Below are 57055 nucleotides of genomic sequence, written 5' to 3'. Positions count from 1 at the left end.
GTCTTGGTCTGCAGCATGCGGGCACGGTATCCCGCAGATGCGGACATTCCGTGCATATCTTCATGTCGCTGGCTCCAGTTGGGCGTCTCTGCGGACCAGGGCGGCGTAACGGCCGTCCCGCTCCAGGAGCTCCTCGTGGCTGCCGCGCTCGGCGGTCCTGCCCGCGTCGAGGACGACGATCTGGTCGGCGCCGCGGACCGTCGAGAGCCGGTGGGCGATGGTGAGCGTCGTCCGATCGGCGGACAGCGCGTCGATGGCTTCCTGCACGGCGTGCTCGGTGTGGGTGTCCAGGGCGCTGGTGGCCTCGTCCAGGATGAGCACGGGCGGGTCGCGCAGGATCGTACGGGCGATGGCGAGGCGCTGCTTTTCGCCTCCGGAGAAGCGGTGGCCGCGCTCGCCGACGACGGTGTCGTACGCATCGGGCAGGGACGCGATGTGGTCGTGGATCTGGGCGGCGCGGGCGGCCGCGATCAGCTCCTCGTCGGTGGCGTCCGGCTTGGCGAAGCGCAGGTTCTCGGCGACCGAGGCGTGGAAGAGGTACGTCTCCTGGGAGACGACGCCGACCGCGCGGGCCAGCGTGTCGAAGTCCAGGTCGCGCACGTCGACGCCGTCGATGGTGACGCGGCCGCCCGTCACGTCGTACAGCCGTGGCACGAGATAGCTGAGCGTCGACTTCCCGGAGCCGGTGGGGCCGACGACGGCCAGGCTGCCGCCCGCGGGGACGGTGATGTCGATGCCGTCGAGGATCGGGCGGCTGCGGCCCTCTTCGGTGTCGCCGTCCGCGTCGTAGCGGAACTCGACGCCCTCGAAGCGGACCTCGCCCTTGATCTTGTCGAGGCGCACGGGGCGCTCCGGCTCGGTGATGTCGATGGGCAGGTCCAGATACTCGAAGATGCGCTGGAAGAGCGCGAGCGAGGTCTGGATCTGTACGCCGGTGGAGAGCAGGCTCACGGTCGGCCGGAACAGGCCCTGCTGGAGCGAGACGAAGGCGACGAGCGTGCCGATCGAGACCGTCGGGCCGCCGAGCTGGAAGGCGAGGCCCGCCGTCCAGTAGATGACGGCGGGCATGGCGGCCATGACGATCGTGATGACGGCCATGCGCCAGCGCCCCGCCATGTTCGACCGGACCTCGAGGTCGACCAGTTGCTCGGACTCGTCGGCGAAGGACTTGGTGAGCGAGTCGGCGCGGCCCATGGTGCGGCCGAGCAGGATGCCGCTGACGGAGAGCGACTCGGTGACCGTGGCGGCCATCGCGGCCATCTGCTTCTGGCGCTGCGTGGCGATCTTCTTGCGCTCGCGGCCGACCCGGCGGCTTATCCACACGAACACGGGCAGCAGGAGCAGCGAGACGACGGTGAGGCGCCAGTCGAGGGCGAGCATCGCGACGATGGTGGCGACGACGCTGGTGAGGTTGGAGACCAGGGACGTGGCGGTGGAGGTGACCGTCGCCTGCATGCCGCCGATGTCGCTGGCGATGCGGGACTGGACCTCACCGGTGCGGGTCCTGGTGAAGAAGGCGAGCGACATGCTCTGCAGCCGGCCGTAGACGGCCGTGCGCAGGTCGTGCATGACGCGCTGGCCGACCGTCGTGCTGATCAGTGTCTGCAGGACGCCGAAGACGCTGGTGACGACCGCGCTGAGGATCATGCCGAGGGCGAGCAGGCTCAGCAGGCCCGTCCGTCCCTGCGGGATGGCGGTGTCGAGGATTTCCCTCAGCAGGAAGGGGGTGGCGACCGAGACCAGGGAGGCGGCGCCGACCAGGAGGCCGACGATCGCGAGGCGGCCGCGATAGGGGCGGAAGAGGCGCAGGATGCGGCGGATCTGCCGAGGCTGCTCCTCTTGGCCCGGGACCAAGGGCGGCTGCGGTGTCCACCGGGGTTCGTCGTGACGCATGGGCTCCTACGGGAGGTGAGGCGGCCGTCGGCCCGCGGGCCGCCCATGACGGACGGTCCACGAGCCGACGATGACTGATGGAGCATAGCTCACTGTTACCTATGCTCACAATGCACAAGGTCCTGATAATGTTCCCGCATGAACACCCCGGACGCCGACGGCCTGCTCGCCGAACAGCTGCTGCGGCTGACCCGCAGGCTGCACCGCATCCAGAAGCGCCATCTGGTGCCGATCGGCATCACCCCGGCCCAGTCCCGTCTGCTGCGCACCCTCGCGCACTGCGAGACGCCGCCTCGCATGGCCGACCTCGCCCAGCGCCTCGAAGTGGTCCCGCGCGCGGTGACGAGCCTGGTGGACGGCCTGGAGGCGAGTGAGCTCGTCCGCCGCGTGCCCGATCCCACCAACCGCCGGGTGATCCGCATCGAGCTCACCGACGCCGGACGCGGTGCGCTCAGGGAGCTGCGCAGCGCGCGCCGGGCCGCCGCAGAGGACATCCTTGCTCCATTGGACGCCGAGCAGCGTGCGCAGCTCGGCGGCCTGCTGAACGCGCTGTTCGATGTGCCGGACGTCCGCCGCCGCTGAAATCGTCTCTCACACCGCCGAGGAGAGCCCATGCCGCTGCTGGAGCCGAAGCCGCAGGCCCTGCGCCCCACGTCGCGCGCGGAGGGCCCGGCCCCCGACCGGGTGCCGGACCGGCGGTCCACGGGCACTCCGGAGCCGCTGCGCTCGGAGCTGTCCGCGCTGCTCGGCGCCGACAAGGTCCTGACGGGCATCTCCGACCTGGTGCGGTACGCGTCCGATGCGAGCCCCTACCGCTTCGTGCCGCAAGTGGTGGTCGTCGCGGAGGACATCGACGACGTCTCCGCCGTCCTGTCGTACGCGCACGGCAGGAGCCGCGAGGTCGTCTTCCGCGCGGCGGGCACCTCGCTCAACGGCCAGGCGCAGGGCGAGGACATCCTGGTCGACGTGCGCGAGCACTGGGCTGGCGTCGAGGTCATCGGCGACGGGGAGCGGGCGCGGCTCGGCCCGGGGACGACGGTCGTGCGGGCCAACGCCACGCTCGCCCGGCACGGACGCGTGCTCGGCCCCGACCCGGCGAGCGCGATCGCCTGCACGATCGGCGGGGTCGTCGCGAACAACGCCTCCGGGATGACCGCGGGCACCACCCGCAACTCGTACCGCACAGTCGCATCCCTCACCTTCGTCCTGCCGACGGGCACGGTCGTCGACACGGCGGAGCCGGACGCGGACGATCAGTTGGCGCACGCCGAACCCGCCCTCTGCGAGGGCCTGTTGGCGATCAAGCGCGAGATCGAGGCGGACCCGGAGCTCACCGCCCGCATCCGCGCCAAGTACGAGATCAAGAACACGAACGGCTACCGCCTGGACGCCTTCCTGGACGGCGCCACGCCCGTGGAGATCCTGCGGGGTCTGATGGTGGGCTCCGAGGGCACCTTCGGATTCATCTCCGAGGTCGTCTTCGACACGCTCCCGCTGGACCGCCGGGTGACCACGGGCCTGCTCTTCTTCCCGTCCCTGCCGGCCGCAGCCGCGGCGGTCCCGCTGTTCAACGAGGCGGGGGCGCTGGCCGTCGAGTTGATGGACGGCAACACGCTGCGCGCGTCGACCCGTGTGGCGGGGGTGCCCGCCGACTGGGGGCAGCTCCCCAAGTCGACGGCGGCGCTCCTGGTGGAGTTCCGTGCACCGGACGAGGCGCGCCAGGAGGCGTACGAAGCTGCGGCCGCCCAGGTCGTCGAGGGGCTCGAACTGGTCGCGCCGGTCGCCTCGGTGACGAACGCGTTCACCCGCGACGCGAAGACGATCGGGGGCTACTGGAAGGCGCGCAAGGCTTTCGTGACGGCGGTCGGCGGATCACGCCCCTCCGGGACGACGCTGATCACCGAGGACTTCGCGGTGCCGCCGTCCCGACTCGCCGACGCCTGCGAGGCCCTCCTCGATCTCCAGACGCGGCACGGCTTCGACGCGGCCGTCGCGGGGCACGCCGCGCACGGCAATCTGCACTTCCTGCTCGCCTTCGACGCGGGAAAGCCGTCGGACGTGGAGCGCTATGCCGCGTTCATGGACGACTTCTGCCGGCTGACCGTCGAGCGCTTCGACGGCTCGCTGAAGGCCGAGCACGCGACGGGGCGCAACATCGCGCCCTTCCTGGAGCTCGAATGGGGCGCCAAGGCCACGGAGTTGATGTGGCGCACGAAGCAGGTCATCGACCCGGACGGGGTGCTCGCGCCGCGCATCGTCCTGGACCGCGACCCGAAGGCCCATCTCCGGGGACTGAAGACGATCCCCAAGGTGGAGCTGATCGCGGACCCGTGCATCGAGTGCGGCTTCTGCGAACCGACCTGCCCCAGCGAGGACTTGACCACGACACCGCGCCAACGGATCGTGCTGCGCCGCGAGATGATGCGCCAGGCGGCAGGATCACCGGTCGAGAACAGCCTGGTCGACGCGTACGGCTATGACGCCGTGGACACCTGCGCCGGGGACTCGACCTGCAAGCTCGCCTGCCCGGTCGGCATCGACACTGGCGCCCTGATGAAGGAGTTCCGGCACGCGCGGCACTCCCCGCGCGAGGAGCGGGCGGCCGCGCTCGCCGCCAAGAACTTCAAGGCGGTCGAGGCCTCCGCACGGCTTGCCGTGGCCGCCGCCGACCGGATCAGCGACCGGCTGCTGACCACGGTGACCCGCGCCGCGCGCAAGGCCGTACGCCCCGATCTGATCCCCGAGTGGCTGCCGGTCATCCCCGGAGCGGCCGCCCGCCGGCTCCCGTACACCGCACGCGTGGGCGCGAGCGCCGTCTACTACCCGGCGTGCGTCAACCGCATCTTCGGCAGCCCCGGTGACCGCTCGCTGCCCGAGGCGCTGGTCGCCCTCTCCACGCGCGCGGGCAGGCCGGTCTGGATTCCGGACGATGTCGCCGGGACGTGCTGCGCGACGATCTGGCACTCGAAGGGGTACGACGCGGGCAACACCGTCATGGCCAACCGCATCGTCGAGGCCGCCTGGGGCTGGACGGCGGGCGGCCGGCTGCCGCTGGTCGTGGACGCCTCGTCCTGCACGCTCGGCATCGCGCACGAAGTCGTGCCCCATCTCACCGCCGACAACCGTCAGTTGCACCAGGAGCTGACCGTCGTCGACTCCCTCGTCTGGGCCGCCGACGAGCTGCTCCCCCACCTGACCGTGTACCGCACCGTCGGCTCCGCCGTCCTGCACCCCACCTGTTCCATGAGCCACCTCGGCGACGAGGCGCAGCTGCGGACCTTGGCCGAGGCCTGCGCGGACGAGGTGGTCGTCCCGGACGACGCCGGGTGCTGCGCCTTCGCGGGCGACCGCGGCATGCTGCACAAGGAGCTGACGGAGTCGGCAACCCGCAAGGAGGCGGCGGAGGTCACCGCCCGCGACTTCGACGCCCACCTCTCGGCGAACCGCATGTGCGAGGTCGGCATGGACCATGCGACGGGCCGTCACTACTACTCCGTACTCCTGGAGTTGGAGCGCGCGACCCGTCCGTGATGTCACCCGGAGCCGGTCAGTCACGACCGTCACCCGGGACCGGTCAGTGCACGGCTTCCCGATCGTGGTGCGGCCGGGAAGCCATGGGCTCGGCGTGCCGGCGGCCATGGGCGCGCCCCGGGCGGACCGGCCACCAGGTGCTGCGCCCGAGGATCGCGGCGAGCGCGGGCACCAGGACGATGGAGAGGACGAAGGCGGAGAGCATGATGCCCAGCGCCGTCGCGAAGCCGATCTGCTGGGTGCCGGGGTTGGAGTTGACGCCGAGGCTGCCGAAGGACGCGGCGAGGACGACGCCCGCCGTGGCGATGGCGGGCGCGGTGTGGCGCACCGCGCGGGCGACGGCGGCGCGGGCCGGTCCCGGGTGTTCCATCTCCTCCCGGATGCGGTCGCTGATGAGGATGTTGTAGTCGGTGCCGAGGGCGACGACGAAGAGGAAAAGGACCAGCGGCAGAACGAAGTTGACGCCCGGCTTGTCGAGAAGGTGCTGGAAGACGAGGGCGGAGGCGCCGAGGGTCGCGGCGAAACCGAGACCGACGGCGATCATGAGGATGGCCGGGGCGAGCAGACTGCGGAGCAGGACGAGCAGGATGAGGGCGATCAGCGCGGCGGCGACCGGGAACACGATCTTCAGGTCGTGGTCGACGGCGGTCGAGATGTCGGCGAAGATCGCGGCCGTGCCGCCGACATGGGCTTCGGTCCCGGCGGGGGTGTGGTGGGCGACGGTGTCGCGGACCGGCCCGGAGACGAGATCGCGGGCCTGCTGGCTCTGGGTGTCGGCGGTCAGATAGAGGTCGATACGGGCGGCCGAGCGGTCGCCGTTGAGGGCGGTCTTGCCGACCTGGCCGACGCCCTTGACCTCGGCGAGGGCCTTGGGCAGGGCGCCGATTCCTTCGGCGGTGAGGGTGCGGCCCTCCTTGGCGGTGACGTAGACGGTGGTCGGGTCGGACACTCCGGCGGGCAGCGTTCGGGAGATCTCGGCGGCGGTGGTCGCGGCCGGGGTGTCCTGCTCACCGGTCGTCTGCCCGAAGTCCATCCGGATGCCGACCAGTCCGGCCGCGAGCGCTCCGAGCAGGGCGACGGAGGCAAGGACCAGGGTGAACGGGCGGCGGGCGACGAGATCGCCGACGCGGGCGGCCGCGCCGGGCCGGGGCTCGCGCTTGAGGGAGCGTGAGGGCCAGAACATCTTGCGCCCGGTGACCGCGAGCAGCGCGGGCATCAGCGTGAGGCTGGCAAGGAGCATGACGAGCACCGCGACGGCGATCGCCGGACCGAGCACACGGAACTGCCCGAAGGTCGCGATCCCCAGCGTCGCGAAGGCGGCCACGATGGTGAGGGCGGCCGAGGTGATCGCGGTGCCGACGCGGGCGCTTACCTCGCCCGAAATGGTCCGCGCGGGCGCGTCGGGGTGGGCCCGCAACTGTTCGCGGAACCGGAAGAGGAGAAAGAGGAAGTAGTCGACGCCGATACCGATCAGGACGACGCTGATCATGCTCGGCGTGGAGGGGTCGAGTTTGATGCCGGTGAGCATCGCGGCGCCGACGACCGCGCCCGCCGCCGCGCCGCCGATGATGACGACGGCGAGCAGCGGAACGAACGCGGCGAGCACGCTGCGGAACACCAGGATGTTGATCAGCACGATCAGGCCGACCATCAGGATGCCGACGACCTTCTCGGTGTTCTCCTCGGCGTCGCCGGTGTCGACGAGGTCCGCAAGACCGCCGGTGAATCCGGTGCGCATCCCGGCCTCGGCGAACTCGTCCTTCGCCTCCTCGCGGAAGGCGCGGTAGAGGTCGTGCAGGCCGGGGTCCGTGGAGTTGCCCGTCAGCTGTACGGAGAGCAGCTCGAAGTCGCGGTCGGGCGCGACCATGGCGGGGCTGACCTCGGGCGTCTGGGAGTGGTCCTCGGTCAGGAAGGCGGGGGCGTCCTCCTTCGGCTCGGGCATCTCGACCCGCTGGCGGCCCAGCTTCTCGGCGACGGCGCCGACACGGCGGTGGTCGGGTCCGGTGAGGGGCTTGCCGTCCTCGCGGGCGACGAGGACGGTCACCGCGTTGGCGTCGGGCTGCACCCCGAACCGCTCCTCGGCGATCTTCAGTGCGGCGGCCGAGTCGTACTTCGCGGGCAGGAAGTCGCCGCTCTGGGTCTCGGTGACGCGGTAGACGAGGGCCTGGCTGAGCAGGGTCAGGAACATGCCGATCACCGCCCAGAGGGCGATGACCTTCCATGGATTGCGGGTGGAGAACCCGGTCAGGGCGCGGATCACTTTTTCCTCCGGCAGTGGGTGGAGCGCCGGGTTCTCCCGGCCTGTGACCAGCTCATCAGCGCGGATCCGGCGAATCGTCCGAGCGCGGAACGAGAAGCGGACTGGGAGCAAGGGCCGTACGAGGCCACCGACCAGGACCGTGGTCCCAGACCGAGGATCGGACCGGAGGAGGGGGTGGATCTGAAAGCCGATGCCAGAATGGATCAAGACATGACAGTCGTGACGTACCGGCAGCGGCCGGCGCGGGCGGCTGGGGGGAGGACCAGAATGTCGACGACGCGCCCTGCCGGCGGGGGTTCCGGGGCTCCGGGGGCTCCGCCGAGCGGCGAGACGCTGCCATGGACGCGCAACGACGGCCTTGTCGCGGTCGGGGCCGCGGCCCTTGACCTGATCGGCTTCACGCTCAGCAGCCACGCCGACCTCGGGTATGTCCCGGCGGCCGGGTTCGCGCTCCTCGTGGTGTCCGCGCTGCCGCTCCTCGCCCGCCGCCGCGCCCCGCTGTCGGCACTCGCGGCCGTCCTGCTGGTGAACCTGGTGCTGAACCTGACCGTTCCGGTCTCGCAGCACTTCAACATCACCGTCGTGGTCGCCCTCTACACGGTCGTGCGGTTCCGGGGCCCGGTCGTGACGGCGGCGGCGACGCCGGTGGCCGTGGCGATGCCGCTGGTGGGGCAGGCGCCGCCGCCGACCGTCGTGGACGTGCTGGCCAACGCGGCCACCGGGGTGCTCGTGCTCATCGGTGCGGCCGTGATGAACCACTGGCAGCGGGACATCGAGGCCAAGCGCCTGCTGCTCGCCGACCGTGCCGTGACCGACGAACGGCGGCGCATCGCCAGGGAGTTGCACGACATCGTGGCGCACCACATCACCACCATGCAGCTGATGGCCGGGGGCGCCCGTGCGAACCTCGCCGGTGATCCGGAGGTGGTCAGGGAGGCGCTGGTCACCCTGGAGGGTTCCGGGCGGATGGCTCTGCGCGAGATGCGGCAGCTCCTTGACGTGCTGCGCGCCGGAGACGAGTCGGAGGACGCGCCGACCGCACCGCAGCCCGGGGTCGGGGACCTGGAGCGGATCGTGGCGGAGTCGTGCCGGGCCGGACTGCCGACCGAACTCGAGGTACGGGGCGATGAGCGGCCGCTGCCGCCGAGCGTGGGCCTGACCGTGTTCCGGATCGTGCAGGAGGCGCTGACCAACGCGCGCAAGTACGCGGGCGAGGCGCGGGCGACCGTACAACTGACGTACGAGCCGGACGGGTTGGCCGTCGAGGTGTCGGACGACGGCGCGGGCAGCGGCTTCGGGGGCTCCGCGTCGGGTTCCGGTTACGGGCTTGTCGGGATGCGGGAGCGGGTCGCGCTGTACGGCGGGACGCTGGAGACCGGTCCGCTGGACGAGGGCGGGTTCCGGGTGTCGGCCCGGCTGCCGCTGAAGGCCGAGGAGGGGGCGCTGCGATGAGCGAGACGGCAAGTGAGTCGGCGGACGGCTCGATGAGTGGACGGACCATCAGGGTGCTGATCGCGGACGACCAGCCGCTGGTGCGGCGCGGCCTCGCGCTGATCCTTTCGCCCGATCCGGCCTTCGAGGTGGTGGGCGAGGCGGGCGACGGCGCGGAGGCGGTGGCCCTCGCGCACCGGCTGCGGCCCGACGTCGTCGTGATGGACATCCGGATGCCGGTCCTCGACGGGGTCGGCGCGACCGGCCTGCTCGCCCAGGAGTTGCCCGGGTGCCGGGTGCTCGCGCTGAGCACCTTCGACATGGACGAGTACGTGGTGGCGGCGCTGCGCGCGGGAGCCTACGGCTTTCTGCCCAAGGACATCTCCCCGGAGGAACTGGTCGCCGCGGTGCGCGTGGTGCACACCGGGGAGGCCGCGGTCGCACCCCGGCTGCTGACCCGGCTGATCTCCACGTACGTCAGGACCCCGCGCCGCCCGGAGCCGCCCTCCGTGAGCGTGAACGACCTGACTCCGCGCGAGTCGGAGGTGTGGCGCCTTATGGCCACGGGGCTCGACAACGCGGAGATCGCGGACACGATGGACATCAGCGTGTCGACCGTGAAGAACCACATCACCAGCGTCTTCGGGAAGCTCGGCGTCCGCGACCGGGCCCAGGCGGTGATCGCCGCGTACGAGACGGGGCTTGTCTCGGTGGGCGGCCAGGGATAGCAGGGAGCGGCGCTGCGAAACAGCTGTTTCAGGCCTGCCGCGACGACGAGTCCATGCATTGGGCAAGGAAGTCCAACTCTCTGGCCACTTCGGTCCCTTGCGCACCCGCCGCACCGCTATCAGGGTGGCTTCCGCCCCAGTGGTAGAGACCAGCCGCCCATCGCTACGGAGGTCCCGATGCACGACGAGAACGCGACACCGGCCCCTGACGAGTCCACCGAGGGCCACACGTCCTCCGACGGCCACTCCCGCCGCACCGTGCTGCGCACCGCAGGACTCGCCGGTGCCGGGCTCGGGCTCGGCGCCTTCACCGGCGGCACCGCCCAGGCCGACACCCCGCAGGGGGCGACCGCCGAGGCCGCCGAGGCGCCCGCCCGCCAGGGCGAGACCATGGTCGGCGTGCCGTTCGAGCGGCGCTCCACGGTGCGGGTCGGCATCGTCGGGCTCGGCAACCGCGGCGGCAGCATGATCGACCTGTTCCTCGCGATCCCGGGGGTGAAGGTCGTCGCGCTGTGCGACCCGGTCAAGGACAAGACGGCGCAGGCCGCGAAGAAGGTCACCGACGCGGGCCAGCCCGCCCCGGCGACGTACACCAAGGGCGATCACGACTACGAGAACCTCTGCAAGCGCGGCGACATCGACTTCGTGTACGTCGCGACGCCCTGGGACTGGCACTTCGACATGGCCAAGTCGGCGATGCTGAACGGCAAGCACGTCGGCGTGGAGTGTCCCATCGCCCTGCAGCTCGACCAGTTGTGGGAACTCGTCGATCTCTCCGAGCGCACCCGCAGACACTGCATGCAGCTGGAGAACTGCTGCTACGGCAAGAACGAGATGCGCGTCCTGCGGATGGCTCACGCCGGAAAGTTCGGTGATCTGCTGCACGGTGCGGGCGCGTACAACCACGATCTGCGCGGCCTGATGTTCGACCCGGACTACTACGAGGGCCCGTGGCGGCGGCTGTGGCACACACGGCTGCGCGGCGACCTCTACCCCAACCACGGCTTCGGCCCGGTCTCCAACTACATGGACATCAACCGTGGTGACCGCGTCACGCACATCTCCAGCTTCGGCACGCCCGCCCTCGGTCTCGCCGAGTACCGCAAGGCCAACATGCCGGCGGGCGACCCGAGCTGGAAGGAGACGTACATCGAGAGCGACCGCACCATCAGCCTCGTCCAGACGGCGAAGGGGCGGGTGATCCGTCTGGAGCACGACGTGTCGACCCCCCACCCCTACAGCCGCATCAACAGCCTCGGCGGCACGAAGGGCGTCTTCGAGGACTACCCCTCGCGCATCTACATCGAGCCGGACCACACGAACGACGAGTGGGGCGACTTCGCCAAGTACGCCGAGGAGTTCGACCACTGGCTGTGGAAGGAGCACTCCAACCCGCCCGGCGGGCACGGCGGCATGGACTACATCATGATCTTCCGTCTGATGCAGACCATGCAGCTCGGCCTGGTGCCCGACTTCGACGTCTATGACGCCGCGACCTGGACGTCGCCCGTGCCGCTGAGCCACCTCTCCATCAAGGCGAAGGGTGCGCCGCAGGCGATTCCCGACTTCACTCGCGGGCTGTGGAAGAAGGCGCGTCCGGGAGTGGACTCGGAGAAGCCGCAGGCGTAAGGGACTTGGGCCCGGCAGTGCTCGTCTCAGCGCTGCCGGGCTCCTGTGCCTGTTCCGGCTGTTCCGGCTGTTCCGGTACGAAGGCGATCTCGCCGCCGAGGACCTTCTTGGCGCGTGCCGTGTCGAGGGCGCCCTCCCAGCGGGAGACCACGAAGACGGCGACGCAGTTGCCGAGCAGGTTCGTGGCGACGCGCATGGCGTCCATGATGCGGTCCACGCCGAGCAGCAGCGCCACCGCTCCGGCAGGGATGACCCCGAGCGCGGAGGCCGTCGCGGACAGCGCGAGGAAGGCCGAACCGGGCACGCCCGCCATGCCCTTGCTGGTCAGCATGAGCACGAGGACCACGGTGATCTGCTGGCCCAGGCTCAGGTCCACGCCCACCGCCTGCGCGATGAACAACGTACCGATGGAGAGGTAGATCGAGGCGCCGTCGAGGTTGAAGGAGTACCCCGTCGGCAGGACAAGGCCCACCGCGTCGTCGCGGCAGCCCGCCTGGCGCAGCTTCTGCATCATGCGCGGCATGACGGTCTCGCTGGAGGCCGTGCCGAGCGCGAGCAGCATCTCCTCACGGGTGTAGCGGACGAACTTCCACAGGCTCAGGCCGGTGAGCGCCTTGAGGGCGAGACCGAGCAGTACGAGGAAGATCAGGGCCACCGCGTAACAGACGCCGATGAGCTTGCCGTACGTCGACAGGGCGCCGAGGCCGTACTCCCCCACCAGGTGGGCGGTGGCTCCGAAGACGGCGAGCGGGGCCAGCTTCATGATGAAGCCGACGATCGCGAAGACGATCTCCTGGCCCTGTTCGATGGCGGGCAGGATCGCGGGGACCTTGGTGTTGCCGAGGTGCAGCAGCGCCGCGCCGACCAGGCAGGACAGTACGAGGACTTGGAGCAGGGAATTCTCCGCGAAGGCTCCGACGGCGCTGTCCGGCAGCGAATGCAGGATGAACTCGCTGGTCGAGGGCAGTTCACCGCCGCCGGTCTTCTCGTCGACGGCCGAGGCGTCGAGCTGGGAGGGATCGACGTTCATGCCGGCGCCGGGGCTCACCAGGTTCCCGGCGAGCAGGCCGACCACCAGGGCGACCGTGGTGGCGACTTCGAACCAGATCAGCGCCTTGAGCCCGATGCGGCCGAAGGCCTTGAGATCTCCGGCCTTGGTGATGCCGGCGACGACCACGCAGAACACGAGCGGGGCGATCATCGCCTTGATGAGACGTACGAAGCCGTCGCCGAGCGGTTGGACGGCCGTGCCCGCGTGGGGCCACAGCCGTCCGACGACGACTCCTATCACCAGCGCGCAGGCGACCTGCGCGAACAGTGAGGTTCGCAATGTGCGTGCGACGCGTCCCGGTATGGACGGTACGGACTGCGGCACGGGCACTCCTGTAGAAAGACTTCAAGTGACTTCTGCCATGCGGAAGTTTGTTTCCGCGGTGCGTCACTATTGCGGAGTGCCCGCTTCCGTAGAAGACCTCCAGATCACATCGGCGTAAATCTTGGATCTTGCTCCAAATCGGCCCTGGGCGGACCGACCCGTTCAGCAGCGCAGCCGGTCCTCCGTCAGCGTCCCCTGCACGGTGGCAAGCGTGCGGTCGTGGCAAGGGCCGTCCCCATACACGCGGTAGCGCTCGCGGGAGGTGCCGACGGCGTGCCGGTCCTCGCGCGGGACGTTGGCGGTGTACGTCGCATCGCCCTCGTACCGGTCATCGGCCACGGACCGTCCGGTGCGGCGGCCGTCGTGCGCGGTGACCGTCTCCGTCCGGTCCCCGAGCGCGATCTCGGTGCGCAGACGGTCGCCGGCGCCGAGCGTCGTCGTGCCGTCCATCGTGTACGTACGGTCGGTGTGCACCGCACGGCCGTTGACGGTGACCGTCTCGCGGTCCGTCCAGGTGGATTCGAGCGCGTCCGTGGACTCGCCCTCGGTCCAGCGGTGCACGGAGGTGTTGCCGAGCGCGCGGGTGACGGTGGTCTCGACGCGGCCGTGGGAGGTGTCGACGTACCCCGAGACGCTGAGCCGGTGGCTGCCGCGGGTGTCGAGGCGGTGCTCCTGCTCCGGCGAACCGGGGGTGTACGTCGCCTTGTTGGCGAGCTCGCCCGCCCGGTGTCCGGTCAGCTTCCCGGTGACCCGCTCGCTCTTCTCGTCCTGCCAGACCAAGATGTTGGTCGGCGTGTGCCAGCCGGTCGTCGCCTCCGGCCTGCCCGCGACGGAGACCTCCACCTGGTGCGGGCGGCCGTCGTTGAGCAGCCCCGCGAACGGCGTCAGGTCGTACTCGATGGGCTTGATGTCGAAGGCGCGGGGCCCTGGAATGACGTACCACAGGAAGGGATTGGACCAGCCACCCGTCCACACGGTCGGGAACGGCGTGGCGATTCCGGCGAGTTGACCGTCCACGGTGACCTGCACCTCGCGGTAGGGGCCGTCATCGGCCTTGCAGGAGTACGGCGCGGCGTCGGGCACCGTCAGATACCAGTACTCCTCACAGCCGCCGCCCGAGCCGGTCGCGTAGACCTCGGCGACGATGCGTTCGCTGTTGCGCGGGGTGGTGACGGTGGTGGCGTCGCCGAGGGGCAGGACGCGGTCGGGCGGTGCCTGCTTGGTGGTGTGCTTCTCCGGCTCGTAGAACGTCAGCGTGGCCTTGACGTCGATGATGCCGGTGTACGTCTCGTTGACGACGTTCCCGATGAGCATCTCGACCTGCTGGTCGCGGCTCAGCGTCTCGCGGTAGCGCGTGACGTCCTTCTCCACGGACCAGGTGATGCCGTCCACCGACGGCTCCGGAGTGGACGTGCGGAAGACCTCGACACCGCCGATGCGGAGATAACCGAGGCGGTCGTACTGCCGGCCCTTCACCTTGCCGTCGAGGCGCAGCACGACCTTGCCCCAGTTGCCCTTGCCGCACTTCTCGGGCGGGGCGTAGTCGCCCTTGTAGGGCGTGAAGTCCTTGAACTGGGCCTCGGCCACGGTCACTTCGCACGACTTCGTGTGCGGCTTCTCGATGGGCGGGGCCGCCGTGACCGGGTCGTGCCAGTCGTTGCCGAATTCCGGCGGGGGTGTGTCGGCCGATGCCGGGCCCGAGCTGTCGGCCCATGCCGGGCCCGCGCTGAGGAGTGTGCTCGCCGCGAGGGTGACCCCGACGAGCATGGACATGACGCGTCTTCTCATGGGGGATTTCTACGCCCGGGGGGCCTGGCGGAGCTAGCCCTTCAGGTTCGTCATGTCAGCCCTTCAGGTTCGCCTTGTCACCCATGACCACGACCGGGTGCCGCTTCGGATCGAGGTTCTTCAGGAGGTACTCCATGCCCGGCTTCGACAGGCTCACGCACCCCGACGTACCGCTCCCGTGGTCCATGTGCAGCCAGATGCTGCCGCCCTTGGCCTGGCCCTGGGGTCGGTTCGGGTCGTTGGGCGGGGTGCCCTTGGCGCGGTTGTAGTCGATGGCGATCACGTAGTCGAAGTCGTGCCAGTGGGTCTTGGGCCAGTAGTGCGGGGCCTGCATCGACGCGCTTTGCGTGTACGGGAACTTGGCACCCGGATCGGCGAGCACACCGCCCGCGTCGGTGAGCGTGAAGACACCGACCGGGCTGCGCTTGTCGTTCTCGCGGTGGTCGGTGGTCCAGCCCTTCTTGCCGTTGTGGGCGGGCCAGCTGCGGGTCTTGTCCCAGGTGCCGTCGGACTTCGTGTACAGGACGACGGTGGACTTCGCCGAGTCCTCGCCCTGTCCGTAGACCGCGACGAGCTGTTGCGCGTTCGCGGGGATCTTGCCCTGGAGGCGGTCGCCGACGTCGGGGATGCGCTTGAGGTCCTCGGTCGCCGGCGCCTCCGCTCCCTTCGCCTGGCCCGCGCCCGTGTCGTCCTTCTTCGCCGCGTCCTTCGTCCCGTCCTTCGCCCCGTCGTCCGAACTTCCGCAGGACGTCAGAAGAACGCCGCAGGCCGCGACCGCGACCGCCGCTCGCACCGCACCAGCTCTACGCATCCGTCCATGGTCGCACCCGGCACGGCGAACCCGTCCCGAGCCCCTGGCCCGCCCGGAGAACGGGCCGAATCTTTACTCCCCGGCAGAAAACCGTTTGCCTCGGCCCACCGTACGAGGCGAACCTTTCACGGCCTGTTACCGCCGACTCACCGCCGCACCACCGCTGGCACACCCCTGCCATACCGCCGCCCGCACACGGCCGTCCGTTCACGCCGGCTCTCTCCGCCGAACCGACGGTCCCCCGCTCCTAGCTCTGGGACGTCATGCAGATTCGCGATCTTCCGTACGCCGACCCGGGCATGCCGGATGCCCGCTCGGGCCCGCGCTTCCTGCTCTGGCTCGGACGGAACCAGCTCGGCGGTCAACTCAAGTCGCTCGCCTGGGGGCTGCTGCACTTCGGCTCCATCGCGGTGCTCCCGTACCTGGTCGGCGTGGCCGTGCAGGCGGTGGTCAACCGCTCCGGGGACCGGCTCGCCCTTGCGGGCGGGCTGATGCTGCTGTGCGGGCTCGCCATCGCCGTGGGCGACACCATGCTGCACCGCACGGCGGTCACCAACTGGATCACCGCGGCCGCCCGTGTCCAGCAACTGCTGGCCCGCAAGACCGCGCAGCTTGGCTCGGCGCTCACGCGACGCGTCGCCGCCGGTGAGGTGGTCGCGGTGTCCACCGGTGACGTCGAGAAGATCGGCTGGTTCGTGGAGGCGGCCTCGCGGTTCCTGGCGGCCGCGCTCACGGTCGTCCTCGTCTGTGCCGGGCTCGTCGTGTACCAGCCCGCGCTCGGCGTGTTCGTCGCGGTGGGCGTCCCCGTGCTCGCGCTCGCCGTCCTGCCGCTGCTGCCGCGCGCCACCCGGCGCGCCGACCATCAGCGCGAGAAGGCCGGGCGTGCGACCGAACTGGCTTCGGACACGGTGGCCGGCCTGCGCGTGCTGCGCGGCATCGGCGGCGAGGAACTGTTCCTCGACCGCTACCGCCGCGCCTCGCAGGAAGTGCGTACGGCCGCCGTGCGCAGCGCCCGGATGTGGGCGACCATCTCGGCGGTCCAGGTACTGCTTCCGGGGCTGCTGCTCGTCGTGGTCGTCTGGCAGGGCGTGACCCTGGCCCGCGAAGGGCGGATCACGATCGGTGAACTGGTCACCGTCTACAGCGCGATCACGATGCTGACCTATCCCCTGCGGCACTTCGAGGAGATCGCGATGGCCTACAGCTTCTCGCGCCCCTCGGCCAAGCGCGCGGCCCGCGTGCTCGCCCTGGAGCGGGTGACGCACCCCGGCGGTCCTGACGAGGACGTGGAAACGCCCTCCGGTGACCTCTACGACCCGGCGACCGGGCTGCTCGCTCCCGCGGGCGTCCTCACCGCCGTCGTGTGCGGTGACCCGGACGAGGCGGGGCGGCTCGCGGAACGGCTCGGCGGGCACGCCGCGTTCGACGGTGCGGAGAAGCTGCCGTCGGTGCTGCTCGGCGGGGTGGAACTCGACGCGGTGCCGCTGGCCGCCGCCCGCACCGCCGTCCTCGTCCAGGACAAGGACCCGGTGCTGCTCTCCGGTACCCTCCGCGGGCTCCTCGACGTCCCCGCTTCGGGAGCGGTGAGCGCCGACGATGCCCTGACGGCCGCGCAGTGCGCCGACGTTCTTGACGCCCTGGCGCAGGCCTCGGTGGACGAGGCCCCGCTGGACGCGCATGTAACGGAGCGCGGACGTTCCCTGTCCGGCGGGCAGCGGCAACGGCTCGCGCTGGCCCGCTCGTTGGTGACCGACGCGGGCGTCCTCGTCCTCGACGAGCCGACGTCCGCCGTCGACTCGCACACCGAGGCGCGGGTCGCCGACGGCATCAGGGATCTGCGCCGGGGACGCACGACCGTGGTCCTGACGTCGTCGCCGCTGATCCTCGACCGGGCCGAGCGGGTCGTCTTCCTGTACGAGGGCGAGGTCGTGGCGGTGGGCGAGCACCGCGAGCTGGTGCACAGCGAGCCACGCTACCGCGCGGTCGTCACGCGTGAGACGGACGACGAGCTGGCCCCGACGCTCATCACCAACCACGACATCGATATCGACATCGAGGAGACGGCATGATCGGCCTGGCGCCACCGGAGTACGACCCGGCGGCACCGACGACCGCGGAGACCCTGCCCGTCGGCGCGCCGGCGACCGTGGGGGCGTACGTCCGCGAGCTGCTGCGGCGGCACCGCGGGGCGTTCGTCGCCCTCGTCACCGTCAACACCCTGGCCGTGATCGCCTCGTTGGTCGGCCCCTACGTACTCGGCGATCTCGTCGAGAGCGTCTCGGACGGCGCGCGCGATCTCCATCTGGAGCGCACCATCGGCCTGTTCACCGTGGCCCTGGTCGTCCAGGCCTTCTTCGTCCACCAGGTGCGGCTGCGCGGCGCCATGCTCGGTGAACGGATGCTGGCCGATCTGCGCGAGGACTTCCTCGTGCGGTCGGTCGGACTGCCGCCCGGTGTGCTCGAACGGGCCGGAACCGGTGACCTGCTGTCGCGGATCACCACGGACATCGACCGCCTCGCGAACGCCATGCGGGAGGCGGTGCCGCAGCTCGCGATCGGTGTGGTGTGGATCGTGCTGCTGATCGCGGGGCTCACCGTGACGGCGCCGCCGCTTGCGCCCGCCGTCCTGGTCGCGGTGCCGCTGCTGGTGGTCGGCTGCCGCTGGTACTTCAAGCGGGCGCCGTCCGCCTACCGTTCGGAGGCCGCCGGGTACGCCGCCGTCGCCGCCGCGCTCGCCGAGACCATCGACGCGGGCCGGACCGTGGAGGCGCACCGGCTCGGGGAGCGCCGGGTCGCGCTGTCGGAACGCCGCATCAAGGAGTGGACCGCGTGGGAACGGCACACGCTCTACCTGCGCTCCGTCCTCTTCCCGGTCATCACCTTCACGCACACCATCGTGCTGTGCTCGGTGCTGATGATCGGCGGCGCGTTCACCCTGCAGGGCTGGATCAGCGTCGGCCAGCTGGCCACGGGCGCGCTGATCGCGCAGATGCTCGTCGATCCGCTGGGGATCATCCTGCGCTGGTACGACGAACTGCAGGTCGCCCAGGTGTCGTTGGCCCGGCTCGTCGGCGTACGCGACATCGAACCGGACGCGGGCGACTCCTCGGTGGCTCCGGACGGGCGTGACGTGCTCGCGGACGACGTGCACTTCGGCTACCGGGCGGGTGTCGACGTGTTGCGGCAGGTGTCGCTCGCCGTCGAGCCGGGCTCGCGCGTCGCCCTGGTCGGCCCGTCCGGCGCGGGCAAGTCCACGCTGGGCAGGCTGCTCGCCGGGATCTACGCGCCGCGCGACGGCCGAGTCACCCTGGGCGGCGCCGAGTTGTCGGACATGCCCGCGGAAGCGGTGCGCGCACATGTGGCCCTGGTCAACCAGGAGCACCACGTCTTCGTGGGCTCCCTGCGCGACAACCTTCTGCTCGCCAGGACCGGGGCGCGGGACGCCGAACTGTGGGCCGCGCTCGGTGCGGTCGACGCCGACGGCTGGGCACGGGCCCTTGACGAGGACCTGGACACCGAGGTCGGCTCGGGCGGCTTCGCGCTGACCCCGGCACAGGCCCAGCAGATCGCGCTGGCCCGTCTGGTCCTCGCCGACCCGCACACCCTGGTCCTCGACGAGGCGACCTCCCTCCTCGACCCGCGCGCGGCACGCCACTTGGAGCGCTCCTTGGCCCGCGTCCTGGACGGCCGCACGGTCGTCGCGATCGCGCACCGACTGCACACCGCGCACGATGCGGACGTCATCGCGGTGGTCGAGAACGGGCGGATCAGCGAACTGGGCAGCCATGACGAGCTGGTGACCGCGGACGGGGCGTACGCGGCGCTGTGGAGGTCTTGGCACGGGTGAGGCGACCGGCAGCCGGCAGCCGGCAGTGGATGGTTGTCGCCGGATGTGGACAAGGCGGGGCGCCGACGGACCGTACGGTTTCGGGGAAATCGGCGCTCTGGAGGCGTACATGGACAGCAATCGCGGTGCGCGGACGGCCTTGATCGTGGGTGCGGGTGTCGCGCGTCTGACAGCGGGCATTGCCCTGGCGCGAGCAGGGGGTGGCGGGTCGACATCGCCGAAGTCGCCCGGGCGGGGGCGACTTCTGGCTGGGAGCTGTGTCTGACCAGACCCTCATTGCGGGCGCTGGACGAGCTGGGTCTCGCGGACACATGTCTGGTCGAGGGCTTCGGCATGAGCGTGATCACGCATGTGGACGGGCAGGGCGAGCCCGCGGGCCAGGTCAGGTTGCCGCGCCTGATCGGTGCCGAGCGGCCGGCGTTGGTCGGCATCGCGCGACCCGTCCTGCACCGCATCCTGCACGCGGAAGCCGAGCGGTGCGGCGTCGTGGTCCACCACTCGCTGAGTGTCGAGGCGGTGGCTCAGGAAGGGGACATGGTCCACGTGGTGTTGTCTGACGGGACGTTCGGCGGGTCACGCTGTTGGTCGGCGCGGACGGGATCCGCTCGTCGACGCGGAGTCTGCTGAGCCTGGGCCTTGAGACGACGCCCGACCATCACGGGCAGATGGTCTGGCGGGCTCTGGTGCCCCGCCCTTTGTGGGCCACCGGATCCATCAGTTCGCCGGGGCCGTCCACACCGCCGGCACCCTCGACAGGGCGACGGCGGGAGTCGTCAACCCCGGAGACACCCAGGAACTCCGACCGCTGCCGTGCAGTCGGACGTGGTTTGTGGGGCTGCGGATCGACACCGCCCTGATCGACCAGGAATTCACCGCGCTGACCGGGCACCCGCCGGTGTCCACCGTGCGCTTCAACTTCGCCCTCGACCTGGCCAAGGCTAAGGGCCGGGCCGTGCAATTCCTCGTCCGTTCCCTCCTGGAGCAACTGGACTACTCCGGGGACCCGCTGTTCCGGCGTGCGGAACTGCAGCGCATCCAGCTGCGATCCGTCGTCACCGCCCTCCTCCTGGCTCAGCCTCACTCACACACGGGCGAACTGCGCGACGGGCCTTCGCCAGTCCACCCGCGCTCCTTGCGGGCAGCCCTCGCCTTCATCGAGGCGAACCTCACAGAACGCATCCGCCTCGCCGACATCGCTCGGGCCGCCGGCTGCAGTCCCCGGACCGTCAGCCCTGCGTTCCGCGACCGGCTCGGCCTGTCCCCCATGTCGTACGTACGCAATCTGAGGCTTGACCGGATTCGTGCGGACCTCCTCGCCTCCACCGACCCGGTCGGCACCATCGCCTACCGGTGGGGCGTCTCCCACCTGGGCCGCTTCGCCGGCGAGTATCGCCACCGCTTTCACGAGCTGCCCTCGCACACCGCAGCCCGCAGGTGACCGCGGCCCCGGCAGGCCTCCCCGCGGGCCGCGTGTGGGCGGGCCCGCGAGGGAGGCCGCGGTCAGCGGGTGGTGTAGCCGCCGTTGAGGAAGAGCGTCTGCCCGTTGGCCCACCAGCCGTCCGTGAGGAGATGGCGGACCCAGGGGACGATGTCCTCGATCTTGGTGAGGTCGCCGTTCATGGCCGACGACTTGTGGTACGCCACGGAGTCGTCGGCCTCGGCGGGATAGAAGAACGAGGTGTCCATTGGGCCCGGAGCGATGTTGTTGACCGAGATGTTGCGGCCGAACAGCTCCTTCGACAGCGCCCGCGCGAAGTGCTCCACCGGCGCCTTGCTGCCCGCGTAGGACGAGTACAGACCGGTGTACGCGGCGAGCAGCGAGGTCACGATCGTGATGATCTTCCCGCCGTCCTCGATGCGCCGTGCGGCCTCGCGCATCACGAAGAACGCGGCCTTGGAGTTGACCGCGAACATCTGGTCGTACTCCTCCTCCGTGATCTCGGTGAGCGGCTTCTTCAGCACCATGCCTGCGGTGTTGACGCTGTAGTCCAGCTTTCCGAACCGGCTGACGACCTCGTCGAAGACCCGCTCCACCTCGGCGACCCTGGTCAGATCGCCCTGGATCGCGAACGCCCGGCCAGGGCCCGCGTTGATCTCGGCCACCACGTCCTCGGCCTTGGCGCGCGACGATTCGCTGTTGTAGTGCACGGCCACCGATGCGCCCTCGGCGCCCAGGGTCGTACTGATCAGCCCGCCGAGATTGCGGGACGCCCCGCCGACGAACGCGACCTTTCCACTGAGGTTCTTGTCCGGGTTCTGCACCATGACAGCCTCCTGCGATGTGTGTGAGGACAGCTCATGGCCCGGTGATCCGTGCTCATGAACCGGGCTCCACACTCGCCGCAGAGACGTGCGCCGATCTTGAACGATCGGAGCACGCGTGGAACAAACCGCTCACCGCTTGGGGCATAGGCAGGTGCATAGTGTTCCTGCCGGGCGGGCCCTCGGGTCTCAGACCGTGCCACGGCTGTCGCGCAGGAGGCGCGGGGTGGCCCCGCCGTGGCGGCGCATCATCCGCGTGAGGTGGCTCTGGTCGGCGAACCCTGTCTCCGTCGCGATGTCCGCGATCGCCCTGTCGGTGTGCAGCAACTCTTCGCGGGCCCTCTCCAGACGCTGCTGCAGCACGTACTGGTGCGGGGACTCGCCCGTCGATACCCGGAACACCCGGGTGAAGTGGGAGGCGCTGACGCCGGCCACCGCGGCCAGATCCGCGAGCGTGACGCGCTCGGCGAGGTTCGCGTGGATGTAGTCGATGACCTCGGCCAGTCTCCTGGGCGGCAGGCCGCCCTCGCGGACCGGGGCCTGCCCGCCGTCGGTGGCCAGGCGCAGCACCGTGGCGGCTGCCGCCTGCACCAATGACTGCGCGTACAGGGAGTCCGCGGGACCCGGCCCCGCGTACTCCGCCGCCAGTCGTTCGAGCAGCAGCTTCAGAAGCGGGTCGGTGAAGTGGAATCGGGGGACGATCTCCAGCGGGCCGGCGGCACCGCTCTCCGCCGCCATCTTCTCCAGCCACACCGGGTCGATGCCGAGCAGCAACAGCTCGACGTCGTCCTGCCAGCGCGGCCGTGAGGCCCACCCGGCCGGATTGACCAGTGCCTCCCCGGCGTGGAATCTCTCCCGCCGCGCCGTGCCATCCGCCGACCAGCGCAGATTCGCCGAGCGTCCGGTGTGCACCACCAGGACGTGCACCGGTGGGCCGACCGGCAGCGGCGCCACGTCCGACACGCCCGCCGCGCGCTCCCTCGACCGCTCCACCACGGCGTGGCCGAGCTCGGGCCCGCTCCCGTGGAGACACCGCAGATGAGGCTTGATGTGCGAAACACCCATCAAGCCATTGTCCGGCCGGACCCGCCGAGCCGCAGCTCGCCGCGAGACCCGCTGCCTCACGCCGCCCGCCGGTCCACGCGGTCCGCGCGGAGCGGGACCCTGGCGACCATGCTCGTACGGTCTGCGCCCGCGCTTGAGTTTCCGCCCGGGCTGCCCGCGCCGACGCCGTCGTCAGATGAAGTTGAGCGCGGCCGCGCCGCCCACGCCCCCGAGCAGCATGAACACCGGCATCAGCACCTTCAGCTCGATCCAGCTGCCCGCCCGGAACCGCATCACCTTCGGCGGCCCGATCGGGTACCAGCGCTTGCGGCCGATGGGAATGGGCCACAGGATCGGGCAGCCGGAGACCGTGAGGGCGTCGCCGATGTCGTGCACCAGCGCACCGAGCACGATCGGCAGGCCCAGCCACAGATACTCCTGGCCCGGTGCCGTGAACAGCCAGTCCGCGCCGTTGCCCGGCTTGTCCAGCACTCCGGCGAGGATCCAGGCACTGGTCGCGGCAAGGAGCCACACCAGCACATCGCTGCTGGATCCACGGGCGGCGCGCCACAGCAGGCCCTCGATGGCGAGCACCATGTGGACGAAGAGAATCGCGAGGACCGCCCAGCGCCCGCCGAAGATCGCCAGGGCCGCGGTGCCTGCACCGATCAGCACGGCCCACAGCCAGGTGTGCGTGAGGGTGCGGTGCCCGCCCGCGCGGCGCGGGTCGCCCTGCTTCCGGGTCGCCTTGTAGACGGCGGCCGACAGCTTGTCGACGATCTCGCACAGGCCCTTGGAGACCGGACCGAAGGCTCGCGAGATGGTCGCCGACTTGTGGTCGAGGTCCGGTGCGAGCGCCGCCCCGGCGCAGATCAGGGCCCCGACGAGGAGAACCGGCCAGGGCATCGTGTGCCCCGCGGCCGCCGCGGCCGCGCCGACGCCGAGCCAGGCCGCCGCCCCCGACAGTGAGTGTGCCGGTCCCATCATTGCTGTTCCCCGCCCCATTTCCGTTGTGCTGACGCCCCGTTGGCGACACAGCGTAGCGTTCGTGATCTTCGTGCGGACCTCCGGTTCCCTGATCGAGTGCGAAGGAGGGCAAGATGGGGGTGTGACCCTTATTGATCAGCTGCCGCCGGATGCCGACCCCGATGCCCTCTTCGAAGCCTTCTCCTCGTGGGCCGAGGACCAGGGGATCACTCTCTATCCGGCTCAGGAGGAGGCACTGATCGAGGTGGTCTCCGGAGCCAATGTGATCTTGTCGACCCCGACCGGCTCCGGAAAGAGCCTGGTCGCGGCGGGCGCGCACTTCACGGCACTGGCCCAGGACAAGGTCACCTTCTACACGGCTCCGATCAAGGCTCTGGTGTCGGAGAAGTTCTTCGACCTGTGCAAGCTCTTCGGCACCGAGAACGTCGGCATGCTGACCGGCGACGCGTCCGTGAACTCCGACGCGCCCGTCATCTGCTGCACGGCCGAAGTCCTCGCGTCGATCGCCCTGCGCGACGGCAAGGACGCCGACATCGGCCAGGTCGTGATGGACGAGTTCCACTTCTACGCGGAGGCGGACCGCGGCTGGGCCTGGCAGATCCCGATCCTGGAACTGCCGCAGGCGCAGTTCATCCTGATGTCCGCGACGCTCGGCGACGTCTCGATGTTCGAGAAGGACCTCACGCGTCGCACGGGACGCCCCACCTCCGTGGTCCGCTCGGCGACGCGCCCCGTGCCGCTCTCGTACGAGTACCGGCTGACGCCGATCACGGAGACGCTCACCGAGCTCCTGGAGACCAAGCAGGCGCCGGTCTACATCGTGCACTTCACGCAGGCGCAGGCCGTCGAGCGCGCGCAGTCGCTGATGAGCATCAACATGTGCACCCGTGAGGAGAAGGACCGGATCGCCGATCTGATCGGCAGCTTCCGCTTCACCACCAAGTTCGGCCGCAACCTCTCGCGCTATGTCCGCCATGGGATCGGCGTGCACCACGCGGGCATGCTCCCCAAGTACCGACGGCTCGTGGAGAAGCTGGCACAGGCCGGCCTCCTGAAGGTCATCTGCGGCACGGACACGCTGGGCGTCGGCGTCAACGTCCCGATCCGCACGGTGCTGTTCACCGCGCTGACCAAGTACGACGGCACGCGCGTACGCACACTGCGCGCGCGGGAGTTCCATCAGATCGCCGGGCGCGCCGGGCGTGCGGGCTTCGACACCGCGGGCCTGGTGGTCGCGCAGGCTCCCGAGCACGTCATCGAGAACGAGAAGGCGCTCAACAAGGCGGGCGACGACCCGAAGAAGCGCCGCAAGGTCGTGCGCAAGAAGGCTCCCGAGGGCTTCGTGGGGTGGACCGAGAACACCTTCGAGAAGCTGATCGGCTCCGAGCCGGAGCCGCTGACGTCCCGCTTCCGCGTCACGCACACCATGCTCCTCGCGGTGATCGCCAGGCCGGGCAACGCCTTCGAGGCCATGCGCCGCCTCCTCGAGGACAACCACGAGCCGCGCAAGCAGCAACTGCGGCACATCCGCAGGGCGATCGCCATCTACCGTTCGCTGCTCGCCGGCGGCGTGGTCGAGAAGCTCGACGAGCCGGACGCCACGGGCCGCATCGTGCGCCTGACGGTGGATCTGCAGCAGGACTTCGCCCTGAACCAGCCGCTGTCGACGTTCGCCTTGGCCGCGTTCGACCTGCTGGACAAGGAGTCCCCTTCGTACGCCCTTGACATGGTGTCCGTCGTCGAGTCCACCCTCGACGACCCGCGCCAGATCCTCGCCGCCCAGCAGAACAAGGCGCGCGGCGAGGCCGTGGCCCTGATGAAGGCGGATGGCGTCGAGTACGAGGACCGCATGGAGCGGCTCCAGGACATCACGTACCCGAAGCCCCTGGAGGAGCTCCTCTTCCATGCGTACAACACCTACCGGACGAGCCACCCGTGGGTCGGCGACCACCCGCTCTCCCCGAAGTCCGTCATCCGTGACATGTACGAACGGGCGCTGTCCTTCACCGAGTTCACGTCCTTCTACGAACTGGCCCGCACCGAAGGCATCGTCCTTCGCTACCTCGCGAGCGCGTACAAGGCCCTTGAGCACACGATCCCGGACGATCTGAAGTCCGAGGACCTGGAGGATCTGATCGCCTGGCTGGGCGAGATGGTCCGCCAGGTCGACTCCAGCCTCCTCGACGAGTGGGAGCAGCTCGCCAACCCCGAGGTGATGACGGCCGAGGAGGCTCAGGAGAAAGCCGACCAGGTCAAGCCGGTCACGGCCAACGCCCGCGCCTTCCGCGTCCTGGTGCGCAACGCGCTCTTCCGCAGGGTCGAACTGGCCGCCCTCGACCATGTCGAGGAGCTGGGCGATCTTGACGGCGAATCCGGCTGGGACGCGGACGCCTGGGGCGAGGCCATGGACAAGTACTGGGACGAGTACGAAGATCTCGGCACCGGCCCCGACGCGCGCGGCCCCAAGCTGTTGCTCATCGAGGAGGATCCCGAGCACGGTCTGTGGCGCGTCCGGCAGACGTTCGCCGACCCGAACGGCGACCATGACTGGGGCATCAGCGCGGAAGTCGATCTCGCGGCGTCCGACGAGGAGGGCCGTGCCGTCGTCCGGGTCACCGACGTCGGCCAGCTCTGACCACCCCGAGCACCCCTCAGACAGGAGTCGAGGAACTGTCATGAACAATCCCGCCGACCGGCTCGTCGATCTGCTGGACCTGGAGCAGATCGAGGTCAACATCTTCCGTGGCCGCAGCCCGCAGGAGTCTCTGCAGCGGGTGTTCGGCGGGCAGGTCGCCGGGCAGGCCCTGGTGGCCGCGGGGCGTACCACCGAGGGCGAGCGTCCGGTGCACTCGCTGCACGCGTACTTCCTGCGGCCGGGCCGGCCGGGGGTGCCGATCGTGTACCAGGTCGAGCGGGTGCGGGACGGGCGCTCCTTCACCACGCGCCGCGTCACCGCAATCCAGCAGGGACGCACCATCTTCAATCTCACCGCTTCCTTCCATCAGCCCGAGGAGGGCGCTTTCGAACACCAGCTGCCGCCGCGCATCTCGGCTCCGGACCCGGAGTCGCTGCCGACGGTCGTCGAAGAGATCAAGGAACATCTGGGCGCGCTTCCAGAGCAGTTGGAGCGCATGGCCAGGCGTCAGCCCTTCGACATCCGCTATGTGGACCGGCTGCGCTGGACCTCCGAGGAGATCAAGGGCGCCGAGCCGCGCAGCGCCGTGTGGATGCGGGCGGTCGGCCCGCTGGGCGACGATCCGCTCGTCCACACCTGCGCGCTGACGTACGCGAGCGACATGACGCTCCTGGACGCCGTCCGCATCCCGGTGGAGCCCCTGTGGGGCCCGCGGGGTTTCGACATGGCCTCGCTCGACCACGCCATGTGGTTCCACCGGCCCTTCCGTGCCGACGAGTGGTTCCTGTACGACCAGGAGTCCCCCATCGCTACGGGGGGACGCGGTCTCGCGCGCGGCCGCATCTACGACATCGAGGGCAACCTCCTCGTCTCGGTCGTGCAGGAAGGCCTCTTCCGGCCGTACGGCGAACGGCACATGGACGGCCGTCCGTCGTCTGAAGGGACGCAGTCGTGAGCGGGAATCGGGAGAAGCTGCTTGCCGAGGCCGTGCGGCTGCGCGAGGACGGCCGCCGCGAGGAGGCTCGGCAGCAACTGCTCGCCCTGTGCGAGCAGTTCCCGCAGGACCCGGAGGTCGCCTACCAGACCGCCTGGGTGCACGACACGCTCGGTCTGGAAGCCGAGGCGGTTGCGCACTATGTCCGCGCGGTCGAGCAGCAGGGCCTGTCAGCCGATGACCGGCGGGGAGCCCTGCTCGGCCTGGGCAGCACGTACCGCATCCTCGGCCGGTATCCCGAAGCCGTCACGACCCTGAGCGACGCGGCGGCGGAATTCCCCGACGACGGCGCACTCAAGACGTTTCTGGCCATGGCGCTCTACAACACCGGCCGGAACCACGAGGCCATGGAAATCCTGCTGACCCTGCTCGCCACCACGAGCAAGGACCCGGACATCTCCAACTACCGGCCCGCGATCGAGCACTACGCCATGGACCTCGACGCGACGATGTAGCGCGACCGCCGGCAGGTCAGTTCGCCCTCTCCCGTCGGCCCGGTCAGCCGCCTCTGCGCCGCAGCCATTTCAGCAGGCCGCGTGGCTCTGGCCCCCGTTCCGCGGATGCGTCGTCGGGCTGCTCGGCTGGCGGCGCCACGTGCTCCGTCTGAGGGTCCGGCGTGGGACCCGGTGCGGGGCGGGGCGCGGGGCGCGGGGCGGGGCGTGGTGCAGGGCGCTCCCTGCGGGCCTGGGAGAGGCCGATAGTCAGGTTCGCCCGCAGCCAGCGGATCTCGTCGGGATCGTCGGCGGTAGTGATCTTCTGGATGATCCGTGCCGCAGGCGAGTCGGCCGGGCCGCGGGTAAAGGGGTCGGGCATGAGCCTGTTCAGATAGGCCCGTTCGTACGGATCCTTGATGAGCTCGGCGATCTGCACCGGATCCAGCAGTGAGGCCACCGCCGCTGCGCGCTCCCAGGGATCGTCGGACTGGCGCAGCAGCGATCCCGCGTGACGGCCCCGCCAGTTGCGCGCCCGTACGTCCACTCCCGCTTCCAGTTGAGCACGGATCGCGGCGGGCGCCCGCCCCGTGAGCAGGGCGGCGTTGACTTCGGACTCGGCGAACTGGCGCAAATCTTCGGCGAGATAGAGCCAGACGACCGCTCGATAGCGGTTCACATAGAACTTCACCGGGGTCACGAAACCGGCGCGGCTGAGGCGGGTGAAGCGGGTCGTGGTGATGCCCATGAGCGACGCGCCCTCCGTGGTCCCCACGGTTCTGATGCGCTCCATCCACGCCTCGGGAAAGCCCTCCGTGGCACGGACGCGCTCGATCTCCTCGACCGTGACGCGGCGCGGCCCGCCCACCGTGTCGCTGCTGGTGCGGATGCGGCCCAGCATCACGGCGAGCTCGAACTCCCCGCGTTTCAGTCCCAGTTCCCGCGCGGCGCGGCTCGTCGCGACCGATGTCGGTGCGGCGGCCGCCGTGGCGGCCGCGCCGACGGATTGCGTGATCGTGTCACCTGTCATGGTGGTTCTCCCCCGTGAAGCGTCTTCGCTCTCGGGAAAAACCGTAGCGCGATCACCGCGATTCTCGCTGAGCCTGTGGATAACTCTGAGCGCGTCAGCGTTTGTGCAGGTCAGAGGTCCACGACTGGTGTTCGCTCCGGCTGCCGGGCGCCCACGCCGAGATGTTCGCCGACCCGGTTGACGAGCAGGGTCATCTCGTACGCGACCTGACCGATGTCGGCCTCGGCGGAGCTGAGAACGCACAGGCAACTGCCGTCGCCCGCCGCGGTGACGAAGAGCACCGCGTCATCGAACTCGATCATCGTCTGGCGCACGCTGCCGGCGTGGAAGTGCCGCCCCGATCCCTTGGCCAGGCTGTGCAGACCCGACGAGACGGCGGCCAGGTGCTCCGCGTCCTCCCTCGCCAGATCCGAACTCGCGCCCGTCACCAGGCCGTCGTTGGACAGCACCAGCGCATGCCGTACGGGTTCCATTCTCTTGGTCAGATCGTCGAGCAACCAGCCGAGCCCGGTGTTCTGCTGCCCCATGTTCCCGTCTCCCCGCGTCCTGCTCCCCCTGGCTGGAGGAACTGACCTGCCAGCCTTCCCCACCATCGGCGCCCCGGCAAGCATGATGAGGACATGGCACAGAAGATGACCGACGACCAGTGGCGGGCTTTCGTCTCGCACGGCACCCGCACCGGCAAGCTGTCGACCGTCCGGGCGGACGGCAGCCCGCACATCGCACCGATCTGGTTCCTGTTGGACGGGGACCATCTGGTGTTCAACACCGGGGCTGACACGGTCAAGGGACGGAATCTGGCGCGGGACGGGCGCATGGCCCTCTGCGTGGACGACGACCGGCCGCCGTTCGCGTTCGTGGTGCTGCAGGCGCGCGCCGAACTGAGCCGTGATCTCGACGAGGTGCGGCACTGGGCGGCGCGGATCGGCGCCCGCTACATGGGCGAGGACCGCGCCGAGGAGTTCGGCGCGCGCAACGGCGTGCCCGGTGAACTCCTCGTCCGCGCGAAGGTCGACAAGGTGGTCGCGCTCGGCGACGTCTCCGACTGACGTGTCAGCCCACCGTGTCGAGCAGCCGGGCGGTGTGCATCCGCCCGGCGTACTCGACGAGACGTATCAGCACCTCCTTTCCGGAGTCGCGGTCCCGTGCGTCGCACAGGACCACAGGGGTTCCGCGGTTGAGGTCCAGGGCCCGGGACACTTCATGCGCACCGTACGTACGCGCGTTCGCGAAGCAGTTGACGGCGACCACGAACGGGATGTGCCGATGCTCAAAGTAGTCGACGGCGGGGAAGCAGTCCTCGAGCCGTCGGGTGTCCGCGAGGACGACGGCACCGAGCGCGCCCTGTGACAACTCGTCCCACAGGAACCAGAAGCGGTCCTGGCCGGGTGTACCGAAGAGGTAGAGCGACAGGCCCGACCTGATGGTGATGCGGCCGAAGTCCATGGCGACGGTCGTCGTGGTCTTGCGGTCGACGCCGCCGGTGTCGTCCACCGACTGGCCCGCCTCGCTGAGCAGTTCCTCGGTGCGCAGCGGGCGGATCTCGCTGACCGCGCCGACCAGGGTGGTCTTGCCCACCCCGAAGCCGCCGGCGACCAGAATCTTCAGCGCCATGGCGGTCGTGTCCCCGCCCGTGGCGTCAGAGCGCTCGGAGCCCATCGATCACCTCTCGCAGAATCTTTTCGTCAGGTAGCTGTGCGGGCGGCACGGGTCGGCTCACCTTCACGCAGCCCATCTCCAGCAGGTCGCCGAGCAGTACCCGGACCACGCCCACGGGAAGGTCGGCGCCGGCCGCCAGTTCGGCGACCGACTGGGTCTCGGTGCGGCACAGTTCGATGAGCGCCCGGTGTTCGGGCCCGAGCGAGGTGTCGTCTCCGGGGCCCGGCGCGTTGTCGTCCAGCGTGACGAGCGCGATCAGGTCGAAGCGCACTCCCGTGGGACCCGGTTTGGTCCGCCCGCCGGTCATCGCGTAGGGGCGGACCAGGGGTCCGGCCTCGTTGTCGTACCACTGGCTGCCCGCGTCGCGCGGGGTGGCTCCGCCGTCCTCGGTCATCTGCGTCGACCGCCCTGTCTCATCCGACGGCCGGTGGCTGCGCGGCGAACCGCGGCGGCGTGTAGAGGTGCTCGCCCACCCGCTTGACCAGGCGTGCCATCTCGTAGGCGACCAGGCCGATGTCGGCGGTGACGGAGCTGAGTACGGCGAGGCAGGAGCCGTCGCCCGCGGCTGCGACGAACAGGAAGCCGTCGTCCATCTCGACCATGGTCTGGCGCACTCCCCCGGCTCCGAAGTGCCGGCCCGCTCCCTTGGCCAGGCTGTGGAATCCCGAGGCGACCGCGGCGAGGTGCTCGGCGTCCTCGCGGGTCAGGGCGGTGGACGCGCCGACGGCGAGCCCGTCGTTGGACAGCACCACGGCATGCCGTACCTCGCCGACGCGCAGGACCAAGTCGTCCAGCAGCCAGTCGAGTTCGCCGGACCGCCCGGCGCTGATGCTCTGGTCCTGGATCATGCGTGGTCTCCTTCGGTGCTGTCGGCCGCTTCGGACCCTGAGGTGTCGCGGACCGCGCCGACGATGCCCGGGCGGCGGCCACCGCCGCGGGCCCATCCCTCGCGGTAGGCGGTCATGCGGTCCCGCACCTCTTCGGGACTGCGTTCGGCGTCCTCATGGATGCCCGCGACCAAGGGCGCTTCTTCGGGGCGTTGTTCGCGCAGTTGGGGGGCGAGGCTTGCCTGGCGTACGCGGCGCGGGAGGTCGTCCGAGACTTCCTGATCGCCGGCGGTGTCCGGTTCTGGTGGCTTGTGCAGCCGCAGTGCGGTGACGCCAGGGGGTGTGGGAGTCGTCGCCGGGGCTTCGGCCGATGGGGCGAGTGCGGGGCGTGCGGCGCCGGCGGGAACGGAGTTGCCGTTCATCGGCGCCGCCGCACCCGGCACGCGCGCGTGCTCTTGCTGGTCACGTTCGCGTTCCATGGTGTGGGTCTGGGGGCTCTCTGCTGTGCTGCTCTGGAGCAGGGCGGTGGGCAGCAGGACGACGGCGGTGGTGCCGCCGTAGGGGGACGTACGGAGATGCACCTTGATCCCGTGCCGGGAGGCAAGCCTGCTGACCACGAAGAGCCCGAGCTGGTCGCTGTCGAACAGGTCGAGCGCTTCGGACTGCTCGATGCGGCGATTGGCCTCGGCGAGGGTCTCCCCGCCCATGCCCAGGCCACGGTCCTCGATCTCCAATGCGTAGCCGTTGCCGACCGGTTCACCGGTGACCCGCACCTTGGTGTGCGGTGGTGAGAACTGGGCGGCGTTCTCGACGATTTCGGCCAGCAGGTGGGTGAGGTCGGCGACGGCCGTACCGATGACCGAGGCGCCGGGGAGTTGTCGTACCTCCACGCGCGCGTAGTCCTCGACTTCGGAGACGGCGGCCCGCACGACGTTCGTCAGGGAGACGGGCATGCGCCAGGCGCGTCCCGGTGCGGCTCCGGAGAGGATGATCAGGCTCTCCGCGTGCCGCCTCATCCGAGTGGTGAGGTGGTCGAGCCGGAAGAGGTCGCTGAGCTCGTTCGGGTCGTCCGCCCTGCGCTCCATGCTGTCGAGGAGGCTGAGCTGACGGTGGACGAGGACCTGGCTCCTGCGGGCGAGGTTGACGAAAACCCCGGAGATGCCGCTGGCCAGTTCCGCACGCTCGATGGCGGCCCGCAGGGCGGCCCGGTGCACCGTACCGAGCGCTTCGTAGACCTGTCCCGTCTCGTCCTCCGCCGGCGGCCCAGGCGGTGCTTCGGCACGGACGTCGATCTCCTCGCCGGCCCGCAGCCTCCGCATGGCCTGCGGGAGTTTACGGCGGGCGATCTCCAGCGCGCCGTTGCGCAGGCTCACCAGCTCGACCACCAGGCCGCGTCCGATGCGTACGGAGATGACCAGCGAGGCGGCGACGGCCGCGAGCCCCAGGAGCACGGCGGCGCCCGCCGCGGTGAGCACACCACGGGTGAACGGGTCGGCGCGGTCGGCGGCGCTGCGGCCCGCGCCCGCCTCGATCGCGCGGACCTCGTCCCGCACCGTGGCGTGGGCGGTGTCCCACTTGCCGACCGGAGCCGCGTCGGCCGCCGCACGGCCCGGCGTTGCAACGAGCACCTTGTCCTCGACGGCGCGCACATCAGCGTACGCGCTCCCCTCCACGAGGTCGTGCCACGCCGCCCGTTCGGGTCCGCGCAGATCCGCAACGGCCGATTCTGTCAGGGTCCGCCGGGTCTCGACGGCCCCGGTGAACTGGCGCAGCCGCTCGCCGTCGAGCGAGCCGGCGAGCCGGGCGCTGGACAGCACCACGTGTTCGCGTGCCAACATCTCGCCCGCCCTGGAGAATTCGAGCAGCACGCGTGCTTCGGAGCCGAGTTCGGCGTCCTGAATGCCGGTGAGCGCGCCGCCGACTCCAAAGGCGGCCGAAATGGTCTTCGTGTACTGCCCGTACGTCGCGTCCCAGCCGGTGCCCCGGTCGAGCACTTCGGTGCGCAGCGTGCTCAGCCCTTCCGCTCCGGAGACGAACGTTTCGAGCCGGGCGGCCACACCAGTGGGCAGGTCGGCGCCATCGGCGACCGTCCGTTGATCGCCACGGCGCAGTTTCGCCACCGCGCGGTCGGTCCGTGCGGCCTGCGTCTTGAGGTCGGCGGCACGGTCGGGCGCGGGTTCCGTGGCGTAGCGCACGGCGGCCACCCGCTCGGCCTGCAGTGCGGCGACGGCCGCGTCGACCGGGCCGCGCACCTCCGTGTCGACGCGCTGCAACTGCCGCAGGCGCGCCACGTCCTGGGCCGTGCTGACCGTCGCGTACCCCCACAGGGCGAGCAGCGACACGACGGGCACCATCAGGAGGCACACGATCTTGGCTCGTACGGTGCGGGGGCGCGGCCACCAGCGTCCCTTGCGGGCAGCGGAGTTGGTGGGCGGTCCGGGCTCCAAGGGGGCTTCCGTGTCCGGGTGTTCGTCGGCGGGAGGTCCCGCGTGCGCGCGGCGGCCGCGCGCCGGTGCTGCCACGGGTCCCGGCGGCACGGTGCCGTCGGCGGTTTCGGGGGTCCTACGGGGTGTACGCATGGCCTCCTCGCTCGGAGAGATGTCGGGGCGTGTGCCCGCCCGGCCGTGACCGGTCCAGGTGCGCCGCTATCGGGCGGCGCTCTCCACCGGCCGCTGGGCCGACACGGAGGCCTCGCGCTCCCCCGCGGTCGGGGACAGCGCGACAAACGCCGAGGTCAGGAAGAGATAGGACCCGAGGCCGACGGCGAGGGGGAAGATGAACTGCATCGTCGTGGCCCCGGGCAGCGCCCCGCCCGACTCGCTGACCCGCACGCTCACCGCCATCATTCCGGTGTAGTGCATGCTGCTCACCGCACCGCCCATGACCAGGGACGCGACGGCGACCGCGAGGGGCGACTTGATGTTGAGCGCCGCCCACAGGGCCGCGGTCGCGGCGACGACGGCGATGACTACGGAGAGGCCGACCAGCACCGGGTCGTAGCTCACCTCGCCGTGCAGCCGCAGGGCGGCCATGCCCAGGTAGTGCATGCTGGCGACGCCGAGCCCGGTGGTCAGCCCGCCGAGCGCCAGCGCACTCCCGCGGTCACGGCCGTAGCCGACGGCGAAGACACCACCTCCCACGACGGCCATCGCGACGATCAGGCTCAGGATGGTCAGCGGCACGTTGTAGTGAATCTCCGTGCCGCTGACACCGAAGCCGAGCATCGCCACGAAGTGCATCGTCCAGATGCCGGTGCCGATGGCGGAGGCCGCGGTGATCAGCCAGTTGCGCCGTGACCTGCCCGTGGCGGCGAGGGCACGGACGGTGCAGCGCAGCCCGAGGGCGGCGCCGATACAGGCCATCGCGTACGACAGCACGGGTGTCAGCCAACCGAAGGTGGCGTGGTCCAGGTGTCCCATGGCTCCGGGACGCTAGTCCTGGCGGGGGCGCACAACGGGGGCGCAGTTCGAAAGGTGCTGGAATATGACAGAGAGAGGCTCCTGAACGATCGCGTCACGCTCGAACGTGTGCCCCCGACGCGCATGCGCGTCGTTGAGCAATCATGTCCACATGAGCGATGACCACACACGCGTCCGTGACTTCTTCGCCGCCCGTGCGGCCGACTGGGACAGCAGGTTCCCCGACGACGGACCCGCCTACCGGGCCGCGGCCGGCGAGCTCGGGTTGCGGCCGGGCGCCCGTGTCCTGGACGCCGGGTGCGGCACGGGACGGGCCCTGCCCGCGCTCAGGGACGCCGTGGGACCCTCAGGAGTCGTCCTCGGCATCGACCTGACCCCCGCCATGCTGGAGGCCGCCGTACGGGCGGGCAGGGACCACGACGGGCAGCTCCTGCTCGCTGACGTGACCCGGCTCCCGTTGCGCGGCGGGAGTCTTGACGCAGTGTTCGGCGCCGGTCTGATCTCCCACCTTCCGGATCCGGCGCGGAACTTGCGGGAGTTGAGCCGTGTCGTACGCCCAGGAGGGCTCCTCGCGCTCTTCCATCCCATCGGCCGTGCGGCACTCGCCGCACGGCAGGGCCGCCAGATCACCCCGGACGACCTGCGCGCCGAGGCCAACCTCCGTCCCCTGCTTGCCACTTCGGGCTGGCAGATGACGTCGTACGTCGACGAGGACGCACGGTTCCTGGCACTGGCGGTGCGACAGGCCTGACGCGGGGCGGCCGCCGGCCAGGCCCTGCGGATACCGTCTGCTGCATGGACGAAGAGGCCCTGCTCAAGCGCTCCGACGGACCGGTCACCCGTAGTCGGCTCATCCATGACCTGACCGTGCTCGGCCTCACCGAGGGCGACATCGTCATGTTCCATACGCGGATGTCCGCCGTCGGTTACGTGGCCGGCGGCGCCCAGACGCTCATCGGTGCCCTCCGCGATGTCGTCGGCGAGCCGGGCACCCTGATGGTGACCTGCGGCTGGAACGACGCGCTGCCCTACGGCTTCAGCGACTGGCCGCGCGCCTGGCAGGACGCCGTGCGGGCCGAACACCCCGCGTACGATCCCGGGATCAGCGAAGCGGATCACGCCTACGGGCGGCTGCCGGAAGCTCTCCGTAGGTGGCCAGGGGCTGTGCGAAGCCGTCATCCCGATGCCTGTTTCGCCGCGCTCGGCGCATCGGCGACCGCGCTGATGGCCGACCATCCCTGGGACGATCCGCACGGCCCGGGCAGCCCGTTGGCCCGGCTCGTCACCTTGGGCGGCCGGGTTCTCCTGCTGGGCGCCCCGCTGGACTCCCTCACGGTCCTGCACCATGCCGAGGCACTCGCCGAAGCTCCCGGAAAGCGATTCGTCGACTACGAACAGCCGATCCTTGTGGACGGCGAACGGGTCTGGCGGCGCTTCCACGACATCGACTCGTCGGCGGGCGCCTTCGACTACTCCTCCGCGGTCCCCAAGGGGCAGGACCCCTTCGATGCCATCGCCCAGGACATGCTCGGCGCCGGAATCGGCATCAGGGGGCGGGTCGGCGCGGCCGAATGCCACCTCTTCGAAGCCGGTGAGGTCGTGAACTTCGGGATCGGCTGGATCGAGGAGAGGCTGGGCCACAGCGCCTGACACCGACCCCGTCTCCGGCCTGGCCGGTGTCAGAGCCGTGACAGTCGCGTGTCTGCTCCGTCGGCGAGTGTTGCCGCAACAACCCGCCACGGAAGGCAATCCCATGACGCAAACCGCTCCTATCCCGCACGGCCTCCCCATGGAGCGCGATGCGGGCCCCTTCGACCCGCCGAGCCAGATCACCGCGCTGCGCGAGGCCCGCCCCGTCAGCCCCCTGATCTTCCCCGACGGTCACGAGGGCTGGCTCGTCACCGGCTACGACGCGGTCCGCCGGCTCATGGCCGACACCCGGTTCAGCTCCCGCCAGGACATCGGCCCCGTCCACGTGCCGTACGAGGTCCCCGGCATGCCCGCCGTGACCGAACCGTCCCCGCAGATACCGGGCGTGTTCATCGCCATGGACCCGCCGGACCACACCCGGCTGCGGCGCAAGCTCACCGGCGCCTTCACCGTCAAGCGCATGAAGCAGCTCGAAGAGAGCATCGTCGACATCGCCGAGCGGCAACTGGACGAGCTGGCGCGCCTTGCCCCGCCGGTCGACCTGGTCAAGGAGTTCGCGCTGCCGGTGCCGTCCCTGGTGATCTGCGAACTGCTCGGCGTCCCCTACGAGGACAGGGAGACCTTCCAGACCAACTCCGCCAAGTTCATGGAGAGGGACATCGGGCTCGAAGACAAGATGGCCGCGTACACCGGCCTGACCACGTACCTGGCCGAACTGGTCACGCGTAAACGCGCCGAACCCGGCGAAGACATCCTGTCCGACTTGGCCCGCCACGACGACCTCACCATCGAGGAGCTGACCGGCGCCGCCTTCCTGCTGCTGCTCGCGGGGCACGAGACCACCGCCAACATGCTGGGCCTCGGCACCTTCGCACTCTTGGAGCACCCCGAGCAGCTCGCCGAACTGCGCGCCAACCCGGAGCTGATGCCGGGCGCGGTCGAGGAGCTGATGCGCTACCTGTCCGTTGCCGACATCTTCTATCGCTATGCCACGGAGGACATCGAGCTCGGCGGCGAGACAATCCGCGAGGGATCGACGGTCGTTGTCTCGCTGCTGGCCGCCAACCGCGACCCCCTGCGCTTCGACGACGCCAGCACGCTGGACATCCACCGCCAGGCCCGCGGTCACACGTCCTTCGGCCACGGCATCCACCAATGCCTCGGCCAGCAGCTGGCCCGGATCGAGATGCGCGCCGGTTTCGAGGGACTGCTGCGTCGCTTCCCGAGCCTCAGGCTCGCCATCCCCGCCGGTGAGGTGAAGCTCAGGAGCGACATGAACATCTACGGAGTGCACGAACTGCCGGTCACCTGGACGGAAACGGCCCGGTAGCGGCGCAGGCAACTTGCTGGTCAGTCACCCGGCGACGGCCGACACAAAGGCATCCGGATCGTCGAACATGACGTTGTGCCCGGCCTCCGGAACGGTCACCACCCGCACTCCGGAGGCGGCCAACTCGTCCCGGCCGTCCAGTTCGCCGCTCAGCCCGCCCTGCACGAAGACCCGCTCCACGGGCAGATCCATGAGCATCCTGCGCATCGTGGGCCGCGTCCCCCTCACGAGCCCCGTCGCACTGCGGTGCAGGGCGCGCGGGTCGGCGAGCCGCATGGTCGCCGCCCACTTGGAGCCGACCTTGTCCAGCACGCGCGCGTAGCCGTCGGTGACGAACTCATCCTCACCGTAGGAAGCGATTCCGCTGCTGCCCGCCGTCGCGACGGGGTTCGGATCGAGATTGGCTTCGGTGAGCACGAGCCGTGACACAAGGTCCCCGCGCCGGTGCGCGAGCACGATGGCCACGGCGCCGCCCATGCTGTGCGCGACGATCTCCGCTCCCGAGATCGCCGCATCGTCCAACACCGCGGCCAAGGCGTCCGCGTGGTTCTCCAGGGTGTAACCGAAGTCCGCCGGGCGGTCGCTGATTCCGTGGCCGGGCAGGTCGACGAAGAGTGATCGGCGTCCGGCCAGTTCGGGCCTGGCGGCGATGTGCGCGTAGTAGACGCTCGATGCCGCGCCCAGCCCGTGCACGTACACCCGGGCCGGGCCTGAGCCGTCAGCTTCCGTCCAGCGGACACAGCTCCCCTGTGCGTCGAACCTTGTCTCGCGCATCGCCACTCCCCCGCTCTTGTACATCCCGATACATCCCGACCACCAGAACAATACATCGGTGACGATGTATTGCGCCGACGGGGTACAGCGGTCGTACGGCACAATGCACCGCATGCTCGAACTGGCCATCATCGGATTCCTCTACGACGCGCCGCTGCACGGCTATGAGCTGCGCAAACGCATCACAGCGCTGACGGGGCACGTGCGCCCGGTCGCGGAGAGCACGCTGTACCCCGCCATCAAGCGGCTCGAGAAGGCCGGCCTCCTCGCTCGCGAGACTCAGCCCGGATCAGGGGCGGCTCCCCGGCACGTCCTGAGTCTCACCGCGGAAGGGCGGCGCGAGCTGCGCCGCAGACTCGCGGAGCCTGGGCAGGCGGACATCACCGACGAGAACCGCTGGTTCACCGTCCTCGCCTTCCTCCGGCATCTGGACGACAAGGCGGCACAAGCCGCGGTCCTGCGGCGCCGTCTGGCCTTCCTGGAGGAGCCCGCCAGCTTCTTCTACGACGGCGACCGCCCGCTGCGCGCCGAAGAACTGGACGACCCGTTCCGGCGCGGCATCCTCACCATCGCCCGGGCGACGAGCCGGGCCGAACTCAACTGGCTGCGGGCGACGCTGGATTCACTCCGCTGAAGCGGCGGGGGCCGCGTCGCCGTGCGGCACCGGGCAGCCCCGCACCCCGGGCACCGGAAACGTGCCGAGCTCGCCCACCCGATAGCCGTTGGGATACCCCTTGATCTCCCAGTTCTGCCGGGCGTAGTGCGGTGCGGCGCGCGGCGGCAGCAGGCGCACGGCACGGCCGCGCAGTCGGACGGCGCCCCTGACCAGCTTGCGGGCGGCGGCACCCGGAGGTTCGTAGCGGAAGGCTCGCAGCAGGGGCTCGTCGAGCAGCGCGAGGGTCGAGGCGCGCAGCATGGGCGCCAGAGCGCGCGGGTACCAGGACGCCATGAGGTCGAGGGTCGCGTCGGAGACCCTGCGCGCGCCCTCGTCCCACGCGAAGTGGGCCTCTTCGTAGGCATCGAGACAGCGCTCGAAGTCTTCGTAGGACTCCGGGATGTCCTGGATCCCCATGTGCCGCCCCAGGGTGCGGTAGTAGACGGAGGCGGCGACCGTCTCGTGGCGTGAAAGCCTGCGCCATCCGTAGGCGTCGATCCAGCGCTTGGGCATCACCACGAAGGTGCTCAGCACGTACCGCATGTCTTCATTACTGATGTCGTAGCTGCGGTGCATCTGGTTGATGCGGCGGATCGCGTCGCGGCCCTCGTCCGTGCCGAAGCCGTGCTCGACGACGGCGTCGAGCAGCAGGGACGTGTCGTCGTACCGCTTCTGCGTACGGTCCGTCAGTTCAGCGGTCTCGGCGAGGAGTCGGCCGATGCTGGGAACGGCGTAGGTGCGGTAGAGCGCCAGCTCGAGAGCGCGAGTGAAGTCCCAGGGGAACTCGTACGCCGCGGTGAGGCGGTAGATCTTCAGAGCGTCCTTCTCCGGGTCGAGACCCCGGATCTCCTTGAGCCGCTCATAGCGCTTCACCGCGCGGTCCCCCTTCAGTCGACGGAACTCCAACTCTACTTTGGGGTACGTAAGATGGATGATCAACGGCGCCGGCCAGCGCCCGGGGGGAAGGTGACTCGCATGTTCGACAAGTTGCGCATGTTGTGGCGCACGAAGGAAACCGTGCACGCCGAGAAGGAGCGGGCCCACAACCTCTTCGAGGCGGCCGCGGTCTACGTGGCGGCCTGCGCGGAGGACGACCAGGACCAGATGGACGCGGCCACCGGCTGGGTGTCGCCGGAAGCCCTGTCCTTCGGTGTCAGCGAGCTGGCGTGCCGCGCGGTCATCGCCCTCGCCCGGGAGCGCGACGAGTCGCCGAAGGACGTGGCGCGTACGCTCCTCGGCCTGCCTGCCGCCTGACGTCCGTGTGCGTGAGGTCGGGGCAAGCCAGCGCCTCACTGGCGGGGTTGCCCGTCTCGGCCGCGTGGGCGAGCCGTTCCCGTACGTCGCGGGGCGTGCGGGGGCGGTAGCCGGGGCCCCCGCCACAGCAGTCCTGCCGGAAGCGCAGCCCGGCGGTCAGGACCGCGCTCAGGGCGCGCCATGCCGCCGTGTCACGTCGCTTGGGCACGGCAAGCGCGGAGCCCGCGTTGAGCAACTGACCGCCGCACTGGGGGCAGATGTCGATGCGCACGCGTCCGTAGTCGGCCGTCTTCTTGAAAGAAGCGCGGCACGGCAGACAGACGAAGTGCGAACTGGCTCTGGGCATGACAGCCAGCGTAGGCGTGCGGAACGAGGCCTACGAGTGAATTTTCCTGGTCATCCACCCCTCGACGGTCAAGCGGACCAGTGGTTAGGGTGCGCCGACGGATGAAGCGATGGGGAGGCTGGCAATGGCCGGAACGGACGACGCAGTCGCCGCCGAGGACGACGCGCTGTACGTGCTGACCGCGGTGCTGCTGACACCCGCGAAGTTCCCGAGCGTGCTCGGTGACGATTATCCGGAGGCCTGCGCGGCCCTGGGACTGGCGCCGCTGGCCGCCGGGTACGGGCTTGTGCTGGGTCAGGACGGCGCCGGAGCCCGGTGGACGGTCGTCGTCGACGATGTGTCGCTCGTCGCCGTGGCGATCGCGTCCTGGGACTGCGGCATGGAGTACGACCTGTCACCCGATGAACGCACGGTGGTCGCCGCACTGCCCGGCTGGCCCCTGGCCGTGGCTGTCGCCGCGCCCAATGTGCCCGCTCCTCATGACCCCGAACCGGACCCCGAGGACACGGATCTCACGCCGCTCTCGCCCCCGCAGACCGACACCTGGGGACCCGCCCAACGGCGGCTCGGTGCCGACGAGATCGCGTTGCAGTGGGCGGCCTGGCGCGACCAGATCGATGACGCCGACTTCCAGCCGGACGACGCGGATGCGCAGGCCGAGGCACCGCAGGACGCCGACAAGGCCCCTTCGGAGAGCGACGACGCGGATGCCGCGGACGGGTCGCTCACCGGCGTGCGTCGGGTCATGGCAGAGGTACGGGCGTATGTGAGCACTCCCCCGCCCCTGGGGCGCGTGCGGTCGTCGTTCGCCTCCGGAGAGGCCCGAACGCTGCGCGCAGACGGTCCTGGCTGGTCGCTGGTGGCCAGGACCGACGACATCGCGTTCGTCCTGCTGGACGAGGAGCCGGGCGAGGTGCTGCCCGTAGGGCGGGGGCCCGAACTCCCCGGGCTCCTCGAAGCGCTAGACAAGATGGCCGTGCGCCCCGCCTGATCCCCGCCTGTTCGGATCTCCCGGCCCCTGGCTCTACGTCAGCGGGGCGGTCCAGGGTCGACGAGCAGCGCCGCCATGGCCGTGTCGTGGTCCTCGTGGTCCCGGAGGGCCGCGAGTTCACCGCGCCAGGTCTCGTCCCACGCTGTTGCGCGGCTCCCGGCGCGGACCAGGTCGAGTGCCAGCGACCCGGACACCGGGGTGCCGCGTTCGCGCAGCAGCCGGACGGCCGCGAGCAGTGCCGCACGCGCGCGTGGGGTGGGCACGTCGACCGAGACGCCCGTGGTGAAGGGCAGCCGTTCGGGGCGTTCCTCGACCAGGGACAGGAGCTGTTCCCAGCGTTGCGCGTGGTGTTCGCCGTGCCGGATGGCGGCCAGCGCCGCCTTCCATGTCAGCGCGGCCGCCTCGCGATATAGGCCCACGGCCCGCAGCGAGAGAGCCACGGCGTCGGCGACGGGGAGCGAGCGCTGAGAGCCTCGTGAGATCGGCAAGGACTCTCCGATGCCCGCGAGACGACGGAGTGCGTCAGCCCTCAGTTCCGGGTCCCCGGCCGCGTCCACGCGTTCCTGGAGCGTACGCATGGCACCCCTGAGGATGGGCCCTCCTTCCGCCCCCAAGGGGAACCACAGCAACTGCTCAGCCGCCGTCTCCCATTCCCATTTGGATCGCTGCCGGTCGGTGATGACGTGGGCCACGGCGCGCATGGCGTCGGTCGATTCCGGTGTGAACCAGGCCGGCAGAGCCCGGCATGCGGCGACGGCGGTCTCCTTGGTGCCCTCCTTCACCAGGCGTGTGAGGAAGGCGGTGTAAGCCACACCCACGGATTCACTCACGGCTCCCGCGCGCCCTTGGATCACCACTTCCCTGACCGCGGCTTCGTCCGCCGCCTGGGCAAGACGGTCGGCGATACCGGGACGGTCGATCTCAGCGAGAAGGAAGCGAGCGATGACGGCGCGTACGTCGCGGTGTTGGCCCGGCGCGTCCCAGGCGCGCACCAGAGCGTCGAACGCCTCGTCACCGGCGAGCATGCCCAGGGCCCGCACGGCCTCTTTGCGGGTGCCCACGGGGGCGTCGGCCGCGCGGGCGACAGGGGCGAGCAAGGCGTTGGCTTCCGGGTCCGGCATGGCTGCCAGGAGCCGGCGGACGGATGCCATGGCGGCACGCCCCCGTACGCCGCCCGTCGCGGCGTGCCGCAGCAGGATCTCCAACAGCGGCTCGCTTGCGGGCGCGGCAACGTCGTGCGCCACGCCGGGCACCTCGCCCAGCACCCCGAGTGCCGCCGCGGCGACGGGCTGGGGTGCCGACTCCGCGAGTGCGGTCAGTAGTTCGGCGTCGCGAAGTTGTGCCGCCGCGTCGGCCCGGGTGCGCAGCGGGGCCAGTTCGTCCGTGGCCACGCGCGCGTGGTGCTCGTCCCAGGAGCGGCGCTGCGCGGGGAGCCAGCGGCCGGTGGGGCCCGGGTGCAGTGCGGCCGACCAGGCGGATGCCCGGGAACGTACCCGGCCGGCGAGTCCGTTCCGGGCAGCGGCCAGCACAGAGTCCAGCAGGTCGGTTCGCCGGGTGACGAGGGTGCGCAGAATGACCGGCACCGCGATGAACGAGGCGTCGAGGCCGATCAGTTCGGCGCTGCGCTGCTCCCTCAGGCGCGCGGGTGCCACCCAGGCCGCCGCGGCGCGGGCCGCGAGGTCCGGGTCGCCGGACTCCAGGGCGATGCGCCGGACCAGGGTGTCCAGATCGGGCAACGCGGTGAGGTGGGGTGCGAGGAGTTCGGCGAGGGCCGTGTGGAGATCGGGGCGCGCTCCCGTGGTGGCCGCTGTCGCCGGCCAGAGGGCTCGTGCCGCCGCCTCGTCGATGTCCAGCGGGGCGACGGGTCGGTGCGAGCGGGGGTCGGAGAGGACCTGGCAGAGCAACTCCGTCGCGTAACCGGCCCGCCTCCACTCGCCGCCCGAGGTGGCGCACTGCACGCTGCGGCGCAGCAGCCGCTCGGCCGCGGCCAGGGTGCGCGCGGTCGAGTCCCGGGACTGGACCGTGGTGATCACCGCGTCGCGCAGGACCCGGTCGGGCAGCGCGGCGAGCAGGCGCCGGGAGGTTCCCGCGAGCTGCTGGAGGGCGGCCCTGCGCACCTCTTCCTGGTCGTGCCAGGCTCGCTCGCAGTCGCCGGCGATCCGCGCGAACTCGTCCGGGTCACCCTCCAGTTCCGCACAGGCCAGCAGCGCGGGCCAGGCCATCAGGCGGTGGTGGACGCGGTGCTGGTCCGTCATGCCGCGCAGCAACGGCTCCCCCAGGGCGAGCGGGAGCGCGACCGCGAGACGGCTCGATGTCCACTGCTGGTTCGACCGGCGCTCCACCCAGGGGCCGACGATCTCCGCCCGGTCGGCGGGTTCCAAGGCCGCGAGTGTGGCGATGGGGACACTGCGCATGGAGCGGCCGTGCTGGGTGCGTTCTTCGACCAGTCGACGTCGGTCTGGGCCAGGAAGCAGCGCCAGCAGGCCGTCCGGTTCGATGTCCTGCCGCCCTGGTCCGCGGTACCGCGGCTGCCTCATGAGGCAGCGGCTCGCCAGGTCCACGAGGTCCGCGGGCGGGAGTTCGCGCAGGGCGCGCCGCGTGGCCGATGGCAAGGCGCCTGCGGAGAGCCGCAGTTCGCGGTGTGAGCCGTCCGGTTCGGGGGGCGCGGCACGCAGGATCGCGAGGACTCGGGCCGGACGGCGCAGCAGGGAGCGTGCCGCTCGTGCCGTCAGGAGGTCGGGCGCCCGTTCGAGGAGCAGCAGCCCGGCGTCCGGGTCGCGTTCCGCGGCCAGGCTCGCGACCGCGCGCCCGCGGCCTGTGAAGCGGTGGTGCTCGCGAGAGCCGAGGCTCTGCCATCGGGCGGCGAGGAATTCGGCGATGGCGTACGGGGCGGTGCGGGCCAATGTGCTGAGCACTCCTGGCGGCGGATCGAGCCGGTGCAGCCACGCGGCGACGGTCCGGGCGGGGCATGCTGGCAGGAGTTGTGCGGCCTCCCGGGCTCCGAATCGTTCGTGGACCTGCGGCAGCAGGCGCGCGGCGAGCGCGCGACGACGGCTCAACCGCAGTACGCGGAATGTCTCGTGCCGTGCCCGTTTGATGTCGCTCAACGCGAGCTGCTCCAAGGCCGCTTCCGGCACGGGAAGCCGGATGGCGGCCGAGAGGGCCCGGCGGCGCAGATGGGGGTCGGTCAGGGCGTCTGCGATGGACGTGAGGTCACGCCGAGTGACGGCGAGGAAGAGCGCGGTGTGCCGCTCGTCAGGGGCACCGGCGGCGAGGGGCTCGCGGAGTGTCGCGTACGCCTCTGGGGTGAGCGCTCGGGCGTAGCGTGCCAGGGCGCTCATGCGGGCGGGGAAAGGCAGCGGGTCGAAGTGGGCCTTCAGCCAGGCCGACGTCAGCGGCGCGGGAGCGGGTTGGGGCTGGGACGGCGTCTGCGACGCCTCGTATGTGGCCATCAGCGATCACCGTGGGATCGCTGGACGGCCTCCTCTCGGGAAGTCATGTGCGCCATGATCACTGCCGAACCGCGGGTGGCGCAACGGGTTTTCCGCTCGTGGATCCGCCGTGGGCCGATCCACGAGCGGGGAAACCGCCGGTTGCCGCGCGCGGGCCCTGGCCGACCGGCGTGGCACCTTCTCAGCAGCGGCCGGTCAGTGGCCTATCTCCTTGCGTGAGGCGCGGCGCAGCCTGCGCCGCTGGGCCGGGTCGAGTGTCAGATACGCCGCGGCCGGGACTCCCAGCACGATCAGGAGGGCGGCCCACCAGGGCAGCCAGATCAACAGGATGATGCCGGCCGCCACACCTCCTGCGGCGATCTTCGCGTTCTTCGACATGTGCGTCGCCTCCTTCGCGGCTGCTGCCGCTCTCTGTCTTGAGAAACGGGATCGCGCCGCCCACAGTTCCAGTCTGCTCCCCTGATAGACCCCTGAGGCGCGACCCTGACATGACCCTGAGCCGCCTCCGGAATCCGGAGGCGGCTCACGGGACAGTTCGAAGATCGGCCGGCGAGCTTATTCGACCCGCAGCGGCTCGCCGACCTCGTACATGTGGCGCAGAACCTGCCGGTAGGAGTCGACGAATCCCGCCTCCGTGTACGGCATGCCCAGCTCCGCGCAGTGGGCGCGGACCAGCGGCTGGGCGCGCCGCAGGCTGGGGCGGGGCATGCTCGGGAAGAGGTGGTGCTCGATCTGGTAGTTGAGTCCGCCCAGGAACCAGTCGGTCAGGAAGCTGCCGCGGATGTTGCGCGAGGTGAGGACCTGGCGGCTGAGGTGACCCCAGCGCTCGCCGTCGGGATCGGGCATCTCCATGCCCTTGTGGTTGGGCGCGAAGGCAAGACCCAGGTGCAGGCCGAACAGTGCCTGATGGATGGCGGCGAAGGCGATGGCGTGCCCCACAGGCATGGTGACGAGCAGCAGCGTCACGTAGCCGACCAGGTGGGCCACCAGGAGAAGGCCCTCCACGACGCGCTCGCGCGGGCTCTGGCGGCGCAGGTCCTGGAATCCGTAGATCTTCATGGCGACGCCCTGGAGCAGCGTCAGGGGGAAGAACAGCCAGGCCTGGTTGCGGGTGAGCCAGCGCCGGAAGCCGACGCGGACCCTGGCCTGCTTGCTGGTCCAGACGAGGACGTCCGCGGCGACGTCGGGGTCCTTCTCTATGTGGTTGGGATTGGCGTGGTGGCGGTTGTGCTTGTCGTTCCACCAGGCCGAACTCATCCCCAGGAGGAGGTTGCCGTGAATGAGGCCGAGAGCGCGGCTCACCCCGCGGTTGCCGGTGATCTGGGAGTGCCCCGCGTCATGCCCGATGAACGCCGTGCGGGCGCACAGCGCCGAGAGCACGGGCGCGAGGAGCAGCACCCACCAGGAGCCTCCCATCAGGAACATGCCCGCCGCTGTCGCCGCCAGTGCGACCGCGTTGACCGCGATGGTCGAGGCGTACCAGCCAGTGCGGCGGCCCAGCAGCCCCTGCTCCTTGACGGTGCGCAGCAGGGGTGCGAAATCGCTTCCGGCGGACTGCCTTTCGGTGGTGCCTGGGGAACGTTCCGCGACTGCTGCGGCCTGGGGCATGGTGAGGTCTCCGGTCTGTGACTGGATCGGGCGGACTTCACTCAACGTATGAGCCGGTGACCTTGGGCAACCATGGCGCCTTCACCCGTCTTCCGCAGGGGGTCAGCACCGCCCCACAGGGGGGTTAGCTACACCTTCGGAGTGGCGTGATCGGGATCACGTCACCAGCACTAACGCAGGCTCGGCAGCGTGCTGTACTCTCGGCCGCTCCGGTCTCAGTAGTCAAGTTTGAGGAATGCGCCATCGCTGTGCACAGACTCCCCGCCGTGTCACCTTCCGAGATCTCTGAACTGTCCCGTTGTTCTGTGCTGTTCGTGCCCGCCGACCCGGCACGCACCGGCCGGGTGGCCTTCTGGCACCCGGACGGCGACGCGCCGCCCGCCGTCGCGGCCGGCACCGCAGAGGAGCTCACCATCGCCGTGCCCGGCGACGACGGCGGGGCACGGCCCGGCGACGTCTCGGCCGTACTGCTGCCGGTGCGCGCGGCGCTGCCGGTGCTGACCCGCGCGCGTGCCACGGCCGGAGCACATCCGACCGCCACGTTCTGGGGGACAGCGGGCGTGCTCGCCCTGCAACTGGCCGCACGCGGCCTGCTGTTGCCCGGCCTGACGCCGAGTGACCACGACGCCTGGCGCTCGGGCCCGCTGGGCGCCGACGACCTGCGGCGCCTGCGCGACCTCGCGGCGGCGATGCCTCCGGCCGCACACGCCCTGCCGCTGGACGGCACCGAGCCCCTGCGGCTGCCCCAACCGGAGCGGCTGCTGCGGCAGTTCCTCGACGCGGTGGCCGATACGCTGCCGCGCACCCCCGCCGCCGCGGTCGCCGCCGGCGCGCCGGCCTTCGCCGCGCCGCAGCCGCAGCACATCCCCGAGCAGCGGCCCTGGGCCATGGATGTCGCCGCAGGGCACGACGCGGGCGTACGCGTCTCCCTGCGCGTCGAGATCCCCGGGCTTGTGGCGCAGACCTCCGACGAGAGCAGGCTGCCGTTCCGCGCCGTGCTGCAGATGCACAGCGTCAGCGATCCCTCGCTCGTCGCCGACGCGGCCGAGGTCTGGGCCGGTTCGGCCGCCTCGGGGCAGGCCTTCGGACCGCGCTCCCGGATGGACGCGCTGCTCGCGCTGCGCCGCGCCACGCGCGCGTGGCCGCCGCTCGCGCCGCTGCTCTCGGCCACCGTGCCCGACGCCATCGAGCTCGCCGACGAGGAAGTGACCGCGCTCCTCGGCGAAGGCTCGCGGCTGCTCGCCGCCGCGGGTGTCGAGGTGCACTGGCCCAAGGAGCTGGCGCGCAACCTCACCGCCCGCGCGGTCATCGGCCCGCCCGACGACGACTCCGGGGACCCCGACAAGCCGTCGTCGGACACCCCGTCGCATCTCTCCGCCGACGCACTGCTCGCCTTCAACTGGCGGTTCGCGCTGGGCGACAAGGAGTTGTCCCGCGCGGAGCTCGACCAACTCGCGGAGGCCAACCGTCCCGTGGTGCGCCTGCGTGACCAGTGGGTGCTCATCGACCCCGAAGAGGCACGGCGCGCTCGCGAGGACCAGGACCACAAGGTCACCCCGATCGACGCACTGAGCGCCGTGCTGACCGGCACCACCGAAGTGGCCGGGCAGCGGGTGGACGTCCAGCCGACCGGCTGGCTGGCGACGCTCCGCGAACGCCTCGCCGACCCGGAGGGCATGGACCCCGTCGGCCAGCCTGCTGCGCTCGCCGCGAATCTCCGCGACTATCAGCTCCGCGGTCTGAACTGGCTCGCCCGCATGACCTCGTTGGGCCTGGGCGGCTGCCTGGCGGACGACATGGGCCTCGGCAAGACCATCACGCTGATCTCCCTGCATCTGCACCGGCAGACGGACCCCGAGTCCGCAGGACCCACCCTGGTGGTCTGTCCGACGTCCCTGATGGGCAACTGGCAGCGTGAGATCGAGAAGTTCGCGCCCGGCACCCCCGTGCGCCGTTTCCACGGAGCCCGGCGCGGCCTGGAGGACCTGGCCGACGGCGAGTTCGTGCTCACCACCTACGGCACCATGCGCCTCGACGCGGACAGCCTGGCCAAGGCTCCGTGGGGCATGGTCGTCGCCGATGAGGCCCAGCACGTCAAGAACCCGTTCTCGGCGACCGCCAAGCAGCTGCGCACCATTGGCGCACGCGCACGCGTGGCGCTCACCGGCACCCCCGTGGAGAACAACCTCTCCGAGCTGTGGGCGATCCTCGACTGGACGACACCGGGACTGCTCGGCAAGCTCGGCACGTTCCGCACCCGCTACGCGCAAGCCGTCGAAGGCGGCAAGGACCCGTCCGCCGCCGAGCGGCTCTCGCAGCTCGTACGCCCCTTCCTGCTGCGCCGGCGCAAGTCCGATCCGGGCATCGCGCCCGAGTTGCCGCCCAAGACCGAGACCGACCGGGCCGTCTCCCTCACGACAGAGCAGACCGGTCTGTACGAAGCCGTCGTGCGGGAGACCCTCGCGGAGATCGCCGGTGCCGACGGTTTCGCCCGCCGCGGTCTGATCGTCAAGCTGCTCACCGGGCTGAAGCAGATCTGCAACCACCCCGCGCAGTACCTCAAGGAGGACGCCCCGCGGATCGAAGGGCGCTCCGGGAAACTGGAACTCCTCGACGAGCTGCTTGACACGATCCTCGCCGAGGACGCGGGCGTGCTCGTCTTCACGCAGTACGTGCAGATGGCGCGCCTCATCGAGCGGCATCTGGCAGCCCGTGGCGTGCCCTCCCAGTTCCTGCACGGCGGGACGCCCATCGCGGCGCGCGAGGCGATGGTGCAGCGCTTCCAGGACGGTGAAGTGCCGGTCTTCCTGCTGTCGTTGAAGGCCGCGGGCACGGGGCTGAACCTGACGCGGGCCGAGCATGTCGTGCACTACGACCGCTGGTGGAATCCCGCCGTCGAGGCGCAGGCCACGGACCGCGCGTACCGCATCGGGCAGACACAGCCCGTGCAGGTGCACCGTCTGATCGCGGAGGGGACGATCGAGGACCGGATCGCCGAGATGCTGCTGCGCAAGCGGGAGTTGGCGGACGCGGTCCTCGGTGCCGGTGAGGCGGCGCTGACGGAACTCACCGATGCCGAACTGTCGGATCTGGTGGAGCTGCGAGGGGGGACGCGATGAACGACACGTACGACGAGGCGTTCGACGAAACACATGAGGAGTCCGGGCAGGGCGCGCGCCGTCACGAGCGCACCTTCGCCGCGCTGCCGCCCGCGCACGGGCGGGGGTTCGCGCAGAGCTGGTGGGGCCAGGCCTGGCTGAAGGCGCTGGAGGACACAGCGCTGGACCTCCAGCAGCTGAAGGCCGGCCGCAGGCTCGCGCGCGCGGGTGCCGTGGGCGCGGTGTCGGTGCGTCCCGGGCGCATCACCGCGGTCGTCCAGGACCCGGACGGCACTGCGCATCGCTCGGACGTGCTGCTGCAGCAGTTGACCGATGCCGAGTGGGACCGCTTCCTGGGCATGACCGTGGAGCGCGCCGGGCACATCGCGGCGCTGCTCGACCGCGAGATGCCGCCGCATCTGGTGGAGGACGCGGCGGCCGCGGGCGTCGAACTCCTGCCCGGCATCGGCGACCTGGAGCCCGAGTGCGACTGTGACGCGTGGGACCACTGCGGGCACACGGCCGCGCTCTCCTACCAGATGGCCCGGCTGCTCGACCAGGATCCGTTCGTGCTGCTCCTGATGCGCGGCCGTGCGGAGCGTGAGCTCCTCGACGAGCTGCAAGTACGCAGCGTGGCGCAGGCGGAGGCCGAGGAGACCCCGGAGGAGGAGCAGGACGAGGCTCAGGAGGGCGTGTACGCCGATGTGGCGTACGCCGAGGGCGCCATCCTCCCTCCGCTGCCGGACCTCCCTCCCCTGCCCTCAGAGCCGGGCCTGCCGCCCTCGCTCGACACGGAGGCGGAGCCCGCGCCGGGCATCGACGTGACGGCGCTCGAGTTCCTGGCGGCGCGGGCGGCCGCGGAGGCGCACCGCCTGCTGGCCGAGGCGCTCGCCCCCGGGCACGAACGGCAGCCGGTCGAGGTGGAGTTGACGCCGGGTGAGGACGCCGTGCGGCTGGCCGCCGCGGCGCCGGGCGCGCCGGTGGTGACGCGGCTCGCGTCGGCGTCCGACCGCGGCAAGGACGGGCTCGCGCTGGCCGTACGGGCCTGGGAGTTCGGCGGACCCGCCGCGCTGTCCGTGCTCGAGGAGGAGTGGACGCCCGGCGCCGAAGCCCTGGCACGCGCGCGTGCCGCCCTCGACGCGGCCTGGGACGAGGACGAGCGGCCGCAGTTGCGGGCCGCCCGCAACCGCTGGACCGTGGTCGGCGGCGACGCCCAACTGCGGCACGGGGACGACGGCCGTTGGTGGCCCTACCGCAAGGAACGCGGCCGGTGGACCCCGGCGGGCCCGGCCACCCACGACCCGGCGACGGCACTGGCCGTGGTGACCGGCGGCGAGTGACACCCACCGGTGTGGTGCGGGGCGACAACAGCCCCGCACCACACCGCTGAAGTTCCACGGCACACCGCACGTCCCCCTTGGCCGAAACGCATCCGGCGGCGCCCGGCGCGTCCGTGCCGCGTGTGCACGCGCCGGGAACACCGGCGCGCGGACTCGCCCTGATCAGCGATTGAGCGCGGCCATGTCATCCGGGAGCGTGGACCGCACCGGTTCAGGGGCATCGGGTCACGGACACGACCCGCCTGAACGCCTCATCGCGATCCACCTGAAGGGGGGCGACAAGGGCAGCCTGCCCAACCACTGCTGACCGGACGATGGCGGACGGCGGCGCCTCCTGCCCCTCGCGGGAGGCGCCGTCGCCATGCCCCCTGACGTTCACCTCTCCGCCTCCTTGCGTTCGTGGCGACGGCGAAGTCTGACCGCTGTCACCGAACTCGCGCCCCAGGAGGCACCCATGTCCCCGCACGCCGCCCGTCAGCGTCGCGTCCGCCATTCCATCGCCGTGGGTGTGCCGATCGCCGTGATCGCGGCGGTCGTGGTGACCGGAACCGCCACGGGCGCGCAGACCGGCGGCAAGGAGAAGCCGCCTCGGATCACCTCGACCGCGACGCTGGGCGACATCCCACTGGGCACCTTCAGCAACTCCTTGCTGCCCGGCACGGTGAACGACGACCGGGACGTGCATCTCGGCGGCATCGGCAGCGACATCTATCCGGCGGGCCGCAAGGGCGAGTTCTGGACCGTCACCGACCGGGGGCCCAACGGCCAGATCAAGGTGGACGGCAAGAAGCGGCGCACCTTTCCCGTCCCCGGTTTCGATCCGGCGATCGTGAAGGTCCGTGTCTCCAGAGACACCGTGAAGGTCATCGACGCGCTGCCGCTGACGACGTCCTCCGGAAAGCCCGTCACCGGACTGCCCAACCAGGAGGGGCGCGATGAGGCTCCGTACACGTACGACGCCAAGACCCCTCTGACGTACGACCCGAACGGCCTGGACACCGAGGGCATCGTGCGGGCCGACGACGGCAGCTTCTGGCTGGTCGACGAGTACGGCCCCTCGCTCGTCCACGTCTCCGCACGCGGCAAGGTGCTCAAGCGCTATGTGCCGCAGGGTCTGAAGCTGTCCGGGGCCGACTACCCCGTGGCCGAGGCACTGCCCGGCATCCTGCTGAACCGCAAGGTCAACCGCGGCTTCGAAGGGCTCGCCCAACTGCCGGGCGGGGACCTGGTGATGGCGGTGCAGAGCCCGCTGTCCGTCCCCGACGAGGACGCCGGTGAGGGCTCGCGGACGACGCGGCTGCTGCGCTTCTCGCCGAAGAAGCAGGCGGTGACCGCCGAGTACGCGTACCGCTTCGACCCGGTGGGGGTCGTCGACCCGGGCGAGGACGACACGGCCGAGCTGAAGATCTCCTCCGTAGTGGCCGTCGGCCGTGACCGGCTCCTCGTAGAGGAGCGCACCGACAAGGCCGCGCGGCTGCAGACGGTGAAGCTGGACCGCCGCACCGACATCCTCGGCGACCGGTGGGACGACGCCGCCACGGAGCCCTCCCTGGAGCAGCTCGACGATCCGGCCGGCTCCGGAGTGCCCGTCCTGAAGAAGCGCCTCGTCGTCGACCTAGGCGCCGTCGAGGGAGTGCCCGACAAGATCGAGGGTGTGGCCCTCGTGAACAGTCGCACCCTCGCCCTGATCAACGACAACGACTTCGGGATGACGGACGGCCCCGAGGCCTTCGACAAAGATGGCCGCCTCGTGGACAGCGGAATCGAGACCACCGTGACGTACGTGCGGCTGCCGAAGGGCCTCTGAGACTGTCCGCCGTCGACTAGTTGCCCGCGGCCGACGGAATCAGGGATTCCAGGTCATCCGGATCGGTCGGCAGATCGCTGGGGAAGTCTGACGGCAGGCCGCTCGGCAGGTTGGAGGGGACCTCCGTAGGGAGTTCCGATGGGACCTGCGACGGGATGCTCAGCGACGGCGTGGGCTTGCCGCCCGAGCTCTCGCTGCTCTCGGACGGTCCCTTCTTGCCCGGGGATTCATCGCCACTGGTGGCCACCAGGACCACCGCGACGACGGCTCCCACCGCGATGATCACGGCGAGCAGGATGAACAGCCCGTTGCGCCGCCCCGGAGGCCCTCCGGGCGGTGGCGACGGCGGCCAGGCGCCGCCGTCCGGAGGCAGGCCGCCGCCGCCTTCAGGAGGCCATCCCCCGCCGCCCGGAGGCGGTCCGTACCCGCCTCCAGGCGGACCGAAGCCGCCGTCACCTGGCGGGGGCGCGTCACCCGGCGGAGGAGGAGGCTGCGGCGGTACGGGCGGCATGGCCATACCGTCAAGAGTCGCCTCGCGCCGGTCAAGACGCGACCCCTGTGCAGAAGTTGATGCACCCGAACTGACGCTTCGGGGTCAGCCGCGCGCCCCCAGGAGGTGGTCCATGGCGAGCTGGTCGAGACGTTCGAAAGCCATGCCACGGGCGGCGGCACCCGTGACGTCGAAGTCCTCGAAGGCGCCGCGGTCGGCGAGCAGCCCGCTCAGGCCGTCCTCGGCGGTGGGCAGCGACAGTTCGTCGAGGCGCGCGGCGCGCAGGGCTTCTTGGACCTCCGGGTCGGCGCGGAACGCGGCGGAACGCTCCCGCAGGATCAGGTAGTTGCGCATGCACCCTGCCGCCGAGTCCCACACACCCGCGTAGTCCTCCGTGCGCGGCGGCTTGAAGTCGAAGTGCCGCGGGCCCTCGTAACCGCCCCTCTCCAGGAGGTCGACCAGCCAGAAGGCGCTCCGTAGATCGCCCGCCCCGAAGCGCAGGTCCTGGTCGTACTTGATGCCGGTCTGGCCGTTGAGGTCGATGTGGAAGAGCTTGCCCGCCCACAGTGCCTGGGCGATGGAGTGCGGGAAGTTGAGGCCGGCCATCTGCTCGTGGCCCACTTCGGGGTTGACCCCGAACAGCTCGGAGCGCTCCAGGCGCTCGATGAAGGCAAGGGCGTGTCCGACGGTCGGCAGCAGGATGTCGCCGCGCGGCTCGTTCGGCTTGGGCTCGATCGCGAAGCGCAGGTCGTATCCCTGTTCCGTCACATACTCGGCGAGCAGGTCGAATGCCTCCTTCATCCGGTCCAGAGCGTCGCGCACGTCCTTGGCGGCACCGGACTCAGCGCCTTCCCTGCCGCCCCACGCGACGTAGGTGTGTGCGCCGAGCTCCACCGCGAGGTCGATGTTGCGGATCGTCTTGCGCAGGGCGTAGCGGCGCACGTCGCGGTCGTTGGCGGTGAACGCGCCGTCCTTGAAGACGGGGTGCGTGAACAGGTTCGTGGTGGCCATCGGCACGACGAGGCCGGTCGCGTCGAGCGCCTGGCGGAAGCGCTTGATGTGGGACTCGCGCTCGGTGTCCGTGGCCCCGAAGGGGATCAGGTCGTCGTCGTGGAAGGTCACTCCGTAGGCACCCAGTTCGGCCAGGTGCCGTACGGAGTCAGCCGGTTCGAGGGGCGCGCGCGTCGCGTCTCCGAACGGGTCCCTTCCCTGCCAGCCGACGGTCCACAGACCGAAGGTGAACTTGTCCTCAGGAGTGGGCTGGTACGTCATGTGCGGCTCCCTGGGTGGCTGATGCGGCGGCGGGGCGGCCCGGACGCGGCTGTGCCGTGGGCTCAGATGCGGCCGCCACGACTATTTCGTCATGGCACTTAACAAATTAGTATCCGGAGGCATCCCTGGGAAGGTCGGACGGAGAGAAGTCCGGATGCACCCGGAAAGAGCCGCGGGAACGGAGACCCCCGATGTCATCAGCACCAGCAGCCGACGGTCCACTCGTCGTCGGCGTGGACAGCTCCACGCAGTCCACCAAGGTCCTGGTCGTCGACGCCGCGACGGGCAGAGTGGTGGCGCGCGGTCAGGCGCCGCACGGCGTCAGCTCGGGCGCGGCCCGCGAGAGCGACCCTGAGGACTGGTGGAGCGCCCTCAGCGCGGCGCTGCACCAGTGCGGTGACGCGGCACGCGAGGCCGCGGCCGTGTCGGTCGGCGGCCAGCAGCACGGCCTTGTCACCCTCGACGCGAACGGCAGGCCGGTACGGCCCGCGCTGCTGTGGAACGACGTGCGCTCGGCGGCGCAGGCCCGCACCCTGGTCGACCGCCTCGGCGGCCCGAAGGCATGGGCCGAGCGGGTCGGCAGTGTGCCGGGGCCCTCCTTCACGGTGACCAAGTGGGCCTGGCTCGGCGAACACGAACCGGCAGCGGCCCGCGCCACCGCGGCCGTCCGGCTGCCCCACGACTACCTCACCGAACGCCTCACCGGGACCGGCACGACCGACCGGGGCGATGCCTCCGGGACGGGGTGGTGGGCGTCGGCGACGGAGACGTACGACGAGGAGATCCTCGACCTCGTCGGGCTCGACCCGGCGCTGCTGCCGCGCGTCGTCCGCCCCGGGGAGGTCGCCGGCACCGTACGGGGCAGCGGCGAACTGCCCTTCTCCAAGGGCACGCTGGTGGCCCCGGGCACGGGCGACAACGCGGCGGCCGCCCTCGGCCTCGGTCTGCGTCCCGGCACTCCGGTGCTGAGCCTCGGCACTTCGGGCACGGTGTACGCGGTCTCCGGCAACCGCCCCACGGATCCCACCGGGACGGTGGCCGGCTTCGCCGACGCACGGGGCGACTGGCTGCCGCTTGCCTGCACCCTCAACTGCACCCTGGCGGTGGACCGCGTGGCCGCGCTCCTGAGCGTGGATCGCGAGGCCGTGGAGGCGGGCGGCGCAGTAACCCTCCTCCCCTACCTGGACGGCGAGCGCACCCCGGACCTGCCGCACGCCTCGGGGCTGCTGCACGGTCTGCGGCACGACACGACTCCGGGACAGCTGTTGCAGGCGGCGTACGACGGGGCCGTGCACTCGCTGCTCGGCGCCCTCGATCTGGTCCTGGACGCGGACGCGGACCGCTCGGCTCCGCTGCTGCTCATCGGCGGCGGTGCGCGCGGCAGGGCCTGGCAGGACACCGTGCGGCGACTCTCCGGGCGGCCTGTTCAGGTGCCCGAGGCCCAGGAGCTAGTCGCACTCGGGGCCGCCGCGCAGGCAGCGGGCATCCTGACGGGCGAGGATCCGGCGGCGGTCGCGCGCCGCTGGGGCACAGCCGCGGGACCCGTGTTCGATCCTGTGGAGCGGGACGAGACGGCGCTGGCGCGGATCGCCGGGGTAATCTCCGACGCGGCACCCCTTCTTGAGAAGGCGGCCCATGAGCAGTGAAAGCCATGAGTGACGACGAGCAGGGGCTGACGGGGGCATGACCGCACCACCGCACGGCACGCGGCAGGGTGCGTCCGGCGCCCAGCTCCCCGACACCCAGCAGGGGATGCGCCGCCGGAACCTCTCGCGTGTCCTGCACGCCGTCGCCGCGCACGGCCCGCTGTCCCGCGCCGCCGTGGCCTCCCGGATCGGCCTGACGCGGGCCGCGGTCTCCACCTTGGTGGACGAGCTGATCCGTTCCGGGCTCCTGGACGAGCTCGGTCCTGAGCGCCCCGGCAGGGTGGGCCGGCCCGGCTCCGCCCTCGCGATCAGCGGCCGCGGTCCAGCCGGCATCGGCGCGGAGGTGGGTGTCGACCATCTCGCGGTGTGCGCGGTCGATCTGCGCGGAGAGGTACGCGCGCGTGCCGTGCGTCAGGGCAGCAACCGGGGGCGCTCCCCCGAGCCGGTCATCAAGGAACTCGTCGCGCTGATGCGGCAGGTGAACACCGAGGCGGGCCGGGAGGGGCTGCGCCCTGCGGGTCTCGCCGTCGCCGTGCCCGGTCTGGTCGCCCGCGACACGGGCACGGTCGTCCACGCCCCCAACCTCGACTGGCATGACGTCGACCTCGCCGCGCTGCTGCCGGGCAAGCTGCCGCTGACGGTGGACAACGAGGCGAACTTCGGCGCGCTGGCCGAGCTGTGGCTCGGCGACGAGGTGCCGCAGGACTTTCTCCACGTCTCCGCCGAGATCGGCATCGGTGCCGCGCTGGTCGTCGACGGAC

At 70.7% G+C, this 57055-nt stretch carries 48 protein-coding genes (2 of these 48 cut by a window edge); 24 read left to right on the top strand and 24 right to left on the bottom strand.

Going from position 1 to position 57055, the window contains the following annotated elements; translation table 11 throughout:
• Both mltG and OG453_RS41765 read right to left on the bottom strand, forming a co-directional pair.
• Positions 1 to 14, bottom strand: partial view of an endolytic transglycosylase MltG gene (gene mltG, locus OG453_RS41770; RefSeq protein ID WP_266874356.1) — the 5' end (the start) only. 814 nt of this gene lie to the left of the window's left edge; the window shows 14 of its 828 coding nt (coding positions 1-14); its start codon is at positions 12 to 14; its stop codon lies beyond the left edge, outside the window.
• A gap of 46 nt (positions 15 to 60) precedes the next feature.
• On the bottom strand, positions 61 to 1893 hold the full coding sequence (locus OG453_RS41765) for an ABC transporter ATP-binding protein (protein ID WP_266874014.1): 1833 nt from the start codon (positions 1891 to 1893) through the stop codon (positions 61 to 63).
• A 138-nt stretch (positions 1894 to 2031) separates the two neighbouring features.
• Between OG453_RS41765 and OG453_RS41760 the strand changes: the two genes are divergently transcribed.
• Together OG453_RS41760 and OG453_RS41755 are read left to right on the top strand one after the other, a co-directional pair.
• Positions 2032 to 2475 (top strand): MarR family winged helix-turn-helix transcriptional regulator, encoded by a 444-nt coding sequence (locus OG453_RS41760; RefSeq protein ID WP_266874013.1) that lies wholly within the window; start codon positions 2032 to 2034, stop codon positions 2473 to 2475.
• Positions 2476 to 2505: 30 nt separating this feature from the next.
• Positions 2506 to 5424, top strand: coding sequence for an FAD-binding and (Fe-S)-binding domain-containing protein (locus tag OG453_RS41755; protein WP_266874012.1), 2919 nt, complete (start codon positions 2506 to 2508; stop codon positions 5422 to 5424).
• A 43-nt stretch (positions 5425 to 5467) separates the two neighbouring features.
• Here the strand turns inward: OG453_RS41755 and OG453_RS41750 are convergent, their stop codons facing one another.
• A complete protein-coding gene (locus OG453_RS41750; RefSeq protein ID WP_266874011.1) occupies positions 5468 to 7684 on the bottom strand; it encodes an MMPL family transporter in 2217 nt (738 codons plus the stop codon).
• A 267-nt stretch (positions 7685 to 7951) separates the two neighbouring features.
• Here OG453_RS41750 and OG453_RS41745 point away from each other — a divergent pair, with 267 nt between their 5' ends.
• From OG453_RS41745 to OG453_RS41735, 3 genes are all read left to right on the top strand, one after another.
• Positions 7952 to 9136 (top strand): sensor histidine kinase, encoded by a 1185-nt coding sequence (locus OG453_RS41745; protein WP_266874010.1) that lies wholly within the window; start codon positions 7952 to 7954, stop codon positions 9134 to 9136.
• A complete protein-coding gene (locus OG453_RS41740; protein ID WP_266874009.1) occupies positions 9133 to 9843 on the top strand; it encodes a response regulator transcription factor in 711 nt (236 codons plus the stop codon). Before OG453_RS41745 ends, OG453_RS41740 begins: the two co-directional genes overlap by 4 nt.
• 177 nt (positions 9844 to 10020) lie before the next feature.
• Positions 10021 to 11472: a Gfo/Idh/MocA family protein gene (locus OG453_RS41735; RefSeq protein ID WP_266874008.1), complete on the top strand. Its 1452-nt coding sequence runs from the start codon at positions 10021 to 10023 to the stop codon at positions 11470 to 11472.
• Here OG453_RS41735 and OG453_RS41730 read toward each other — a convergent pair.
• From OG453_RS41730 to OG453_RS41720, 3 genes are all read right to left on the bottom strand, one after another.
• The gene (locus OG453_RS41730) at positions 11411 to 12847 is read right to left on the bottom strand and encodes a cation:dicarboxylase symporter family transporter (protein ID WP_266874006.1); all 1437 of its coding nucleotides are present in this window, start codon (positions 12845 to 12847) and stop codon (positions 11411 to 11413) included. The two genes, OG453_RS41735 and OG453_RS41730, sit on opposite strands and share 62 nt — an antisense overlap.
• Before the next feature lie 162 nt (positions 12848 to 13009).
• Entirely contained in the window at positions 13010 to 14635 is a 1626-nt protein-coding gene (locus OG453_RS41725) for a peptide-N4-asparagine amidase (RefSeq protein ID WP_266874005.1), read from the bottom strand.
• Positions 14636 to 14690: 55 nt separating this feature from the next.
• Positions 14691 to 15446, bottom strand: coding sequence for a L,D-transpeptidase family protein (locus OG453_RS41720; protein WP_266874004.1), 756 nt, complete (start codon positions 15444 to 15446; stop codon positions 14691 to 14693).
• Positions 15447 to 15709: 263 nt separating this feature from the next.
• On the opposite strand from OG453_RS41720, the gene OG453_RS41715 reads away from it, so the two are divergent.
• The 4 genes from OG453_RS41715 (at position 15710) to OG453_RS41700 (ending at position 20731) form a co-directional block, all read left to right on the top strand.
• A complete protein-coding gene (locus OG453_RS41715; RefSeq protein WP_266874003.1) occupies positions 15710 to 17515 on the top strand; it encodes an ABC transporter ATP-binding protein in 1806 nt (601 codons plus the stop codon).
• Positions 17512 to 19293, top strand: a complete 1782-nt coding sequence (locus OG453_RS41710; protein WP_266874002.1) for an ABC transporter ATP-binding protein — start codon at positions 17512 to 17514, stop codon at positions 19291 to 19293. Before OG453_RS41715 ends, OG453_RS41710 begins: the two co-directional genes overlap by 4 nt.
• A gap of 45 nt (positions 19294 to 19338) precedes the next feature.
• Positions 19339 to 19920, top strand: coding sequence for an FAD-dependent monooxygenase (locus OG453_RS45290; protein ID WP_323178751.1), 582 nt, complete (start codon positions 19339 to 19341; stop codon positions 19918 to 19920).
• 70 nt (positions 19921 to 19990) lie between these two features.
• On the top strand, positions 19991 to 20731 hold the full coding sequence (locus tag OG453_RS41700) for an AraC family transcriptional regulator (protein WP_266874000.1): 741 nt from the start codon (positions 19991 to 19993) through the stop codon (positions 20729 to 20731).
• Between the two features lie 62 nt (positions 20732 to 20793).
• Here the strand turns inward: OG453_RS41700 and OG453_RS41695 are convergent, their stop codons facing one another.
• The 3 genes from OG453_RS41695 to OG453_RS41685 form a co-directional block, all read right to left on the bottom strand.
• Positions 20794 to 21558: an SDR family oxidoreductase gene (locus tag OG453_RS41695; protein ID WP_266873999.1), complete on the bottom strand. Its 765-nt coding sequence runs from the start codon at positions 21556 to 21558 to the stop codon at positions 20794 to 20796.
• Positions 21559 to 21744: 186 nt separating this feature from the next.
• A complete protein-coding gene (locus OG453_RS41690; protein ID WP_266873998.1) occupies positions 21745 to 22620 on the bottom strand; it encodes a helix-turn-helix domain-containing protein in 876 nt (291 codons plus the stop codon).
• A gap of 171 nt (positions 22621 to 22791) precedes the next feature.
• Complete coding sequence (locus tag OG453_RS41685) at positions 22792 to 23586, bottom strand: metal-dependent hydrolase (protein ID WP_266873997.1); 795 nt, start codon at positions 23584 to 23586, stop codon at positions 22792 to 22794.
• 61 nt (positions 23587 to 23647) lie between these two features.
• On the opposite strand from OG453_RS41685, the gene OG453_RS41680 reads away from it, so the two are divergent.
• From OG453_RS41680 to OG453_RS41670, 3 genes are read left to right on the top strand one after another with little or no spacing between them, the layout of a single operon-like run.
• The gene (locus OG453_RS41680; RefSeq protein ID WP_266873996.1) at positions 23648 to 26221 is read left to right on the top strand and encodes an RNA helicase; all 2574 of its coding nucleotides are present in this window, start codon (positions 23648 to 23650) and stop codon (positions 26219 to 26221) included.
• A 40-nt stretch (positions 26222 to 26261) separates the two neighbouring features.
• Complete coding sequence (locus OG453_RS41675; protein WP_266873995.1) at positions 26262 to 27176, top strand: acyl-CoA thioesterase II; 915 nt, start codon at positions 26262 to 26264, stop codon at positions 27174 to 27176.
• Positions 27173 to 27670, top strand: coding sequence for a tetratricopeptide repeat protein (locus tag OG453_RS41670; RefSeq protein WP_266873994.1), 498 nt, complete (start codon positions 27173 to 27175; stop codon positions 27668 to 27670). Before OG453_RS41675 ends, OG453_RS41670 begins: the two co-directional genes overlap by 4 nt.
• A gap of 43 nt (positions 27671 to 27713) precedes the next feature.
• On the opposite strand, the gene OG453_RS41665 is transcribed toward OG453_RS41670, so the two are convergent.
• Positions 27714 to 28676, bottom strand: a complete 963-nt coding sequence (locus tag OG453_RS41665) for a DUF6397 family protein (RefSeq protein WP_266873993.1) — start codon at positions 28674 to 28676, stop codon at positions 27714 to 27716.
• A gap of 110 nt (positions 28677 to 28786) precedes the next feature.
• Complete coding sequence (locus OG453_RS41660; RefSeq protein ID WP_135331019.1) at positions 28787 to 29203, bottom strand: roadblock/LC7 domain-containing protein; 417 nt, start codon at positions 29201 to 29203, stop codon at positions 28787 to 28789.
• A 93-nt stretch (positions 29204 to 29296) separates the two neighbouring features.
• Here OG453_RS41660 and OG453_RS41655 point away from each other — a divergent pair, with 93 nt between their 5' ends.
• A complete protein-coding gene (locus tag OG453_RS41655) occupies positions 29297 to 29725 on the top strand; it encodes a PPOX class F420-dependent oxidoreductase (protein WP_266873992.1) in 429 nt (142 codons plus the stop codon).
• Between the two features lie 4 nt (positions 29726 to 29729).
• Here the strand turns inward: OG453_RS41655 and OG453_RS41650 are convergent, their stop codons facing one another.
• From OG453_RS41650 to OG453_RS41630, 5 genes are all read right to left on the bottom strand, one after another.
• Positions 29730 to 30335, bottom strand: a complete 606-nt coding sequence (locus tag OG453_RS41650; RefSeq protein WP_266873991.1) for an ATP/GTP-binding protein — start codon at positions 30333 to 30335, stop codon at positions 29730 to 29732.
• Complete coding sequence (locus tag OG453_RS41645; RefSeq protein WP_266873990.1) at positions 30316 to 30729, bottom strand: DUF742 domain-containing protein; 414 nt, start codon at positions 30727 to 30729, stop codon at positions 30316 to 30318. The genes OG453_RS41650 and OG453_RS41645 overlap by 20 nt, the downstream gene beginning before the upstream one ends.
• Positions 30730 to 30748: 19 nt before the next feature.
• Entirely contained in the window at positions 30749 to 31183 is a 435-nt protein-coding gene (locus tag OG453_RS41640; RefSeq protein WP_266873989.1) for a roadblock/LC7 domain-containing protein, read from the bottom strand.
• On the bottom strand, positions 31180 to 33741 hold the full coding sequence (locus tag OG453_RS41635; RefSeq protein WP_266873988.1) for a nitrate- and nitrite sensing domain-containing protein: 2562 nt from the start codon (positions 33739 to 33741) through the stop codon (positions 31180 to 31182). Before OG453_RS41635 ends, OG453_RS41640 begins: the two co-directional genes overlap by 4 nt.
• 66 nt (positions 33742 to 33807) lie before the next feature.
• On the bottom strand, positions 33808 to 34581 hold the full coding sequence (locus OG453_RS41630) for an MHYT domain-containing protein (protein ID WP_266873987.1): 774 nt from the start codon (positions 34579 to 34581) through the stop codon (positions 33808 to 33810).
• A gap of 151 nt (positions 34582 to 34732) precedes the next feature.
• Between OG453_RS41630 and OG453_RS41625 the strand changes: the two genes are divergently transcribed.
• The 3 genes from OG453_RS41625 to OG453_RS41615 all read left to right on the top strand — a co-directional run bounded on the left by OG453_RS41625 (position 34733) and on the right by OG453_RS41615 (position 37561).
• The gene (locus OG453_RS41625; protein WP_266873986.1) at positions 34733 to 35332 is read left to right on the top strand and encodes a class I SAM-dependent methyltransferase; all 600 of its coding nucleotides are present in this window, start codon (positions 34733 to 34735) and stop codon (positions 35330 to 35332) included.
• 44 nt (positions 35333 to 35376) lie between these two features.
• Positions 35377 to 36231, top strand: a complete 855-nt coding sequence (gene aac(3), locus OG453_RS41620; protein WP_266873985.1) for an aminoglycoside 3-N-acetyltransferase — start codon at positions 35377 to 35379, stop codon at positions 36229 to 36231.
• Positions 36232 to 36334: 103 nt separating this feature from the next.
• Positions 36335 to 37561 carry a cytochrome P450 gene (locus OG453_RS41615; RefSeq protein WP_266873984.1) on the top strand — a complete coding sequence of 409 codons (1227 nt, stop codon included), beginning with the start codon at positions 36335 to 36337 and terminating at the stop codon, positions 37559 to 37561.
• 24 nt (positions 37562 to 37585) lie between these two features.
• Here OG453_RS41615 and OG453_RS41610 read toward each other — a convergent pair whose 3' ends face one another.
• A complete protein-coding gene (locus tag OG453_RS41610; protein ID WP_266873983.1) occupies positions 37586 to 38335 on the bottom strand; it encodes an alpha/beta fold hydrolase in 750 nt (249 codons plus the stop codon).
• Positions 38336 to 38447: 112 nt separating this feature from the next.
• Here OG453_RS41610 and OG453_RS41605 point away from each other — a divergent pair, with 112 nt between their 5' ends.
• Positions 38448 to 38969, top strand: coding sequence for a PadR family transcriptional regulator (locus tag OG453_RS41605; RefSeq protein WP_266873982.1), 522 nt, complete (start codon positions 38448 to 38450; stop codon positions 38967 to 38969).
• Here OG453_RS41605 and OG453_RS41600 read toward each other — a convergent pair.
• On the bottom strand, positions 38958 to 39863 hold the full coding sequence (locus OG453_RS41600; protein WP_266873981.1) for an oxygenase MpaB family protein: 906 nt from the start codon (positions 39861 to 39863) through the stop codon (positions 38958 to 38960). The genes OG453_RS41605 and OG453_RS41600 overlap by 12 nt on opposite strands.
• Positions 39864 to 39965: 102 nt before the next feature.
• Here OG453_RS41600 and OG453_RS41595 point away from each other — a divergent pair, with 102 nt between their 5' ends.
• Positions 39966 to 40244 carry a hypothetical protein gene (locus tag OG453_RS41595; RefSeq protein WP_266873980.1) on the top strand — a complete coding sequence of 93 codons (279 nt, stop codon included), beginning with the start codon at positions 39966 to 39968 and terminating at the stop codon, positions 40242 to 40244.
• Here OG453_RS41595 and OG453_RS41590 read toward each other — a convergent pair.
• A complete protein-coding gene (locus tag OG453_RS41590; protein ID WP_323178745.1) occupies positions 40168 to 40590 on the bottom strand; it encodes a zf-TFIIB domain-containing protein in 423 nt (140 codons plus the stop codon). The genes OG453_RS41595 and OG453_RS41590 overlap by 77 nt on opposite strands.
• A gap of 124 nt (positions 40591 to 40714) precedes the next feature.
• On the opposite strand from OG453_RS41590, the gene OG453_RS41585 reads away from it, so the two are divergent.
• Positions 40715 to 41581: a hypothetical protein gene (locus OG453_RS41585; RefSeq protein WP_266873979.1), complete on the top strand. Its 867-nt coding sequence runs from the start codon at positions 40715 to 40717 to the stop codon at positions 41579 to 41581.
• A 38-nt stretch (positions 41582 to 41619) separates the two neighbouring features.
• Here OG453_RS41585 and OG453_RS41580 read toward each other — a convergent pair whose 3' ends face one another.
• The 3 genes from OG453_RS41580 to OG453_RS41570 all read right to left on the bottom strand — a co-directional run bounded on the left by OG453_RS41580 (position 41620) and on the right by OG453_RS41570 (position 46641).
• Positions 41620 to 45033 carry a hypothetical protein gene (locus OG453_RS41580; protein WP_266873978.1) on the bottom strand — a complete coding sequence of 1138 codons (3414 nt, stop codon included), beginning with the start codon at positions 45031 to 45033 and terminating at the stop codon, positions 41620 to 41622.
• Between the two features lie 195 nt (positions 45034 to 45228).
• Positions 45229 to 45411: a hypothetical protein gene (locus tag OG453_RS41575; protein ID WP_135331034.1), complete on the bottom strand. Its 183-nt coding sequence runs from the start codon at positions 45409 to 45411 to the stop codon at positions 45229 to 45231.
• 177 nt (positions 45412 to 45588) lie between these two features.
• Positions 45589 to 46641: an acyl-CoA desaturase gene (locus OG453_RS41570; RefSeq protein WP_266873977.1), complete on the bottom strand. Its 1053-nt coding sequence runs from the start codon at positions 46639 to 46641 to the stop codon at positions 45589 to 45591.
• A gap of 248 nt (positions 46642 to 46889) precedes the next feature.
• On the opposite strand from OG453_RS41570, the gene OG453_RS41565 reads away from it, so the two are divergent.
• The 3 genes from OG453_RS41565 (at position 46890) to OG453_RS41555 (ending at position 52886) form a co-directional block, all read left to right on the top strand.
• Positions 46890 to 49760 carry a DEAD/DEAH box helicase gene (locus OG453_RS41565; RefSeq protein WP_266873976.1) on the top strand — a complete coding sequence of 957 codons (2871 nt, stop codon included), beginning with the start codon at positions 46890 to 46892 and terminating at the stop codon, positions 49758 to 49760.
• Positions 49757 to 51079 carry an SWF or SNF family helicase gene (locus OG453_RS41560; RefSeq protein ID WP_266873975.1) on the top strand — a complete coding sequence of 441 codons (1323 nt, stop codon included), beginning with the start codon at positions 49757 to 49759 and terminating at the stop codon, positions 51077 to 51079. Before OG453_RS41565 ends, OG453_RS41560 begins: the two co-directional genes overlap by 4 nt.
• A gap of 454 nt (positions 51080 to 51533) precedes the next feature.
• The gene (locus tag OG453_RS41555; RefSeq protein WP_266873974.1) at positions 51534 to 52886 is read left to right on the top strand and encodes an esterase-like activity of phytase family protein; all 1353 of its coding nucleotides are present in this window, start codon (positions 51534 to 51536) and stop codon (positions 52884 to 52886) included.
• A gap of 16 nt (positions 52887 to 52902) precedes the next feature.
• Here OG453_RS41555 and OG453_RS41550 read toward each other — a convergent pair whose 3' ends face one another.
• On the bottom strand, positions 52903 to 53172 hold the full coding sequence (locus OG453_RS41550) for a hypothetical protein (protein WP_266873973.1): 270 nt from the start codon (positions 53170 to 53172) through the stop codon (positions 52903 to 52905).
• Between the two features lie 309 nt (positions 53173 to 53481).
• Complete coding sequence (gene xylA, locus OG453_RS41545) at positions 53482 to 54648, bottom strand: xylose isomerase (RefSeq protein ID WP_266873972.1); 1167 nt, start codon at positions 54646 to 54648, stop codon at positions 53482 to 53484.
• Positions 54649 to 54839: 191 nt separating this feature from the next.
• On the opposite strand from xylA, the gene xylB reads away from it, so the two are divergent.
• Complete coding sequence (gene xylB, locus OG453_RS41540) at positions 54840 to 56294, top strand: xylulokinase (RefSeq protein ID WP_266873971.1); 1455 nt, start codon at positions 54840 to 54842, stop codon at positions 56292 to 56294.
• 37 nt (positions 56295 to 56331) lie between these two features.
• Positions 56332 to 57055: the 5' portion of an ROK family transcriptional regulator gene (locus OG453_RS41535; RefSeq protein WP_266873970.1), read on the top strand. 476 nt of this gene lie beyond the right edge of the window; the window shows 724 of its 1200 coding nt (coding positions 1-724); the start codon lies at positions 56332 to 56334; its stop codon lies beyond the right edge, outside the window.

Origin of the sequence: Streptomyces sp. NBC_01381 (genome assembly GCF_026340305.1) — a bacterium.
Taxonomy (GTDB): Bacteria; Actinomycetota; Actinomycetes; order Streptomycetales; family Streptomycetaceae; genus Streptomyces.
Note: the sequence above shows the minus strand (reverse complement) of the source record. Positions and strands in the feature narration are given on the sequence as shown.

Excerpts from the sequence above, each read along its gene's own strand:
- OG453_RS41650 (WP_266873991.1), bottom strand. The coding sequence starts at position 30,335 with ATGGGCTCCGAGCGCTCTGACGCCACGGGCGGGGACACGACCGCCATG.
- OG453_RS41765 (WP_266874014.1), bottom strand. The coding sequence starts at position 1,893 with ATGCGTCACGACGAACCCCGGTGGACACCGCAGCCGCCCTTGGTCCCG.
- OG453_RS41630 (WP_266873987.1), bottom strand. The coding sequence starts at position 34,581 with ATGGGACACCTGGACCACGCCACCTTCGGTTGGCTGACACCCGTGCTG.
- OG453_RS41725 (WP_266874005.1), bottom strand. The coding sequence starts at position 14,635 with ATGAGAAGACGCGTCATGTCCATGCTCGTCGGGGTCACCCTCGCGGCG.
- xylB (WP_266873971.1), top strand. The coding sequence starts at position 54,840 with ATGTCATCAGCACCAGCAGCCGACGGTCCACTCGTCGTCGGCGTGGAC.
- OG453_RS41690 (WP_266873998.1), bottom strand. The coding sequence starts at position 22,620 with ATGGGTGTTTCGCACATCAAGCCTCATCTGCGGTGTCTCCACGGGAGC.
- OG453_RS41695 (WP_266873999.1), bottom strand. The coding sequence starts at position 21,558 with ATGGTGCAGAACCCGGACAAGAACCTCAGTGGAAAGGTCGCGTTCGTC.
- OG453_RS41675 (WP_266873995.1), top strand. The coding sequence starts at position 26,262 with ATGAACAATCCCGCCGACCGGCTCGTCGATCTGCTGGACCTGGAGCAG.
- OG453_RS41610 (WP_266873983.1), bottom strand. The coding sequence starts at position 38,335 with ATGCGCGAGACAAGGTTCGACGCACAGGGGAGCTGTGTCCGCTGGACG.
- OG453_RS41755 (WP_266874012.1), top strand. The coding sequence starts at position 2,506 with ATGCCGCTGCTGGAGCCGAAGCCGCAGGCCCTGCGCCCCACGTCGCGC.
- OG453_RS41740 (WP_266874009.1), top strand. The coding sequence starts at position 9,133 with ATGAGCGAGACGGCAAGTGAGTCGGCGGACGGCTCGATGAGTGGACGG.
- OG453_RS41660 (WP_135331019.1), bottom strand. The coding sequence starts at position 29,203 with ATGGGGCAGCAGAACACCGGGCTCGGCTGGTTGCTCGACGATCTGACC.
- xylA (WP_266873972.1), bottom strand. The coding sequence starts at position 54,648 with ATGACGTACCAGCCCACTCCTGAGGACAAGTTCACCTTCGGTCTGTGG.
- OG453_RS41555 (WP_266873974.1), top strand. The coding sequence starts at position 51,534 with ATGTCCCCGCACGCCGCCCGTCAGCGTCGCGTCCGCCATTCCATCGCC.
- OG453_RS41570 (WP_266873977.1), bottom strand. The coding sequence starts at position 46,641 with ATGCCCCAGGCCGCAGCAGTCGCGGAACGTTCCCCAGGCACCACCGAA.
- OG453_RS41745 (WP_266874010.1), top strand. The coding sequence starts at position 7,952 with ATGTCGACGACGCGCCCTGCCGGCGGGGGTTCCGGGGCTCCGGGGGCT.
- OG453_RS41595 (WP_266873980.1), top strand. The coding sequence starts at position 39,966 with ATGTTCGACAAGTTGCGCATGTTGTGGCGCACGAAGGAAACCGTGCAC.
- OG453_RS41590 (WP_323178745.1), bottom strand. The coding sequence starts at position 40,590 with ATGCCCAGAGCCAGTTCGCACTTCGTCTGTCTGCCGTGCCGCGCTTCT.
- OG453_RS41585 (WP_266873979.1), top strand. The coding sequence starts at position 40,715 with ATGGCCGGAACGGACGACGCAGTCGCCGCCGAGGACGACGCGCTGTAC.
- OG453_RS41715 (WP_266874003.1), top strand. The coding sequence starts at position 15,710 with ATGCAGATTCGCGATCTTCCGTACGCCGACCCGGGCATGCCGGATGCC.
- OG453_RS41625 (WP_266873986.1), top strand. The coding sequence starts at position 34,733 with ATGAGCGATGACCACACACGCGTCCGTGACTTCTTCGCCGCCCGTGCG.
- OG453_RS41645 (WP_266873990.1), bottom strand. The coding sequence starts at position 30,729 with ATGACCGAGGACGGCGGAGCCACCCCGCGCGACGCGGGCAGCCAGTGG.
- OG453_RS41580 (WP_266873978.1), bottom strand. The coding sequence starts at position 45,033 with ATGGCCACATACGAGGCGTCGCAGACGCCGTCCCAGCCCCAACCCGCT.
- OG453_RS41685 (WP_266873997.1), bottom strand. The coding sequence starts at position 23,586 with ATGATGGGACCGGCACACTCACTGTCGGGGGCGGCGGCCTGGCTCGGC.
- OG453_RS41735 (WP_266874008.1), top strand. The coding sequence starts at position 10,021 with ATGCACGACGAGAACGCGACACCGGCCCCTGACGAGTCCACCGAGGGC.
- OG453_RS41640 (WP_266873989.1), bottom strand. The coding sequence starts at position 31,183 with ATGATCCAGGACCAGAGCATCAGCGCCGGGCGGTCCGGCGAACTCGAC.
- OG453_RS41575 (WP_135331034.1), bottom strand. The coding sequence starts at position 45,411 with ATGTCGAAGAACGCGAAGATCGCCGCAGGAGGTGTGGCGGCCGGCATC.
- OG453_RS41760 (WP_266874013.1), top strand. The coding sequence starts at position 2,032 with ATGAACACCCCGGACGCCGACGGCCTGCTCGCCGAACAGCTGCTGCGG.
- OG453_RS41560 (WP_266873975.1), top strand. The coding sequence starts at position 49,757 with ATGAACGACACGTACGACGAGGCGTTCGACGAAACACATGAGGAGTCC.
- OG453_RS41665 (WP_266873993.1), bottom strand. The coding sequence starts at position 28,676 with ATGACAGGTGACACGATCACGCAATCCGTCGGCGCGGCCGCCACGGCG.
- OG453_RS41635 (WP_266873988.1), bottom strand. The coding sequence starts at position 33,741 with ATGCGTACACCCCGTAGGACCCCCGAAACCGCCGACGGCACCGTGCCG.
- OG453_RS41605 (WP_266873982.1), top strand. The coding sequence starts at position 38,448 with ATGCTCGAACTGGCCATCATCGGATTCCTCTACGACGCGCCGCTGCAC.
- OG453_RS41710 (WP_266874002.1), top strand. The coding sequence starts at position 17,512 with ATGATCGGCCTGGCGCCACCGGAGTACGACCCGGCGGCACCGACGACC.
- OG453_RS41655 (WP_266873992.1), top strand. The coding sequence starts at position 29,297 with ATGGCACAGAAGATGACCGACGACCAGTGGCGGGCTTTCGTCTCGCAC.
- OG453_RS41720 (WP_266874004.1), bottom strand. The coding sequence starts at position 15,446 with ATGCGTAGAGCTGGTGCGGTGCGAGCGGCGGTCGCGGTCGCGGCCTGC.
- OG453_RS41615 (WP_266873984.1), top strand. The coding sequence starts at position 36,335 with ATGACGCAAACCGCTCCTATCCCGCACGGCCTCCCCATGGAGCGCGAT.